Raw genomic sequence first — 57,671 nt, 5'->3', positions numbered from 1 at the left:
CGCGCTCGCCCTCGATCCGGAGGTGCTCGGCACCTCGCTGGTGGCCGTCGGGCCCTCCGGCACCGGCAAGACCCGACACCTGGTCCGCCCCGTCGTCGAGGCCCTGGCGCTCCAGGCGCTGGCCGGGCAGGCGGCCGTCATCGCCGTCGGTTCGGCGGGCGCCCAGCTGGGTCCGGACGCGGCGTACGACATCGTGGTCCGGATCGGCGATCCGGAATCCGTCCACGACCTCGACCTGTACGGCGGGGCCACCGACGCCGACGAGGCGGCCGGCCTGCTCGCCGAGGCGTTCGTCGGGGACGTTCCCGGGGTCGACGTGCGCCGCGCCGCGACGGCGCTCGCCCAGGTGCTCGGGCCGTTCCACGCCGCCTACGACCGCTTCCCCTCCGTGCCGGAGCTGCGCGATCTCCTCGACCCGGTCGGTGACGCCCCGGACGCGCTGCGCCGGGTGCTGGAGGCCTCCGGGCAGCCGGCGATGCTGCGCGAGCTCGATGCCCGCAGCCGGCAGCGCGGCGCCCCGGGCGACCCCGCTCCGGCGCTCGCCGACCGGCTGGCGCTGCTGGACCGGCCCGCCTTCCACGGGTTCTTCGACACGTCGGGGCAGAGCCGGCCGTTCTCGGTGCGGGCGCTGGAGCACCCGATCCGGGTCCGGGTGGACCTTCCCGAGCGGGGGCACGCCGGCGCGTCGCGGATGCTGGCCCGGCTGCTGCTCGCCCAGTTCAACGCCTCCGTCGCGGCCCGCGCCGATCGTTCGCTCTTCGCGTTCCTGGCCTTCGACGACGCCTCGCACACGCTGACCCCGGAGACCGTGCGCGGCGTGCAGCGGCTGAGGTCGGCGAACGCGGGGGTGCTGTTGACGCTGCGTACCCTCGACGACGTGCCGGACGGGTTGCGGACCCCGCTGCTGGGCGCGGTGGGTTGTCGGATGGCCTTCTCCGGGGTCACCACCTGGGACGGGAAGCGGTTCGCGGAGGCCTGGGGCACGGAGTGGGTGGAGACGCGCGACGTCACCCATCGGACGGTCTTCGCGGACCAGCCGCTGACCCGGGCCATCCACGCCTTCCGCAAGCTGGTCACCGGCAAGGCCGTGACCACGGACGCGGTGACCGTGCGGCAGGTGGAGCGCGAGCGCTGGTCGGCGTCCGACCTGGCGCACGCGGTGCCGCCGGACCACGCCGTGCTCTCGCTGACCTCGGTCCGGGGGGAGCGGGCCGCGCCCCTGCTGGTCAGGCTGGCGGGATCGAGCTGAGCGGACCCGTACGAGGTGGCAGAATCGAGGGGAGTCGTTCATACGGCACGGCGAAATACCCCTCGCTCGACACGGTGAAATGCTCCCCGTCCGACACCCGTCCGGCACCCCCCCCGGCAGCCGTCCGACACCCGTCCGACACCCGTCCGACACGGCGCCACACCCTCGCTCCGCGCCCCGGCACCGTCACCGCCCCACTCCTCCTCCGTCTAAGGCCGCTGGTACCCGATGCCGCTCACCCTCGCCTCGCTCGTCCAGCACTCGGCGCTCAAGCTCAGCGTCCGGGCGGGGGAGGACCGCCTCGACACGCCCGTGCGCTGGGCCCACGTCAGCGAGCTCGCCGACCCCGTGCCCTACATGGAGGGCGGTGAACTGCTGCTGATCACCGCGATGAAGCTGGACGCCGAGGACCCCGAGGAGATGCGGCGGTACGTGCGCAGGCTCGCGGCCGCCGGGGTCGTCGGCATCGGCTTCGCGATCGGCGTCAACTACGAGGCCATCCCGCAGGCCCTGGTCGAGGCGGCCGCGGCGCAGGACCTGCCGCTGTTGGAGGTGCCGCGCCGCACCCCGTTCCTCGCCATCAGCAAGGCCGTCTCCGCGGCCCTCGCGGCCGACCAGTACCGGGCCGTGACGGCCGGATTCGAGGCGCAGCGGGAACTGACCCGCGCCGCCCTGTCGGCCGACGGACCCGCCGAACTCCTGACGAGGCTGGCGGCGCACGTGCACGGCTGGGCCGCGCTGTACGACACCTCGGGCGCGGTGGTCGCGGCGGCTCCCGACTGGGCGGCCCGCCGGGCGGCCCGGCTGACCCCGGACGTGGAGCGGCTGCGGGAACGGCCGGCGCCCGCGAGCGCGGTCGTGGGCGGCTCCGACGACCGGGTCGAACTCCAGTCGCTGGGTACGGGCCGACGCGCGCGGGGCGCGCTCGCGGTGGGCACCGGCGCCCCGCTGGGCACGGCGGAGCGGTACGCCGTGCACTCGGCGGTGGCCCTGTTGACGCTCACCACCGAGCGGTCGCGGTCCCTGCACGAGGCGGAGTCCCGGCTGGGGGCCGCGGTGCTGCGGATGCTGATGGTCGGCGAGGCGGAGCACGCGCTGGCCGTCGCCGGGGACCTGTACGGGGCGCTCCTGGAGGCGCCGTTCCGGATCGTCGTCGCCGAGCCGGCCCTGACGGGGACGGCCCAACCGGAAGGTCTCGCGCAGCTGGCCGACGCGGTCGAGTCCGCGGCGGCCCGTACCGGCGAGGCGCTGCTGGTGGTGCCCGAGGAGGGGCGGTTGGTGGTTCTGGCGGCCGAGGCGGGTTCCGCGGCCCGGGCGTGCGCGGAGCACGCGGAACTGCTGGAGGCGCGGCGCGGCCGGGACACGACCGGGCCGGAGCCGGACGAACTGGTGATCGGGCTGTCGGGCACGGCCGGACCCGCCGGCGTGGCGGCGGCCTTCAAGCAGGCGGACCAGGCCCTCGCCGTGGCCCGCCGGCGCGGCCGGGCGATGGTGGAGCACGAGGACCTGGCGGCGGGGTCGGTCCTGCCGCTGCTCGCCGACGACGCGGTACGGGCCTTCGCGGACGGCACGCTGCGGGCCCTGAGGGAGCACGACGAGAAGGGGCGCGGCGACCTGGTGGCCTCGCTGCAGGCCTGGCTCTCCCGGCACGGCCAGTGGGACGCGGCGGCGGTGGACCTGGGCGTGCACCGGCACACGCTGCGGTACCGGATGAAGCGGGTGGAGGAGATCCTCGGCCGCTCCCTGGACGACCCGGACGTCCGGATGGAACTCTGGCTCGCCCTCAAGGCCGCCTCGACGGCCCCATAGCCCCGGCCCCACCCCCGGCCCGGCCCCATGGCCCCGGCCCGCCCCCGCCCCGGCCCCCACGAAAGGCCCCGACACTGACAAAGCGGCGCGGGCCGCGTTCCGTGTACTCCATGCCGGACAAACAACGAATCCTCCGCGGAGTCCTACGGTGGTGGGGACAAGGACCCCACCGCACAACTCCGAAGGGCCGGGATTCGCATGACTTCCACCCACGCCTTCTGGCTCGCCGGCCGCCTGGCCACCGGCGAGGACAGCTTCGACGTCCACTCCCCGTGGGACGGTCGGCTGGTCGCCTCCGTCAGCGTGCCCACCGACGCGCAGGTCGAAGAGGCCGTGGCCGCGGCGCACGCCGTGACGGCGGAGTTCTCCGCGACGCCCGCCCACGTACGGGCCGCCGCCCTGGACCACGTGTCCAAGCGGCTCGCCGAGCGCACCGAGGAGATCGCCCAGCTGATCTCCGCCGAGAACGGCAAGCCCATCAAGTGGGCCCGCGGTGAGGTCGGCCGTGCGGTGTCCGTGTTCCGTTTCGCCGCCGAGGAAGCCCGCCGCTTCAACGGGGGAGAGGCCCAGCGCCTCGACACCGACGCCGGTGGCGTCGGCCGGCTCGCGCTGACCCGCCGCTTCGTCAAGGGTCCCGTGCTCGGCATCGCGCCGTTCAACTTCCCGCTGAACCTGTGCGCCCACAAGGTGGCCCCCGCCATCGCCGTCGGCGCGCCGATCATCCTGAAGCCGGCCCCGGCCACCCCGCTCTCCGGCCTGATCCTCGGCGAACTGCTCGCCGAGACGGACCTGCCGGTCGGCTCCTGGTCCGTCCTGCCCGTGGCGAACGACAAGATGCCCGCCCTGGTCAAGGACGAGCGCCTGCCCGTCATCTCCTTCACCGGCTCCGACACGGTCGGCTACGCCATCCAGCAGTCGGTGCCCCACAAGCACTGCACCCTGGAGCTCGGCGGCAACGCCGCGGCCGTCGTCCTCGCCGACTGGTCCTCCGAGGCCGACATCGACTGGGCCGCGACCCGTATCGCGACCTTCTCGAACTACCAGGCCGGCCAGTCCTGCATCTCGGTGCAGCGCGTGATCGCCGACGCCACCGTGTACGACCGCCTCGTCGAGAAGGTCGTCGCCAAGGTCCGCGCCCAGGTCACCGGTGACCCGTCCGACTCCGCCACCGACGTCGGCCCCCTCGTCTCCGAGGCCGCCGCCAAGCGCGTCGAGTCCTGGGTGGACGAGGCCGTGTCCGCCGGCGCCAAGCTGCTCACGGGCGGCAAGCGCGAGGGTGCCTCGTACGAGCCCACCGTCGTCGCCGACCTGCCGGCCGGCGTCACGCTCGCCGTCGAGGAGGTCTTCGGGCCGGTCCTCACGCTGCAGAAGGTCGACGGGGTCGACGAGGCCTTCGCGGCCGTCAACGACTCGAAGTTCGGTCTGCAGACCGGTGTCTTCACCCGTGACATCCAGGTCGCGTTCCGCGCGCACCGCGAGCTGGAGGTCGGCGGTGTGATCGTCGGCGACGCGCCGTCCTACCGCGCCGACCAGATGCCGTACGGCGGCGTCAAGCAGTCCGGTGTCGGTCGCGAGGGCGTCCGCTACGCCATGGACGACTACACGTACGAGCGGGTCCTGGTCCTCACGGGCCTCGACATCTGACCGACTCGTACGGCCACGAGCCGACGGCCGGAGCCTACTGTGCGGGGGCTCCGGCCGTCCCCTTTTCGCCCACCCGGCCGGACGCCCCTTTTCAGGGCGCCCGAAACGGGTACCACTCACCAGGTAGCACCGACCGGCATCCGGAAAGTCAACCGACTTCGGCGGCGAGGTGAGTCCCCTCTCATGTCCGCAACACAGCCCAGCGGCACCCAGCCCAAGGTGACCGAGCGCGAGGCACGACAGGTCGCGGAAGCGGCCCGGGAACAGGACTGGCGCAAGCCCAGCTTCGCCAAGGAACTCTTCCTCGGGCGGTTCCGGCTCGACCTGATCCACCCCCATCCGCTGCCCGCCGACGAGGACGTCCGGCGCGGTGAGGCCTTCCTGGCCCGGCTGCGGCAGTTCTGCGAGACCGAGATCGACGGGGCCCGCATCGAACGCGAGGCGAGGATCCCCGACGAGACCGTGCGCGGGCTCAAGGACCTCGGCGCCCTCGGGATGAAGATCGACCCCAAGTACGGGGGCCTCGGCCTCACCCAGGTGTACTACAACAAGGCGCTCGCCCTGGTCGGTTCGGTCAGCCCGGCCATCGGCGCCCTGCTCTCCGCCCACCAGTCGATCGGCGTCCCCCAGCCGCTCAAGATGTTCGGCACCCAGGAGCAGAAGGACACCTACCTGCCCCGCTGCGCCACCACCGCCATCAGCGCCTTCCTGCTCACCGAGCCCGACGTGGGCTCCGACCCGGCGCGCCTGGCGACCACGGCGGTACCGGACGAGAGCGGCGAGGAGTACCTCCTCGACGGGGTGAAACTCTGGACCACCAACGGGGTGGTCGCGGACCTGCTCGTCGTCATGGCCCGGGTACCGAAGAGCGAGAACCACCGGGGCGGGATCACCGCCTTCGTGGTCGAGGCGGACTCGCCCGGCATCACCGTCGAGCACCGCAACGCCTTCATGGGCCTGCGCGGACTGGAGAACGGCGTCACCCGCTTCCACCAGGTACGGGTCCCCGCGGCGCAGCGGATCGGCGCCGAGGGCGCCGGCCTGAAGATCGCGCTCACCACCCTGAACACCGGACGCCTCTCGCTGCCCGCCATGTGCGTCGGCGCCGGCAAGTGGTGTCTGAAGATCGCCCGCGAGTGGTCGGGCGTGCGCGAGCAATGGGGCCGGCCGGTGGCCCGGCACGAGGCGGTCGGCGCCAAGATCGCCTTCATCGCCGCCACCACCTTCGCCCTGGAGGCCGTGGTCGACCTCGCCTCCCAGATGGCCGACGAGGACCGCAACGACATCCGCATCGAGGCCGCCCTCGCGAAGCTCTACGGCTCCGAGATGGCCTGCCTGATGGCCGACGAACTCGTCCAGATCCGAGGCGGGCGCGGCTTCGAGACCGCCGAGTCGCTGGCCGCCCGCGGCGAGCGCGCCGTCCCCGCCGAACAGATGCTGCGCGACCTGCGCATCAACCGGATCTTCGAGGGTTCGACCGAGATCATGCACCTGCTGATCGCGCGGGAGGCGGTGGACGCCCACCTGTCGGTGGCCGGCGACCTCATCGACCCCGAGAAGGACCTCGGCGACAAGGCGAAGGCCGGCGCCCGCGCGGCCGGATTCTACGCGCGCTGGCTGCCCCGACTGGCCACCGGGGCCGGCCAGGTGCCGGGCACCTACCGCGAGTTCCACCCCGGCGGCCACCCCGACCTCGCCACCCACCTGCGTTATGTCGAGCGGACCTCCCGCAAACTCGCCCGATCGACGTTCTACGCCATGTCCCGCTGGCAGGGGCGGATGGAGACGAAGCAGGGCTTCCTCGGCCGGATCGTCGACATCGGCGCCGAACTCTTCGCGATGAGCGCGGCCTGCGTGCGGGCCGAGCACCTGCGCGCCACCGGCGACCACGGCCGCGAGGCCTACCAACTCGCCGACGCCTTCTGCCGGCAGTCCCGGATCCGCGTCGAGGAACTCTTCGGCCGGCTCTGGTCCAACACCGACGACCTCGACGGCAAGGTCGTCGCCGGGGTGCTGTCCGGCACCTACACCTGGTTGGAGGAGGGCATCCTCGACCCCTCGGGCGACGGCCCCTGGATCGCCGACGCCACCCCGGGCCCCTCCGCCCGGAAGAACGTCCACCGTCCGCTGCGCTGACCTGCGAGGATCAAGGTGGGCACGAGAGACGAGGAGCGATCCGCGCGACCGGCCCGCACGAGCAGGACGTACGAGCACCGGCACGAGCACGAGGCGGACGGGAACGATGGCGATGGCCGAGGACGACCGTCACAGCCGACGGCTGGCCTGGTGCGTGGCGCACCTGCTGCGCCACGCGCCCGACCCCGTCATCGCCGACCTGACGGGCCGGTTGGACGACACCACCCGCAAGTACCTGCTCCGCGACGAGTACCTGCCCGCCTCCCTCGTCACGCTCGTGCTGCGCCACGGCACCGACGAGGACCGGCGGACCGTCGCCCGCAACCCGCGCGTGTTCGGACGCCCGCTGCCGGGCCTGCCCGGACCCGCGCGGTACGCGGCCCGCCCCGCCCCCGGCCCGGAACTGCTCGCGGCGCTCGGCATCGGCCCCGGCCCGCTGGACACCGACGAACTGATCGGGCTGCTGCGCGCGCACGGCGCCCGCCCCCGGCTCCCCCTGACCCTGCTGCGGCTGCCGCACACCCTCGACCCCGAACTGCTGCGCGCCCGGCACGCCCGCGACCCGTTGCCGCCGGGAGCGATCGAGGCGCTGCTCCTGGTCGGCGGCCTGCCCCCGGAGGTGTCCGTCGCGCTGCTCGGCGGCGCGCCGGGGGAGACGTACGGGCGCCGCTGGTACCGACCCGCCGTACGGGCCGTCCGAATGGGCCTGCTGACCTGCGACGAGCTCGTCTCCCGGGTGGCTCCCGCCCGGCGCGCCCTGCTCCTGGCGGACCTGGCCGCCGGGCCGGGCGGACTCCGCTGGAACGTGCCCGAACAGGCCGAGATCCGGTCCGCCGTGCGGCGGGTGCTGCGGCCCGCCCTGGGCGACGACCCGCGCTGGTGGCCGGCGCTGAGCCGACGGGCGGTCGGCTTCGGCGGCACGCTGCCCGAACTGGTCGCGGTGGTGGCCGCGCAGGAGACCCCGCCCGCCGGCGTCCACACCGGCCCCGAACCGGTCGGCGGGGTGGAACGCGAACTGGCCCTGGTCAGTCTGGCCGTGCCGATGGAGCAGGTCAGCGAGGACATCAGGTGGGTCCGCAACTGCCTGGACCGGGGCCTGCTCACGGGGGCCGACGTGATCCGCCACAAGGTGCCCGCCTGCTGGGCCCTGGACGAGGACCAGTGGCTCGGTGACATCGACCATCCCGACCGCCACGACCGTCCGGAGGCCGTCCACTCGGCCCGCGCCGAAGCGGACCGGCTGTTCGCCCAGGCCCTCGGCGCGGACGCGGACGCCTGGTGGCGGGCCGCCCGGGCGCTCCCCGACTTCGCCGGGACGCTGCCGGAGCTGTTGGCCGGTGTGATTCAAGGGGACTCCGTGTCCAACCGCTCCTGAGTTGCGGCAACAATGGGAGCATGAGCGACAGCCCAGCCCCCCTCGCCGATCCGCACCTCCTCTTCGACCCCGCGGTCGGCCGCCGGGACATCGTCATCCTCGGGTCCACGGGGTCCATCGGGACCCAGGCCATCGACCTCGCCCTGCGCAACCCGGACCGGTTCCGGGTGACCGCGCTGTCCGCCGCCGGCGGGCGCGTCGCGCTGCTGGCCGAGCAGGCCCGGCTGCTGCGGGTCGCCGCGGTCGCCGTGGCCGACGAGGATTCCGTACCGGCCCTGAAAGAGGCGCTGAGCGCCCAGTACGGCGGTGCCGAGCCGCTGCCCGAGATCCTCGCCGGTCCCGACGCGGCGAGCGAACTCGCCGCCTCCGCCTGTCACACCGTGCTCAACGGCATCACCGGCTCCATCGGTCTCGCGCCCACGCTCGCTGCCCTGCGGGCCGGGCGGACCCTGGCCCTGGCCAACAAGGAGTCGCTGATCGTCGGCGGCCCGCTGGTCAAGGCGCTGGCGAAGCCCGGCCAGATCATCCCGGTGGACTCCGAGCACGCGGCGCTGTTCCAGGCGCTCGCCGCCGGCACCCGGGCCGATGTGCGCAAGCTCGTGGTCACCGCCTCCGGCGGTCCCTTCCGCGGCCGCACCCGCGCCGAGCTGGCCGACGTCACCGTCCAGGACGCGCTGGCGCACCCCACCTGGGCCATGGGCCCGGTCATCACCATCAACTCGGCGACCCTGGTCAACAAGGGGCTGGAGGTCATCGAGGCGCACCTGCTCTACGACATCCCCTTCGACCGCATCGAGGTCGTCGTCCACCCGCAGTCCTACGTCCACTCGATGGTCGAGTTCACGGACGGCTCCACCCTGGCCCAGGCCACCCCGCCGGACATGCGCGGCCCGATCGCGATCGGTCTCGGCTGGCCGCAGCGGATCCCCCACGCGGCCCCGGCGTTCGACTGGACCAAGGCGTCGAGCTGGGAGTTCTTCCCCCTGGACACCGAGGCCTTCCCGTCGGTGGGACTGGCCCGCCACGTGGGCGCCCTGGGCGGCACCGCCCCGGCCGTGTTCAATGCGGCGAACGAGGAGTGCGTGGACGCCTTCCTGGCCGGTCGGCTGCCGTTCACAGCAATCATGGATACGGTCTCCGCTGTGGTCGATGAGCACGGAACGCCGGAGGCGGGAACTTCCCTGACCGTCCGGGACGTCCTTGAAGCGGAGACCTGGGCCAGGGCCCGGGCACGGGAGATGGCGGCACGCGCCGCCGTGGAGGCGAGCGCATGACGATACTGCTGACCTTGATCGGTGTGGTCGTCTTCGTGGTCGGCCTGCTGGTCTCCATCGCCTGGCACGAGCTCGGCCACCTCTCCACGGCCAAGATGTTCGGCATCCGCGTGCCCCAGTACATGGTCGGCTTCGGCCGGACCATCTGGTCGCGGAGGAAGGGCGACACGGAGTACGGGATCAAGGCCATCCCGATGGGCGGCTACATCCGCATGATCGGGATGTTCCCGCCCGGCGAGGACGGCAAGGTCACCGCCCGCTCGACGTCGCCGTTCCGCTCGATGATCGAGGACGCGCGCTCGGCCGCGTACGAGGAGCTACAGCCCGGCGACGAGACGCGGCTGTTCTACACGCGCAAGCCGTGGAAGCGCGTGATCGTGATGTTCGCGGGGCCGTTCATGAACCTGGTCCTGGCCGTGGCGATCTTCCTGGCCACGCTGATGGCCTTCGGCGTGAACACCCAGACCACCGTGGTCAGCAGCGTGTCCGACTGCGTGCTCCAGCAGAGCGAGAAGCGCGACAAGTGCGCGGCCGGGGACCCGGTGGCCCCCGCCAAGGCCGCGGGCCTGCAACAGGGCGACAGGATCGTCGCGTTCAACGGCAGGAAGGTCGACGACTGGTCGGCGCTCCAGAAGAACATCCGCGCCACCATCGGCCCGGCCACCGTCACCGTGGAGCGCGCGGGCCGGCTTGTCGACCTGAAGCCCAACCTGATCGAGAACACCGTCGCCAAGACCGACGGCCGCGGCGAGTACGTCAAGGACGAGTACGTCACCGCGGGCTTCCTCGGCTTCGCCCCGGCCAGCGGCTACGTGGAGCAGACCTTCCCGCAGGCCGTCTCCCGCATGGGCGACATGATGGAGTCCGGGGTCGAGTCCCTGGTCGCGCTGCCGTCCAAGATCCCGGCGCTGTGGAACTCCGTCTTCAACGGAGCCGAGCGCGACGTGAACGGCCCGATGGGCATCGTGGGCGCCGCCCGGGTCAGCGGCGAGATCTTCACCCTGGACCTGCCGCCCACGCACATCCTGGTGATCTTCCTGAACCTGGTGGCCGGTTTCAACCTGTCGCTGTTCCTGTTCAACATGCTGCCGCTGCTGCCGCTCGACGGCGGCCACATCGCGGGCGCCCTGTGGGAGTCGGTACGGCGCAACGTGGCCCGCGTCTTCCGTCGGCCGGACCCCGGTCCGTTCGACGTGGCGCGGCTGATGCCACTGGCCTACGTGGTCGCGGGAGTCTTCGTCTGCTTCACCCTGCTGGTGCTCGTGGCGGACGTGGTGAACCCGATCAAGATCACCTGACGCGGCCGGTCCGACCTTCGGATCGACCGCTCATGCGAAAGTCGTACGACCATGCGTAGGGGGCCGGGCACACATCGTGCCCGGCCCTTCGCGTTCGGGTGGTACACCCCCGGCGATGCGCGGGTCCCGCCCGGATTGGCGTAATCTCGAAGGCTGGAGCCCGCCGATCTCGGGACCTTGATCCACACCTTGGGGTTGCACAGCAGATGACTGCCATCTCTCTCGGAATGCCGTCCGTGCCGACGAAGCTCGCCGTCCGACGGGTCAGTCGCAAGATCCAGGTCGGTTCCGTGGCCGTCGGTGGAGACGCACCCATTTCGGTGCAGTCGATGACCACGACGCGGACCTCCGACATCGGCGCCACCCTCCAGCAGATCGCCGAGCTCACCGCCTCTGGCTGCAACATCGTCCGGGTGGCCTGCCCCACGCAGGACGACGCCGACGCGCTCGCCGTGATCGCGAAGAAGTCGCAGATCCCGGTGATCGCCGACATCCACTTCCAGCCGAAGTACGTGTTCGCCGCGATCGACGCCGGCTGCGCCGCCGTCCGCGTCAACCCCGGCAACATCAAGCAGTTCGACGACAAGGTCAAGGAGATCGCGCACGCCGCCAAGGCCGCGGGCACCCCGATCCGGATCGGCGTCAACGCGGGCTCGCTCGACGCCCGACTGCTCAAGAAGTACGGCAAGGCCACCCCCGAGGCGCTGGTCGAGTCCGCGCTGTGGGAGGCCTCCCTCTTCGAGGAGCACGGCTTCGGGGACATCAAGATCTCCGTCAAGCACAACGACCCGGTCGTCATGGTCAACGCCTACCGCCAGCTCGCGGCCGCCTGCGACTACCCGCTGCACCTCGGCGTCACCGAGGCCGGCCCCGCCTTCCAGGGCACCATCAAGTCCGCCGTCGCCTTCGGCGCCCTGCTCTCCGAGGGCATCGGCGACACCATCCGCGTCTCCCTCTCCGCCCCGCCGGTCGAGGAGATCAAGGTCGGCAACCAGATCCTGGAGTCCCTGAACCTCAAGCCCCGCCGCCTGGAGATCGTCTCCTGCCCGTCCTGCGGGCGCGCGCAGGTGGACGTCTACAAGCTGGCCGAAGAGGTCACGGCGGGCCTGGAGGGCATGGAGGTGCCGCTGCGCGTCGCGGTCATGGGCTGCGTCGTCAACGGCCCCGGCGAGGCCCGCGAGGCCGACCTGGGCGTCGCCTCCGGCAACGGCAAGGGCCAGATCTTCGTGAAGGGCGAGGTCATCAAGACCGTCCCCGAGTCGAAGATCGTGGAGACCCTCATCGAAGAAGCCCTGAAGATCGCCGAGCAGATGGAGCGGGACGGCATCCCGTCCGGCGAGCCCACCGTCGCCATCGGCGTCTGAGCGACCCCGCCGACCCCGCCGACACGGCTCCGGCCCCGGCCCGTTCCCGCAGCTCGCGGGTGGGGCCGGGGCTTTTTCGTGACCTGTGGGACCAGGCATCCTCATGCGACGCCGGGTACAGTTCGGGGATCAGCAGACTTGCATGGTGAGGCCCCAGTGTTGACGCAGACCACCACCCGGGTCCTTGAGCCCGGTGATCTCGACGCCGCTCTCGCCGTCCTGGGCCGCGACCCCGTCGAGAACGCGTTCGTCACCTCGCGCGTCCAGGTCGCCGGGCTCGACCCGTGGCGCCTCGGCGGCGAGATGTGGGGTTGGTACGCCGGCGGCGAGCTCCAGGCCCTCTGCTACGCGGGCGCCAACCTGGTCCCCGTCTGCGCCGGACCCGACGCCGTACGCGCCTTCGCCGACCGGGCCCGCCGCACCGGCCGCCGCTGCTCCTCCATCGTCGGCCCGGCCGAGGCCACCCGGCTCTTGTGGCAGCTCCTGGAGCCCAGCTGGGGCCCCGCCCGGGACGTCCGCTCCCGCCAACCCCTCATGGTCATCGAACAGCCGTCGAGCGACGTCAGGGCGGACCCCCTGGTCCGCCGGATCCGCAAGGACGAACTGGACCTGATCATGCCCGCCTGCGTGGCGATGTTCACCGAGGAGGTCGGCATCTCCCCGCTCGCCGGGGACGGCGGCCTGCTCTACCAGGCCCGGGTCGCCGAACTCGTCGGCTCCGGCCGCTCCTTCGCCCGCGTCGAGGACGGCAAGGTCGTCTTCAAGGCGGAGATCGGCGCCGCCACCCCCCGCGCCTGCCAGATCCAGGGCGTCTGGGTCGACCCCGAGTTCCGCGGCCGAGGGCACTCCGAGAGCGGCATGGCCGCCGTCGTCGCGTACGCGCTGCGCGACGTGGCCCCCGTGGTCAGCCTGTACGTCAACGACTTCAACACCGCCGCCCGGGCGTCCTACCGCCGCGTGGGCTTCCGCGAGGTCGGCGCGTTCATGAGCGTGCTCTTCTGACCCCCCTTCCGACCCCGCCGGCCCGCCCCGGCGAAACGGTCCGCCCCGCTGCACCCGGGCGCTCGGCGCCGCCGGAGCGGGGAGCCGGCCGAGAGGGCCTCGTATCCCTCGCCGGTACCCCCGAGTAAGGTCACGGCATGCTGCCTACCTCCGAGGGCGACGACCCCGACCGGCCCGCCGGACTCCGCATCGCCGCCCTCGACCTCGCCGCCCGCGTGGACGAGGCCCTGCGCGTACAAGCCGTCGCGTTCGGGCTCAGCGACGACGAGGTCGGCATCCGGCGTTACATCGTCCAGCGCCACATGGACTGCCGGGGCGCCCGCGCCCTGGGGGCGTTCACCGACGACGGCGTGCTCGCCGGATTCGTGTACGGCATGCCCAACGACCGCGACCACTGGTGGTCCACCGTCGTCGAACCGCACCTGCGCGCCGGCGGCCACGACGGCTGGCTCGACCACTCCTTCGTCATCACCGAACTCCACGTGCACCCCGGGTTCCAGGGCCGCGGCGTCGGTCGCGCCCTGATCACCCGCATCACCGACACCGCCGCCGAGCCCCGCTCGATCCTCTCCGCCATCGACACCGAGAGCCCCGCCCGCGGCCTCTACCGGGCCCTCGGCTACACGGACCTCGCCCGCCAGGTGCACTTCCCCAGCGCGCGTCTGCCGTACGCCGTCATGGGCGCCCCGCTGCCCCTGCGCCGGCGCTGAATTCGATTCGGGTCGCGGGCCCGTCCCCGATAGCCTCCCGTCATGTCAACGCAACACGTGCAGCGCATGTCCCGCCTCATGGCCAAGACCCTCCGCGAGGACCCGGCGGACGCGGAGACCCTCAGTCACCGCATGCTGGTCCGCGCCGGCTACGTCCGGCGCAGTTCCGCCGGGGTGTGGACCTGGCTGCCGCTCGGCAAGCGGGTCCTGGACAACGTCTCGCGCGTCGTCCGCGAGGAGATGGACGCGATCGGCGCCCAGGAGGTCCTCCTCCCGGCGCTGCTGCCCAAGGAGCCCTACGAGGTCAGCGGCCGCTGGTCGGAGTACGGCGACCTGCTCTTCCGCCTCAAGGACCGCAAGGGCGCGGACTACCTCCTCGGCCCCACCCACGAGGAGATCTTCACCCTGCTCGTGAAGGACCAGTGCACGTCCTACAAGGACCTGCCGGTCATGCTCTACCAGATCCAGACCAAGTACCGGGACGAGGCCAGGCCGCGCTCCGGCGTGCTGCGCGGCCGCGAGTTCCAGATGAAGGACTCGTACTCCTTCGACGTGAGCGACGAGGGCCTGGCCGAGTCATACGCCCTCCACCGCGCCGCCTACCGACGGATCTTCGAGCGGCTCGGGCTGGAGCACCGGATCGTGTCGGCGGTGTCGGGAGCGATGGGCGGCTCCGCGTCCGAGGAGTTCCTCGCGCCGGCCGAGGCGGGCGAGGACACCTTCGCCGACTGTCCGTCCTGCGACTACGCGGCCAACACGGAGGCGGTGACCTTCGCCCTGACGCCGGTGGCCGGTGAGCACGGGCCGTTGGAGGAGATCCCCACCCCCGACACCCCCACCATCGAGACGCTGGCCGCACACCTGGGCGTGCCCGCCTCGGCGACGCTGAAGAACCTCCTCGTGAAGGTGGACGGCGAGATCGTGGCCGTCGGCGTACCGGGCGACCGCGAGGTGGACCTCGGGAAGCTCGGCGAGCATCTCGCTCCGGCCGTCGTGGAGTTGGTGACGGCCGAGGACTTCGTCGACCGGCCCGACCTGGTACGCGGCTACGTGGGCCCGCAGGGCCTTGGCAAGGTCCGCTACCTGGCCGACCCCCGTGTCGCGCCCGGCACTTCATGGGTCACCGGTGCCAACAAGCCCGACACGCACGCCCGGAACGTGGTCTGCGGACGGGACTTCGAGGTGGACCAGTACCTCGACGTGGTGGTCGTCGCCCCCGGCGACCCCTGCCCGCTCTGCGGCGCCGGCCTCCGCCTGGACCGCGCGATCGAGATCGGCCACATCTTCCAACTGGGCCGCAAGTACGCGGACGCCTTCGGGCTCGACGTGCTCGGCAAGGAGGGCAAGCCGGTCCGGGTCACCATGGGCTCGTACGGGATCGGCGTCTCCCGGGCGGTCGCGGCGCTCGCCGAACAGACTGCGGACGAACGGGGGTTGTGCTGGCCCGCCGAGGTGGCCCCGGCCGACGTCCACGTGGTCGCGGCGGGCAAGGCCGTACCGCTGGCGCTGGCCGCGGAAGCCGCCGAGGCGCTGGCCGCGGCGGGCCGACGGGTCCTCCTGGACGACCGGCCCGGCCTGTCGCCCGGGGTCAAGCTCACCGACGCGGAGCTGATCGGCGTGCCGTGGATCCTGGTCGCCGGGCGGCGCTCGGCCGAATCCGTGGTCGAACTCCAGAACCGCCTGGACGGCACCCGCGAGGAACTCCCGCTGGCGCAGGCGCTGGCCCGTCTGACGTGACGACCCCGCCGGGGCGCGCGGCCCCGGCGGACGGCCCGCGCCCCGGCTACCCGTCCTCGGCCTCGCCCTTGCCCTCGTCCGTGTCGTCCGCCGGGGCCGGAGCCCGGGCCGCGGGCGGGTCGAGGGCCGGGGGCGCGTCGGCGTCCGGGGCCGGCGCGATGCGCGGTGGCACGGCCTGCGTCGCGCCCGGCGGCGCGGCCTGCGTCGCGGCCGGGTCCGCGCTCGGCGGGGCGGCGGGCCCGGGGGCGGGCGCCGCCCGTTCGAGGAAGCGCAGGAGCTCCACCGGGAACGGCAGGACCAGCGTGGAGTTCTTCTCCGCCGCCACCGCCACCACCGTCTGCAGGAGCCGCAGTTGCAGCGCGGCCGGCTGCTCCGACATGACCTCGGCCGCCTCGGCCAGCTTCCTCGACGCCTGGAGTTCCGCGTCCGCGTTGATGATGCGCGCCCGCCGCTCGCGGTCCGCCTCGGCCTGTCGCGCCATCGACCGCTTCATGGTCTCCGGCAGCGACACGTCCTTGATCTCGACCCGGTCGATCTGGACGCCCCAACCCACCGCCGGGCTGTCGATCATCAGCTCCAGGCCCTGGTTCAGCTGCTCCCGGTTGGACAGCAGATCGTCCAGGTCCGACTTGCCGATGATCGACCGCAGCGAGGTCTGGGCCATCTGCGAGACCGCGAAGCGGTAGTCCTCGACCTCGATGATCGCGTCGGCGGCGTCGATCACCTTGAAGTAGACGACCGCGTCCACCCGCACGGTGACGTTGTCCCGGGTGATGCCCTCCTGGGCCGGCACCGGCATCGTCACGATCTGCATGTTCACCTTGCGCAGCTTGTCCACACCCGGGACGACGAAGGTGAAGCCGGGACCCCGGACGCCCTTGCGGAGCCGGCCCAGCCGGAACACCACGCCCCGTTCGTACTGCTTCACCACCCGGGCGGCGACGCCCAGGTACACCGTGACTCCGACGCCGGCGGCGATCGCCGCTGTCAGCAGTTCTTCGACCATGACGGCCCCCTGCCGTACATATGCACCTATGTACGGTATGCCCTACAACCAGGCCGCGAACTCCAACAACAGCTCCGCGTCCCGACGCCGACCCGCGACCAGCGCCCGGTTCCCCGACTCCACCGCGCGGAAGACCGTCCAGCCCCGCAACCGTTCCCGGTCCACGTCCAACGCGTCGGCCAGCTTGTTCACCCGCCGGCGGGCGCCCGACGCCCCCGTCGAGGAGGCCACCTGGTCCTCCAGCCGGTCCCTGACCAGCCGCGCGAGATCGTAGGCCCGCTCGCCCACCACCGGGTCGGGACCCACCGTCAGCCACGGCGCCCGCTCACCGGCCAGCACCTTGCCCTGCCGGAAGTTCCCGTGCAGCAGCAGCTCCTCGCCCGGCGCCGCCGTCAGCTCCTCACGGAGCGCGAGGGCCGTCGCGGCGAGCGCCTCGACCTCCGCGGGGGCCTTCCGCAACGCCTCGGCCTGCCGCTCCGTGCGCTGTGCGACCGTCTCCCACTTGTGATCGGCCCCCGGGGCCACCCACAGCCGCCGCAGCGTGCCCGAGGCCTCCAGCAGCGCCTTCGCCTCGGGCAGCGAGCGCAGCGAGACCTCCGGGTGCAGCCGCTCCAGGAGCAGCGCGCCGTCCTCCTCGTGGTGCCGCGAGTCCAGGACCCGTACGGACCCGAACCCGCCCCAGTGGGCGAGCGCCGCCAGCTCCCGGTCGGGCCGCGCCCCGGGGGGCGCCAGCTTCAGCGCGGCCGGGGTCCCGTCGGCGTACCGGACGAGGACCACCAGGCTGCTGCGTCCGCCCGGGGCCTGGACCCGCTGGGCGGACACCTCACGCCGGGTCAGCGCCTCCTCGGTCAGCAGGGGCAGCCGCCCCAGCCACTCCGTGTCCCGCGTCGTCCCCGGCGTCTCGCCGAGCGCCCGCACCAGCCGCTGCGGCGGTTCGAAAGCCATGCGTGCGTGATCCCTTTCAGCTGGTCCGGGCTCGCTTCGAGCGTTCCGTGAGCCCAGGGAAGGCTACGCCGACCCCACGCCAGCGTGCCGCCCGGACCGCCGCGGCGCTCAGCGCGTCGGCCGCCTCACGGCGCAACGGGCCGTCGGCGGCCCGCACCAGGTCGGAATAGGCCCCGGCCACCCGGTCCTCGACGTCACCGGCGAGCCGCTCGGCGTCCGCCGGGGTGCGCAGCTCGAACGGCAGGGCGTACGCGGCCTCCGACGGGCGGGGGGATCCGCCCAGGTCACGCACGGTGCGGGCGAGCGAGTCACGGCGCGCGAGGTGCTGTCCGTACGCCTCGCGGGCCTCGGGCGCCCGGGCCGCGGCGATGCGCGCGCCGATCACCCCGTAGGCGTACGCGGCCGCGTGCTCGGCGGCCAGCGCGGCCTGCGCGGCCTCCAGCGGGCGGGTCGTCGAGGAGGGCTCGGGCTTCACGGGCGGGCTCCCGGGTTCGAGGTCAGCAGGTACGCGTGGACCGCGCCGCAGGCCGCCACCGAGGCCAGCAACCGGGCCAGCTCCCCGGGGGCGCCGGCCAGCGCGACGGTCCGGGTCTCGGACAGGCCCCGCTCGGCGTCCGCGAGCGCGGCCAGCGCGTCGGCGGCCTTGGGCGGGACCGGCTCGCCGGACCGTGAGGGCGTGGCCGTCGCCGAGGCGGACGGCGAGGGGGAGGCCCGCCGTTCGCCCGGCTGTCCGGGCTCGGCGAACGACAGGGCCGCGGGGTGCGCCGCGACGGAGGCCCGCAGCGGGGCGAGCCGCCCGGCCAGGTCCGGATGGGCGGCGATGGTGCTGTCGTAACGTTCCAGCAGAATCTCGCTGTCACGAACGGCACCCTCCCGCATCCGCCGTTCGAGTGAGACCTCGGTGTCCGCACCGGACGCGTCGTCGCCGCCCGAGCACCCGCCGAGCAGCGTGACCCCGGTCGCGCCGACGGCCGTGACGAGCAGGCTGCGGCGCGAAAGGGCCGAAGGGCGGGAGGGGTGCGGGGGACCGGCGGGCTCCGCCGACTCCGCGAACCCCGAGGTCCGCGCGGGTGCGGACGGCGGGCGGGGCGTGGTCCAGGGCACGGTGACGTCCTCCGGAGGTGACGGCGGGGCGGGTGTGATCAAGGTACCCGGGGCCCGTGCCGGAGCACTGACGGCAACACCCTCCGCGACCGGATACCCTTTGACCTGACACGCGACAGAAAACCACAACAGCACACGCGGCCGAGGAGTCACCCGGATGAGCACCACCCAGAGCGACAGGCTGCGCGGACTGTTGGAGCCGCTGGTCGCCGCCAAGGGCCTGGACCTCGAAGACATCGAGACGTCCAAGGCGGGCAAGCGCCGGATGCTGCGGATCATCGTGGACTCCGATGAGGGTGTGGAACTGGACGCCTGTGCCGAGCTGAGCCGCGAAGTCTCCGATCTGCTCGACGAGAGCGACGTGATGGGCGAGGACGAGTACGTCCTCGAGGTGAGCTCGCCGGGCGCGGACCGCCCGCTGACCGAGCACCGTCACTACATCCGGGCGATCGGCCGTCTCGTGAAGTTCCAGTCGACCGAGAGCGGGGAACTGATCGCCCGCATCCTCGACGTCGACGACGAGGGCATGGACCTCGAAGTACCGGGTGTGAAGGGCCGCAAGGCGACCACCCGCCGCATCGCGTTCACCGACATCGTCAAGGCGCGTGTCGAGATCGAGTTCAACCGCAAGGACAAGAAGGAAGAGGAGGCGTAGTCGTGGACATCGACATGAGTGCCCTACGGGGTCTGGTCCGGGAGAAGGAGATCTCCTTCGACCTGCTCGTCGAGGCGATCGAGTCGGCCCTCCTCATCGCGTACCACCGCACCGAGGGCAGCTTCCGCCGCGCCCGCGTCGTGCTCGACCGCACCAACGGTCACGTGGTCGTGTGGGCGACGGAAGACCCGAAGGATCTCGAAGAGGGCCAGGAGCCCAAGGAGTTCGACGACACGCCGTCGGACTTCGGCCGGATCGCCGCGACGACCGCCAAGCAGGTGATCCTCCAGCGTCTGCGCGACGCCGAGGACGACCTGACCTTCGGCGAGTTCCTCGGCCGCGAGGGTGACGTCATCACCGGCGTCGTCCAGCAGGGCAAGGACCCCAAGAACGTCCTCGTCGACATCGGCAAGCTGGAGGCCATCCTGCCGGTGCAGGAGCAGGTCCCCGGCGAGGAGTACACCCACGGGCTGCGCCTGAAGGCGTACGTGGTGCGCGTCGCGAAGGGTGTCCGCGGCCCGTCCGTGACCCTCTCGCGGACCCACCCCAACCTGGTGAAGAAGCTGTTCGCCCTGGAGGTCCCGGAGATTGCCGACGGCAGCGTCGAGATCTCGGCGATCGCCCGCGAGGCCGGCCACCGCACCAAGATCGCCGTACGGTCCACGCGCTCGGGCCTGAACCCGAAGGGCGCCTGCATCGGCCCGATGGGCAGCCGCGTGCGCAACGTGATGGCCGAGCTGCACGGTGAGAAGATCGACATCGTCGACTGGTCGGACGACCCCGCGGAGATGGTCGCCAACGCCCTGTCGCCCGCCCGGGTGAGCAAGGTCGAGGTCGTCGACTGGGACTCCCGCTCCGCCCGGGTGACCGTGCCCGACTACCAGCTCTCGCTGGCCATCGGCAAGGAGGGCCAGAACGCCCGCCTCGCCGCGCGGCTCACCGGCTGGCGCATCGACATCCGCCCGGACACCGAGGACCCCTCGGACCGGGACGGCGACCGCGACCGCGGTGGGGACCGGGACCGCGGTGGGGACCGGGACCGCGGCGGCGACGACCGCGGCGCGGACCGTCACTCGGACCGGCGCGGGGAATAAACCACTACCGGTCGGTGGTTTTCGGCCGGTAGACAGGGACCCCGCAGGTCGGGGTCCCTGACCTGTGGATCCTCCGGGACCCACGCGAATCACAACGATATCCGTTCGATTTTTCGCCCGAAGGGGTGAGGTCGGTGCGGGGAGGTAGACTTAAGCGTGTCTGGCCGGACGCAAGCCCGCGCATGCCCCGAACGCACCTGTGTGGGGTGTCGGGAGCGAGCGGCCAAGAGCGATCTGCTGCGCATCGTGGCGGTCGAGGACGAATGCGTCCCCGATCCTCGCGGTACGCTGCCCGGCCGGGGTGCCTACGTGCACCCCGCCGTGGTCTGCCTCGACCAGGCGGTCCGCCGCAGAGCGCTCCCCCGGGCCCTTCGGTCCGCCGGAGCGCTTGACGCGGCGGCACTGCGCGAAGCCGTGGCCGGTGAGGCCGGGGCGACACCGTAAGACGTAGTACGGCACGGATACCCCGTGCGGTCAGGTACCTCGCGAGTTGGAAGTAGGTCGAGATTGCGATGAGCACTCGATGAGTACGCGATGAGTACGCCCATGAAGTAGCGACGGTCCGGCGTAACCCGGACCTAAAAGGAGCGAAGTGGCTAAGGTCCGGGTATACGAACTCGCCAAGGAGTTCGGGGTAGAGAGCAAGGTCGTCATGGCCAAGCTCCAAGAACTCGGTGAATTCGTACGTTCGGCGTCCTCGACGATCGAGGCGCCTGTCGTACGCAAGTTGACTGACGCACTGCAGGGGCCCGGCGGCAACGCCGGCAAGTCCGCTGCAAAGCCCGGCGCGCCCCGCAAGGCAGCGCCCGCCAAGCCCGCAGCGCCCTCCCCGGCCGCTGCGGCACGTCCTGCCGCCCCGAAGCCCGGTGCACCGGCCCCCAAGCCGGTCGTCGCCGAGGCTCCGGCCGCCAGTACCCCCGCCCCGGTGACTCCGGCCGCATCCGGCCCGCGTCCCGGTCCCAAGGCTCCGGCCGCCCCGAAGCCCGCTCCGGCGGCTCCCGTGGTGACCGAGTTCTCCGCGCCTCCGGCGGCCCCGGCCGCCCCGGCGCGCACCGAGCGTCCCGCCGCCGCGGCCCCCGGCCCCCGTCCGGCGCAGCAGCGTCCGGCCCAGGGTCAGGGCGGTCAGCCCGGCGCACGTCCCGGCGCCCCGCGTCCGGCCGGATCCGCCCCCGGCGGTCCGTCCCAGCGTCCCGCCGGCGGTGCCGGTGCCCCGCGTCCGCAGGGCGCCCGTCCGGCCGGTCCCCGTCCGGGCAACAACCCGTTCACCTCTGGTGGCTCCACCGGCATGGCGCGCCCGCAGGCGCCCCGTCCGGCCGGCGCTCCCCGTCCCGGTGCCCCCGGCGCCGGTGGCGGCCAGGGTGCTCCCCGTCCGCAGGGCGGCCCCGGCGGCGCCCCGCGTCCGCAGGGCCAGGGTGCCGGTCGTCCGACCCCGGGCGGCATGCCCCGTCCGCAGGGCGGCGCCCCGCGCCCCGGTGGTGCTCCCGGTGGTAACCGTCCCAACCCGGGCATGATGCCGCAGCGTCCCGCTGCCGGTGGTCCCGGTCCCCGTCCCGGCGGCGGCCCCGGTGGCCGTGGTCCCGGTGCGGGTGGTGCCCGTCCCGGTGGCGGCGCAGGTCGTCCCGCGGGCGGCGGCTTCGCCGGTCGTCCGGCCGGTCCGGGCTCGCGTCCCGGTGGCGGTGGCGGCTTCGGTGGCCCCCGTCCCGGTGGCGGCGGCTTCGGTGGCGGTCCGGCCGGTGCCGGTGGCGGCGGTCGTCCCGGCTTCGCCGGGCGTCCCGGTGGTCCCAACGCCCGTGGTGGCACGCAGGGTGCCTTCGGCCGTCCCGGTGGTCCCGCGCGTCGTGGACGCAAGTCCAAGCGTCAGAGGCGCCAGGAGTACGAGGCCATGCAGGCCCCGTCCGTCGGCGGCGTGATGCTGCCGCGCGGTGGCGGCGAGACCGTGCGCCTGTCGCGCGGTGCCTCCCTCACCGACTTCGCGGAGAAGATCAACGCCAACCCGGCGTCGCTCGTCGCCGTGATGATGAACCTCGGCGAGATGGTCACCGCCACGCAGTCCGTCTCCGACGAGACCCTCGAAATGCTGGCCGGCGAGATGAACTACGTCGTTCAGATCGTCAGCCCGGAGGAAGAGGACCGCGAGCTCCTCGAGGGCTTCGACATCGAGTTCGGCGAGGACGAGGGCGGCGAGGAATTCCTCATGCCGCGTCCGCCGGTCGTGACCGTCATGGGTCACGTCGACCACGGTAAGACCCGACTGCTCGACGCCATCCGCAAGACGAACGTCGTTGCGGGCGAGGCCGGTGGCATCACGCAGCACATCGGTGCGTACCAGGTCGGTACCGAGGTCAACGGTGAAGAGCGCAAGATCACCTTCATCGACACCCCGGGTCACGAGGCGTTCACCGCCATGCGTGCCCGTGGTGCCAAGTCGACCGACATCGCGATCCTCGTGGTCGCGGCCAACGACGGCGTGATGCCGCAGACGATCGAGGCGCTCAACCACGCCAAGGCCGCCGGCGTTCCGATCGTCGTCGCGGTCAACAAGATCGACGTCGAGGGCGCGGACCCGGTCAAGGTGCGCGGTCAGCTCACCGAGTTCGGTCTGGTCGCCGAGGAGTACGGCGGCGACACGATGTTCGTCGACATCTCCGCCAAGCAGGGTCTGCACATCGACTCCCTGCTGGAGGCCGTCGTCCTCACCGCCGATGCCTCGCTCGACCTGCGCGCCAACCCGGAGCAGGACGCTCAGGGTATTGCGATCGAGTCCCACCTCGACCGCGGCCGCGGTGCCGTCGCGACCGTCCTCGTGCAGCGCGGTACCCTCCGCGTCGGCGACACGATGGTCGTGGGCGACGCCTACGGCCGAGTGCGCGCCATGCTCGACGACAAGGGCAACAACGTCGAGGAAGCGGGTCCGTCGACCCCCGTCCTGGTCCTGGGTCTCACCAACGTCCCCGGCGCCGGCGACAACTTCCTCGTCGTGGACGAGGACCGTACGGCCCGTCAGATCGCCGAGAAGCGTGCTGCGCGAGAGCGCAACGCCAACTTCGCCAAGCGCGTCCGTCGTGTGTCCCTCGAGGACCTCGACTCCGTGCTCAAGGCCGGTCTGGTCCAGGAACTCAACCTCATCATCAAGGGCGACGCGTCCGGTGCGGTCGAGGCTCTCGAGTCCTCGCTGCTCCAGCTCGACGTCGGTGAAGAGGTCGACATCCGGGTCCTGCACCGCGGTGTGGGTGCGGTCACCGAGTCCGACATCTCGCTGGCGATGGGCTCCGACGCCATCGTCATCGGTTACAACGTCCGTGCGGCCGGTCGCGCCGCGCAGATGGCGGACCGCGAGGGTGTCGACGTCCGCTACTACTCGGTGATCTACCAGGCCATCGAGGAGATCGAGGCGGCCCTGAAGGGTCTCCTCAAGCCGGAGTACGAAGAGGTCGAGCTCGGTACGGCGGAGGTCCGCGAGATCTTCCGCTCGTCCAAGCTGGGCAACATCGCGGGTGTTCTCATCCGCTCCGGCGAGGTCAAGCGCAACACCAAGGCGCGGCTCCTGCGCGATGGCAAGGTCATCGCCGAGAACCTCACCATCTCCGGTCTGCGCCGCTTCAAGGACGACGTCACCGAGATCCGCGAAGGCTTCGAGGGCGGTATCAACCTCGGTTCCTTCAACGACATCAAGATCGACGACGTCATCGCGACGTACGAGATGCGCGAGAAGCCCCGCGCGTAAGCGCGAGGCGGTTCGCACCGTGTCGTAAGGCGTAAGGCTCGAACGGCCGAAAGGTCGTACGAGTAGCACCGGGGCCGGTCGGCGGAATATCCGTCGATCGGCCCCGGCCGTTGCGTGTACGGTTCTGGTGATCCTGCCGAGCGTTGGCCGGCAGGCCACCGAACCCGCACCGGCGGGACATCCGGAACTGCATGTACGTGGGGACTCTGTCCTTCGATCTGCTCCTCGGCGACGTTCACTCGCTGAAGGAGAAACGCTCCGTCGTCCGGCCCATCGTCGCCGAGCTCCAACGCAAGTTCTCCGTGAGCGCGGCAGAGGTGGGCGACCAGGACCTGCACCGCAGGGCCCTCATAGGGGTCGCCCTGGTGAGTGGGGACGCGGGGTTCGTGTCGGACGTACTGGACCGCTGCGAGCGGCTGGTCGCGGCACGTCCTGAAGTGGAGCTGCTGTCGGTACGACGGCGGTTCCACGGTGATGAAGACTGACTGCAAGACAAAGAAGGAGACGGACCAGTGGCCGACAATGCGCGGGCGAAGAAGCTGGCGGACCTCATCCGGGAGGTGGTGGCCGAGAAGCTGCAGCGCGGTGTCAAGGACCCCCGCCTCGGTACGCACGTGACCATCACGGACACCCGGGTCACCGGCGACCTGCGGGAGGCCACGGTCTTCTACACGGTCTACGGGGACGACGAGGACCGGGCCAGCGCGGCAGCGGGCCTGGAGAGCGCCAAGGGCGTTCTGCGCTCCGCGGTCGGTCGGGCGGCGGGAACCAAGTTCACGCCCACCCTGACCTTCGTGGCGGACGCCCTCCCGGAGAACGCCAAGACCATCGAGGACCTCCTCGAGAAGGCGCGGACCTCCGACGCCCAGGTGCGCGAGGTCTCCTCCGGCGCGACGTACGCCGGCGAGGCCGACCCGTACAAGAAGCCGGACGAGGACGACGAGGACGCAACCGCGGAATGAGCACCGACGCAGGGAAGACTCCGGACGGCCTTGTCATCGTCGACAAGCCGTCCGGCTTCACTTCGCACGACGTGGTCGCCAAGATGCGCGGGATCGCCAAGACCCGTCGCGTGGGCCACGCCGGCACGCTCGACCCGATGGCCACGGGCGTACTCGTCCTCGGCGTCGAGAAGGCCACCAAACTCCTCGGCCACCTCGCGCTGACGGAGAAGGAGTACCTGGGCACCATCAGGCTCGGGCAGGACACCCTCACGGACGACGCCGAGGGCGAGATCATCTCCTCCGCCGACGCGTCCGCGGTGACCCGCGAGGCCGTGGACTCCGGGATCGCCAAGCTGTCCGGCGAGATCATGCAGGTCCCGTCCAAGGTCAGCGCCATCAAGATCAAGGGCGTTCGCTCCTACAAGCGAGCCCGGGACGGCGAGGACTTCGAGATCCCGGCGCGGCCGGTGACCATCTCGTCGTTCCAGGTGTACGACATGCGTGACGCGGAGGCCGAGGACGGCACCAAGGTCGTCGACCTCGTCGTCTCCGTCGTCTGCTCCAGCGGTACGTACATCCGGGCCCTCGCCCGCGACCTGGGCGCCGACCTCGGCGTCGGCGGCCACCTGACGGCGCTGCGGCGCACCCGGGTGGGCCCGTACAAGATCGACCGGGCGCGGACGCTCGACCAGCTCCAGGAGGAGCTGACCGTCATGCCGATCGGCGAGGCGGCGGCCGCGGCCTTCCCGCGGTGGGACCTGGACGCGCGGCGCGCCGGGCTGCTCGCCAACGGCGTGCGGATCGAGATGCCGGACGAGTATGAGGACGGCACGACGGTCGCCGTGTACGGCCCGCGGGACCAGCTGCTCGGGCTCGTGGAGAGCAAGGGCGGCAAGGCGAAGTCGCTCGCGGTGTTCGTCTGACGGACGGTGTTCGTCTGCGGACGCGCGGGCGGGTCGTTCGGCCCGGTGCGTCGTGCGGCCCTCGGGCCGCGCGGCGGGCCGGGCCCTTCGTCTTTCGAGACGGCCGCCCGCCGTGACCGCGTCTGTCGTGACGGCGTCTGTCGGGATGTCCGTCTGTCGTGACGGGCGGGTCGTGTTCCGTCTCGCGGGAGTTTGTCGTGGAGCGGCGAGCGCCCATGAACTGCCGCTCACCGCTCCACGACCCCCCTCGGGTAGGTCTCTATCCACCCGGAGTCCTTTATTCACCCGTCCGAGCAGGCGCTCGGAGTGAATGGAGGGAGCGTAAGGGGGCGCTTTCGCCTCGTGTGCTTTTCCCGCTGATCTTCACCTGCCTACCGTCATGAGCACGGGTACGGCGGGGGAGTGGTGCGGCAATGACGGAGCTCGTCAGGATCTGCGATCTCGCCGGGCGGGTGCGGGGCAGCGGCTTCGTCGCGGACGACCGCGGCACGGTGATCACCAGCCACGAGGCGGTGGACGGCCTGGCCCGGGTGGTGCTGCACGGCCCCGGGGAGCGCACGTGGCTCGCCGAGGCGCGGGACGTGACCCCCCTGCCGTGGCTCGCGCTCGCCCTGGTCCGCACCGACGGGCTGGGGCTGCGGCCCCTGCCGATCGGGACGCGCCCGGCGATCGCTCCCGGGACGTACGTACGGATCCCCGCGCGGGGGTGGCGACAGGCGCGGGTGCTCTCGGCGGGCGCGGAGGTCACGTACACCGCGACCGACCGGTTCCACGTACTGCCCGCCACGGTGGAGCTGGCGATCGGCACGGCCGGCCGGGACGCCCTGGAGCTGGGCGGGGAGGCCTGTGGGGGGCCGGTGCTCGACGCCGTGACCGGAGCGGTGCTCGCGGTGGTGGGCACCGCTCTGCACGCCGAGCACCGCTCCGCCGGGTTCGCGATCCCCCTGCGCGCGGCGGCCGAGGCGGACCCCGGGGGCCCGCTGGCCGCCCTGCTGGAACGAAACGCCGCCACCGTGCCCGGACACGGCGCCGACCTGAACCTGGCGGGCGCGCTGGAGCTGACCGGCACCACGTTCCCGCCGGCGCTCACCGCCGACGGGCCCGAGCCGGTCGAGCGCCCCGGGATCGCCGCCGAACTGGCCGCCTTCACCGCCTCGGACCGGCCCGTCCTCGGGCTGATCGGCGCCCCCGGCACCGGCCGCACCACGGCGCTGGCCGTCCTGACCGCGAGCCGGGCCCGCGGGGACCGGCCCGCGCCCACGCTGTGGCTGCGCGGGGCGGACCTGCGCGCGGGGGACTCCTCGTTGGCCGACGCCGCGCAGCGGGCGCTGGCCGCGGCCCGGCGGATCGTCGCCGCGGGCGCGGAGGCAGGGGTGGAAGCCGAGACGGAGGCGGGGACGAGCTTCCTGGCCGGGGCGGTGAGCGGAACGGCGCCGGAACCCGGCAGGGTGGCTGCCGCCGTCCCGGCCGCGCCGGTCGCCTTCGCCGGCGTCGGTAGCGCCGCCCCGGCCGCCGCGGGCATTCTCCGAGCGGTCCCGGAGCCCGGCGCCGCGCCCGGAGCCGCGAGCACCGCCGAGCGGATCGCCCGGCTGGCCGCCGACGCCGGATGTGCGCTGCTGGTGGTCCTCGACGGCCCGGAGGAGGCGCCGCCGCGGCAGGCCCCGCGGCCGGCGCCCTGGGCCGAGGCCACCGCCCGCTGGCTCGACGGCATCGGGGCCCGGCTGGTCGTCGCCGCCCGGCCGGAGTACTGGGAGCGGGCCGGCGCCCTCTATCCGCCCGGGGCGCTGTACACCCCCGCCCGCCCGGCCCGGCGGCTGCCGCCCGCGCTGCCGGTCGGCGACCTGACCCCGCAGGAGGCGGACGCGGTCCGCGCCCGCCTGGGCATCCCCGCCGACGCGGTGCGGGAAGTCGACGCCCGGCACCCCCTCACGCTGCGCCTGCTCGCCGACGTCCGGGCCGCCGAGGTCACCGCGGGACGGCCCGGCCGCGACGAGGTCTTCGCGGCGCACCTCGACCTGTCGGCGCTGCGGGTGGCCGTGCGGATCGCGGCCTCGGGCACCGGCGCGCCGGAGCCGGGTCCGGGCGGAGCCCCGGCCACGCCGCCGGACGCCGGTGGGCCGAGGGGAGCCGGGGCGGGCTGGTTCGGCGGACTCGGCGCGGCCGGGTCGCGGGTTCGCGGGGCGGGGCTCCCGGCGGGCCCCGACACCACGGGCCCCGCCGATGCACCCGCGCTGACCGGCTCGGTGTGCGCCGCGGCCCCGGCCGGCGGGGGCGAGTCCGGGGCGTGGCACCCCCACGGCCCGGGCGCCGGCGGGCAGGGGCCGGGCGTGTACGGGCCCGGGGTGCGGCGGCTCGCCGCCCGGGTCGCCGGGCGGGTGCACGAGGCCGCCCGTCGCTGCCTGGGGCCCGGGCAGGGGGAGTTGGACCGTACCGCCTTCGAGGAACTGTTCCCCTGGCGGACCGGGTGGGCGTCGGCCGTACTCGCCGAGGGCCTGTTGGTTCCCGCCGGGACGGGGTACCGCTTCGCCCACGAGGAACTGTCCGACTGGCTCCAGGCCGGACACCTCGACGTGCCGACCGCACTGGACGCCCTGGTGCACCTCGGGCCCGCCACGACCGGCCCGCCCGTGCCCCGCCACCGCGTCGGACCCGTCCTGGAGGCGCTGCTCAGGCTTTCGCCGGCGGAGACCCGAGGGGCGCTGACCCGGCTGGTGGAGGCCCTGAACTCCCTCGCGGAAGCCGAACCGGAGCCGGAAGCGGAGCCAGAACCGGAGCGAGAAGCGGAGCGAGAAGCGGAAGAGCGGGCGCAGGACGAGGGGGAGCGGGCGACCGGGCCCCGGGAGGACGGCCGCGCCGACCGGGTCTGGTGGGCGTCCCGACTGCTCCGCGAGAGCCTGCTGCGGATCCCCGACGCCGCGTCGTACCTGCCCGTCCTGCACGCTCTCGCCGAACACGTCGCCCGCGCCGGCCCCGGCGACTTCGAGGGTTGGTTCTGGAACCGGCTGCGGCTGCCCGAGTCCGACCGCCTCGACCTGCTGCGCCGGCTGCTGCCCTCCGACCACCGCTTCCTGGAGGTCGCCGCCCGACGGCTCGCCCGCGACCCGCTGCTCGTCCAGCCGCTGCTCTGCGTCTGGCTGACCGACGAGCGCCGGTTGCGCGGTCGCCCCGGGGCCACCGTCGCCACCGCGGCCCAGGCCCTGCTGCACACCCACCGCGCGCTCGCCGTCGACGAACTGGCGGAGGCCCTGGTCGGTGCGGCCCATCCGCGTGCCGACGAACTGCTCGCCGTACTCGCGGAGGACGAGCCCTCCGCCCTGTGCCGGGCCGTCCACCGCTGGGCCCACGACGAGCGGCCCGGGCGCCGGGTCGCGGCAGCCGCGTACGGGGCGACCACCGCCCCGCACGTGCGCGCCCCCGCCGACCGCGAGCTGCTGCGCCGCGCGGCGCAGGCGCTGCTGGCCCGCCCGGCCGACTCCACCCTGCACGGCAGCGCCCTCGGGATGCTGCTCCGCGATCCCCAGGTGCGGGCCCGGTACCTGCCCGACGCCCTCGCCTGCTTCCGCGATCCCGAGGGCGGGGCCCGGCTGCCCGCCTCGGCGTTGGTCGCCGCGCTGCCCGTGCTCCCCGACCCGGACGCCGTATTCGCCGCCCTGCGGGCCCGCGTCGACGGGGAGGTGGTGCGCGCCCTGGCCGCGCTCACCACGCCGGGCCTGGCCCGCCGCGCGGGTGACCTCGTACGGGAACACCTCGCGCGGCACCCCGAGGACGCCCCGCACGCGGCCGTGTTCGTGGACCGGCGCCTCGACCAGGGCCTCGCCGCTTCGCCCGTGCTCCGCCCGCTCGTCCTCGACCTGCTGCGGACCGCCCCGACGGGGGTCCGGGTCGCCCTGGCCCGGGTGCTGGCCGCGCCGGGCGGGGAGGCCTCGTACGTGCTCCGGGGCGAACTGGCCGACGTACTGCTGCGGGAGGAGAACGACCCGGCGGTGCTCGACGCCTTCCTCGGGGCGCTCGCCGCCGGGGTCGGCGCGCGGCCGGAGGAACGTACCCGCGAGCTGCTCCGGCGCACCGGCCGCCGGCTGTTGGGGGCGCCCGGGGGTCCGGCGGTGTTCGAGCACCGGACCGTGGAGCTCGCCCGCGCCGATCAGGCCTTCGGGACCGTCGTCGCGCGCTGGCTCGGCGCGTCGGGGGTCGAGGCGGCCGCGCTGCTGGGGCCGAGTGCCAGACGTACGGTCGAGACGCTCAGCAGGGCGGCCCCCGACATCACGTGACGCGGCTCCGGCTCCCGACCTCGTGCGACACCCGACATCACGTCACGCGGGGCGCGGCCGGCCCGATGCCGATGCGGGCGCCCGGCCGACGGCATGGCAGTCTTAGACCTGCAATCGACATCAGGACAGGGACCATACGGGTTCGGGCGAGGAGCGGTCACAGTGCAGCGCTGGCGTGGCTTGGAGGACATCCCCCAGGACTGGGGACGCAGCGTCGTCACCATCGGCTCCTACGACGGTGTGCACCGGGGGCACCAGCTGATCATCGGGCGTGCCGTCGCCAAGGCCCGGGAGCTGGGCCTCCCGTCGGTCGTCGTCACCTTCAGCCCGCACCCGAGCGAGGTCGTGCGGCCCGGCAGCCACCCGCCGATCCTGGCGCCCTACGACCGACGCGCCGAGCTGATGTCCGGCCTCGGGGTGGACGCGCTGCTGATCCTGCCGTTCACGGCGGAGTTCTCCCAGCTGTCCCCGGCCGACTTCATCGTGAAGGTGCTGGTCGACAAGCTGCACGCGCGCGCCGTCATCGAGGGACCGAACTTCCGCTTCGGCCACAGGGCCGCCGGGAACGTCGACTTCCTGCGCGAGTTGGGCGCCACCTACGACTACGAGGTCGACGTCGTGGACCTGGTCGAGCGCGGCGAGGCGGGCGGCGGGGTGCCGTTCTCCTCGACGCTGGCGCGCCGGCTCGTCGCCGAGGGCGACATGGACGGCGCGGCCGAGATCCTCGGCCGGCCGCACCGGGTCGAGGGCGTCGTGGTGCGCGGCGCGCAGCGCGGACGCGAACTCGGCTACCCGACGGCGAACGTCGAGACCCAGCCGCACACCGCGATCCCCGCGGACGGGGTGTACGCGGGCTGGCTGACGGCGGACGGCGAGCGGATGCCGGCGGCGATCTCGGTGGGGACGAACGTGCAGTTCGACGCCACCGAGCGGACCGTCGAGGCGTACGCGATCGACCGGATCGGGCTGGACCTGTACGGGATGCACGTGGCCGTGGACTTCCTCGCGTACGTGCGGGGCATGGCCAGGTTCGAGAACCTGGACGGGCTGTTGGAGGCCATCGCCGACGACGTGAAGCGGGCGCGGGTGCTGACCGACGCCTACGACGCGGAGCGCTGAGCCCCGCCGCACGCATGACGTGAGGGCCCGTACCGTCCTGGGGACGGTACGGGCCCTCCGTGCTGCCGGGCGAGCCCGAGACCGTGCCCGCCGTCAGCCGAGCCGGGGGTCGCGCGGCGGACCACCCGGCTGCGGCGGCTGCGGCGGCTGTTGGCCGGGCTGCTGCCAGGGCTGACCGGGCTGCGGGTACGGCCGGTCGTAGGGCTGCGGGGCGGCCGGCTGCTGCTGGTAGGGGGCTTGCTGCTGGTAGGGGCCCGGCGCCTGCGGAGCCTGGGCGGCCTGCGGGGCGCCCCAGTGGTTCTGCGGGGCCTGCTGCTGGGCGCGGACGAAGTCCTCGGCGACCAGCGCGGAGAGGTTGAAGTACGCCTCGCGCGTCTTGGGCCGCATCAGGTCGAGGTCCACTTCCGCGCCCGCGGCGAGGTGCTCGTCGAAGGGCACCACGACCACGCCCCGGCAACGGGTCTCGAAGTGCTGGACGATGTCCTCGATCTTGATCATCTTGCTGGTCTCGCGGACCCCGGAGATGACGGTGAGGGAGCGGGACACGAGATCGGCGTAGCCGTGTGCGGACAGCCAGTCGAGCGTGGTGCTGGCGCTGCTGGCGCCGTCCACGGACGGTGTCGAGATGATGATCAGCTGATCGGCCAGGTCGAGGACCCCGCGCATGGCGGAGTACAGGAGCCCGGTGCCCGAGTCGGTCAGGACGATCGGATACTGGCGCCCCACCGTCTCGATGACGCGCCGGTAGTCCTCGTCGTTGAAGGTCGTCGAGACCGCGGGGTCCACGTCGTTCGCGATGATCTCCAGGCCGGAAGGGGCCTGCGAGGTGAACCGGCGGATGTCCATGTACGAGTTCAGGTACGGGATCGCCTGGACGAGGTCCCGGATCGTCGCACCGGTCTCGCGGCGCACCCGGCGGCCGAGGGTGCCGGCGTCGGGGTTCGCGTCGATCGCCAGGATCTTGTCCTGCCGCTCGGTGGCGAGCGTCGCCCCGAGCGCGGTCGTCGTCGTGGTCTTGCCGACGCCGCCCTTGAGGCTGATGACGGCGATCCGGTAGCACGACATGACCGGCGTACGGATGAGCTCCAGCTTGCGCAGGCGCTCCGCCTCGGCCGCCTTGCCGCCGAACCGGAAGCCCGAACGCGTCGGCTTGGGCTTCTGCTTCGCCCGCAACAGACGGTCGGAGGACAACTCGACGGCGGCGGTGTAGCCGAGCGGGGCCCCACCGGTCGCCTGACCGGAGGGGTACGGGGGCTGCTGGGGGCCGTTCGGCCACTGCGCGCCCGAACGGGGGTCACCGTAGGGCGGCTGGGGCTGCGGAGGTTGGGGTTGCTGCTGAGCCGGAGCGGGGGCCGGAGCCGGGGCGGGCGGGAAACCGTAGCCCTCGGGCGGGGCCGGGGGCTGCCGCTGCCGGTCGGCGGCGGCGGGCGGGAAGCCGTAGCCCTGGGGGGCGGCGGGCGTGCCGAAGGCGGGCGGCTGCGGAAGTTCACCACCGGGTCCCCCGTAGGGGTTCTCCGCGGCGGGGGCCGGCGCGTCCGCGGGGGTGAGCGGCGGGGCGTACGGCCCGGGCGCGGGCTCCGCGAAGGGAGCCTGCGGGGCGCGGTCCTGGTAGGGCCCGGCCGACGGCACCGCGTCGGCGGGAGCGGCGAGCGGATGCGGCGGGGGCACCGGGGCCACCCCGTCGGCGGGTGCGGCGGGCACCGCCGAGTCGACCGGCGCGGGTACCGGAGCCGGAGCGGGCGTGGGGCCCGGGTACGGCTCCGGCGCGGGAGCGAAGTACGGGGGCGCCGGGGGCTCGGACGACACGGCGGGCGCGGCCACCGGCGCGGGCGAGGCCACGGGAGCGGGCGGGGCCGGCGCCGGCTCGGGCGCCGAGGCTTCCGGCGTCACCCCGACCGGCGTCACCCCGACCGGCGGCGCCTCGACTGGTGTCACCCCGACCGGCGGCGCCTCGACCGGCGCCGCCTCGGGTGCGGGCGGGGCAACCGGCTCGACGGACCCCGCGTACGGGGGGACCGGCGCCGGAGCCTGCGAAGCCGGCTCGACCGGCTCCGCGACCGGCGCGGGGACCTGCGGGTAGGCGGGCGCCGGCTCGGGCGCGAGCGCCGGAGCGGGGGCCCCGACCGGACCCGGGTACGCCGGAGCGGGGGCCTGGGGCTGGTGGGCCGGGGGTTCCTCGGGCGGCGCCGCCTCGACCCGGGGCGGCTCGGGAGGCGTCGCCTCGGCCCGCGTCGTGAACGTGGCGGGCGCGCCGTGGTCGTCGGCGGGGCGCCGCGGCGCGGGCGGTGCGATCCGCATCGTGGCGGGCGACGCCACGTCCGACGGGCTGTGGGGTTCGAACCCGCTGCCCTCGGGCAGCCCCGGCACGGACGTGGCCGGAGCCGACGGCGCACCCTGCGTGTACCAGGCCGGCGGGGTGTAGTCGATGGTGAACTCGCCCGTCACTTCGGGCTCCGCGTCGGACTGATCGTCCGTCGGGACGTCCCATGTCCCGCCGCGCCTCTCGTTCCGATCGCCGCTCACTGGTCCTCCTGGTTTGTCGAACACCGCACAGGCGCCCACCTCGACGCCGCGCCCGCACTCAGCCTAATGGCGCCCCATCGCGCGGCCCGCCCCCGCGGGGGCCCGCGGACCGGGGGCACCACGTCCCTCCCTACAGGTCGGCCGGGCGCTGAGCAACCGTCACCGGCACCCGGTCACCCCATCCGGGGGCTCCGAACGCCCCGAGGCACGGCACCCGCGCCGGGCGGCACCACATCACGCACCCGCCCCGCGTACCCACATCAGGCACCCGTGACGCGAACCCGCACCGGAAACCCGCCCCGCGTACCCACATCAGGCACCCGCCCCGCGCACCCGCCCCGCGTACCCACATCAGGCACCCGTGACGCGCACCGCACCGGATACCCGCCCCGCGCACCCGCCCCGCGCACCCGTACGGCGCCGACCGCACCGCACGGCGCCGACCGCACCGCACCGAGCGCCCGCGGTCAGTCGATCCGCCGCGACGGCCCCAGCAGACCGGTCTCCGTGTCCGTGCCCTGCGTCATCACGAACTTCCGGTCCTGCGGCGTACACCACAGCGTGACCCCGTCACCCAGCGTCGGCAGCGAGTCCACCACCGCCGCCGGCAGCTCCATCAGGCGACCGATCTGCGCCGCCTCGTCGGGGGAGACCCGCTGCACGCCCACCACGGAGGAGTTCCGCAGCAGCCGGGGCGCGGCCGGGCTCAGGTAGGGCAGCAGGGTCAGCACCGACTGCCACGGCCCCGCCACCACCCGGCCGCGCGGCGGTCTCATCCCGCAGTCCCGGATCACCAGGACGGGGCTGCCCGCGGACGCGCCCTGCGGCGGCACCCGGCCCACCTCGTGGAGGGTCACGCACTGCTGCCCGCCGCCGGCGGCCTGCGCCAGCCCGGACCACACCTGCCCGCGCCCGGTCTCCACCGCGACCCGTGCCCCGGTGGCCGCCGCGCGCAGCGCCAGTACCTGCGCCGTCCAGAGGCCGCCGATCAGCGTCACCTCGTACGGGGTGGGCCGGTTGACGCCCAGCACCGCCGCGTTGCCCTCGGCGTCCACCCCGATGACGACCCCGTCGTCCCCGACGGGGAGCGCCAGCAGGTCCAGCTCCGCCGCCGGGACCACGTGCCGCTCCCGGCGCGGGCCGACCAGTCCGAAGCCGCCCCGCAGCCCACCCGTACCCCTCATCGCGCGCCTCCCAGCGGCAGCGAGGCCAACAGCCCCGGTACCTGTTCGCGGTCAAGCCGTACGAGATCGGCCTTCACGCCCCGCGCCGTCCGCTCCAGTTCGCGCCGGGCGGTGACCAGTTCCTCGTCGCTGCGGCCGGTCACCCGTACGTGTCCGGTCAACGTGACGCCCTGCCGCCCGGCGGCGGCCATCGTGAGGCTGAAGTTCGTCGCCAGGGCCGGCAGCGAGGTCAGCAACGCCACGAACTGGGGGAGCGCCGCCCCCGAACCGCCCAGCCGCGGCCAGCGGCCGATCCAGTACGTGGTGTGCCGGCGGTCGTCGCAGCGCCAGGTCCGCGAGGTCTCCTCCGTGCGTCGACCCGACCCGGCCGACCGGCCCGCCTGGGTGATCGCCATCGGGTTCGCGCACGAACTCGTCGCCAGCGCGCCCGTCAGCTCCTGCTCGGTCAGCACCGTGGCGCGGAACCCGGCCCCCGTCAGCCGGCTCGCCAACTGGTCGGCGGCCCGCACCAGACACCGCTGCGCGCCGCCGAGCCCGCCGCCGCGCGCGGTGACGGCCTCGGGGCACAGCTCGGGGTCGAGTTTGAGGGCGATCCAGGTCAGGCGCACCGCGGGAGTGCCGGTGCGGGCTTGCAGGGGCGCGTAGTTGAGCGCGGCCATGGACCGGGCCGGCAGGTGCGGCGCCGGCGCCGGCTGGGTGTGCTGCACCAACTGCGCGGACTCAAGCCGGATCCCGTCCACTTCGAGGATGTCCCGGACGAGACCGAGCGGCAGCGGCCGCGCGCCCCGGTCCGGCCGCAGCGCGGTGGCGTCCGTGTCCACCTGTACGACCGCGGTCAGGAACGTCCCGTCACCCACCATCCCGACCGGACGTCGATCGCGGTCGCCGAACGTCAGGGTCCGCAGCGCCGGATCGGCCTCGACCAGCGGGGCCAGCCCCGGCTCGGTCCCGGCGGGCACGGTGAAGGCGGCGGCCCGGCGCCGGCGGGCCCGCAGCGCCAGGGAGCCGGCGAGCCACTCCGGCAGGGAACGCCGGCGCCGACGCACGACCGCGAGCAGCACCAGGACCAGCGCGAGCACGCCGGCCGGCACCAGCAGCAGCGGTTCCACCACCCACGCCACCAACAGCGCCGCCGCGGCGACCTGGAGCAGAACGAGCTGTTGCAATCGGAACGGACCGAACCGCCCCGGACCGGACCTCGGATGCGGAGTCACCCCGTCGCCCGCGGGTGCGTCCGGGACCCTCTGCGACTGCGTCGCGGTGGCCATCACTCGCGCACCTCCCCCTTCCGGGGTCGGACCCCGTACGTCCGGCGTCGTGCGGCGGTCGCCGCGGACACCGGAAATCCCCTCGATCCGCCCCGATGGGCCCTGATGCCGCACGGCGCCTGAAATCGCGCGGTCCGGAGGTCCTGACACGGGGTGTCGAACGGCCAACAGAGCCTACCCGCCCCGTGCGTGGCCTCCGGCAAGAGGCATAGTAGGTGCCCGGTCAGACAATCGAGGCTCGGGGACCGCACGCACCGACCGGGCCGTGCGGGGAGAAGCAGGCGGCCATGGCATCACGACGTGATGAGCTCAACGCGTACACCTTTGCGAAGCGGCGTACGGTGGCGGCCTTCCTCCAGCCGTCCGCCACCGGCACCGAGGAGGGTGCGCCCAGGCCGCTGCGGGCCGTACTGCCCGGAGTGATCGTCGGGGCGCTGGTGCTGGCGGGCTTCGGCGCCTGGGGCATGTTCAAACCGCAGGCCCCCAAGGGCTGGGCCGAGCCGGGCAGCACGGTCATCGTCGGCAAACAGTCCACGACCCGGTACGTGGTCCTGTCCACCAAGATCAACGGCAAGGCGCAGACCAGGCTCCACCCCGTGCTGAACCTGGCCTCCGCCCGCCTCCTCCTGGACCCCTCCAAGTTCAAGGTCGTCCAGATCGAGGACAAGATCCTGGACGCGGGCAAGCCGCCGCGCGGCCCCATCATCGGCATCCCCTACGCCCCCGACCGGCTGCCCGCCGCCGCGGACGCCGGCAAGGCCAAGCGCTGGGCGGTCTGCCAACAGCCCGGCGGCAACGGCAAGGGCGTGCAGACCGCCGCTTTCGTCCTCGCCGACCGCGAGGCGGGGCTCGTGGACGACGCCGACAAGGTCACCGGCGGTCAACTGCTGTACGTCCAGAACACCGGCGGCGCCAAGGAGCGCTACCTCATCGACGCCGGCGGCACCAAGTACAGGTTCCCCGAGGGCGCGCCGGACGCGGGCACGCTCACCACGGCCCTGGTCGGCACCGGCGCCGTCCCGCAGCCCGTCACCGAGCAGTGGCTGGCCACCCTCAACCCCGGCGACGACCTGGCCTTCCCGAAGCTGCCCGGCACGCCCAACGCCAACGCGAACGTGCGGGGCCTGGCCACCGCCGACAACAAGGTCGGCATGGTGCTCACCGCCCAGACCGGCGCCGGCACGCAGCACTACGTGGTCCTGCCCGAACGCGTCGCCCCCGTCTCGGAGTTCGTGGCCTGGCTGCTGATCTCCGCACCCGCGACCGACGCCCTCAACATGCACGGCAAGGCCCGCGAGATCGACCTCCAGTCGCTCGACCCGGACGCCACGCCGTTCAAGAGCGAGGCCAGGTGGCCGCAGCGACGCGGTCCCCAGATCAACCGTGTCGCGCCGGCCGCCGGCGCCGCCGCGGGAAGCGAACAGCGCGACACCGTCTGCAACGTCCTGCGCTCCGTCGACGGCCAGGGCAACCAGACCCTCAGCACCTGGGCCGGCGCCGGATTCCCCGTCGACATCACCGCCAGCGGCACCAGCTCGTACGTCACCCCCGGCTCGGGTCTGCTCTACACCCAGGTCCAGGGCCGGCAGACCACCGCCGGGGGATCCCTGTTCCTGGTCACCGACACCGGCCTGCGGTACGCCGTACAGGCCAACGGCGACAGCGACGCCGAGCAGTCGAAGATCGGCGCCGGCGCCTCCCAGGACCCGGCGGCCGACGGCCGTCCCGAGGCGAGCCAGGCGCAGATCCGGCTCGGCTACGGAGCGGTCACGCCGGCCATGGTGCCCATCGCCTGGTCCGAGTTCCTCTCCAAGGGCCCTCGGTTGGACACCAACTCCGCCCGCCAGCCGCAGGGTTCGTGAGGACGCCCCCGATGCCCGATACCCGGATGCCCCGCCCCCGCCCACCTCGCCCGGCCGGCGCCCCCGGGGCCCTGCGGCCCGGTCCGGCGCGCACGGCCGCGCGGGCCGCGCTCCTCGCCTGCGCCCTGGTGCTCGTCACGGTCCCCGGCGCGGGCGGAGCCGCCGCCGCGCCCCGCGCCTCGTACGCGGCGCCCCCCGCGTTCGCCCCGGCGCCCACGTCGCTCGCCTCGTACGCCTCGCTCGCCCCGTCCGCCTCCCGGGTCTCCGGAGCCGGTGAGTGCACCTTCCCCATGAAGAAGCAGATCGCCGATCGCCCGTGGGCCCTGCAACGGCTGCTTCTCGACGCCCTCTGGGCCCGGACCAAGGGCAAGGCCAAGGACGGGAGGAGCATCCGCGTCGCGGTCATCGACACCGGCGTGGACCGGGCGAACCCGCAGCTCAGCGGAGCCCTCGACGTAAGCGCCGGCAAGGACTTCGTCGACCCCAAGGGCGGCGACGGCACCGCCGACAGCGTGGGGCACGGCACCAAGGTGGCCGGGCTGATCGCGGCCCGCCCCCAGGACGGGACCGGCTTCGTCGGCCTCGCCCCCGAGGCCACCGTCATCCCCATCCGGCAGAACGACGGCCAGGGCCACGGCAACGCCGCCACCCTCGCCAAGGCGATCGACCACGCCCTCGCCAAGGGCGCACACGTGATCAACATCTCCCAGAACACCGACGCCCGGTTGAGCGCGGACTCCGAGCTCGGCAAGGCCGTCAAACGCGCCATCGACGCCAAGGTCGTGGTGATCGCCTCGGCGGGCAACGACGGCCTCAGCGGCCAGAAGCGCGAGACCTACCCGGCGGCCTTCCCCGACGTCCTCGCCGTGGCCTCCTCCGACCGCAACAACGAGCGCGCCTCCTTCTCCCAGCCCGGCCACTTCGTCGGCGTCGCGGCGCCCGGCGTCGACATGGTCTCCACCGTCCCGGGCTTCGGCCAGTGCATCGACAACGGGACGAGCTTCTCCGCCCCGTACGTGGCCGGCCTCGCCGCCCTGCTGCGCGCCGAGCACATGGACTGGACCCCGCAACAGATCGTCTGGCAGATCCAGAACACGGCCGAGCGATCCGTCAACGGCCGTGACGACTACGTCGGTTGGGGAGTGGTGGACCCGGTCCGCGCGGTCACCCAGGACAGCGAGCCCCCCAAGGCCCCCGTCCCGGACCCGGGACCGCCGCCCGCGGCCGCCCCGGAGGCCGCCCGCCTGAGCCTCGCCGAGACGGCGCAGGAGCGCGACGAGCGCCTGGGCACGTACGCTCTCGGGATCGGTGTCGTCCTCATCGGTGTCATCGCGGGGACCGCCACCGTCATCCGCGACGCCCGTCGCCGCCGCCGTTTGCAGTGAACGGTCACGGGTCGACGAGGGCTGTGGGGCACCGGTGTTGGGCCGGTGCGGTGAAGTGGCTAGAGTGACGCCGAGCTTCACGACTGTGATCGGGGGATCGCGTGAAGCGGAGGGGGACTTCCGAGGCGAGCGGCTCGACGCCGCGCCGGGAACATCCGCTCCGCCACGCAGTCCGCCGGTTCTGCCGGCGAATTGAGAAGTGAGGAGCTTCGGATGACGAACAATTTCGGACTCGCGGACGATCCGGTCGTCAAGGCGGCCAACAAGATCTCCGAGACGGCCCAGGCGGTCACCACCCAGTCCCGTGAACTGGCCGACATCGTCGCGACGGTGAGCGCCGGTTGGACCGGTGTGGGCGCGGGCGGATTCGCCAAGGCGCAGGAGGACATCAACATCGACCACGACAAGATCCGCCGTCTGCTCGGGGTCCTGCACCACGCGATCTCGCAGACCAAGAACCTGAGCAACGCCCAGGACGAGGACGTGCGCGCGACCTTCGCCGCCGCCAACAAGTCCGGCCTGAACAACATCTGACCGGCGTCGTCGCCCGTCAAGCCCCAGCGCGAAGGAGAAGACCATGGTTGACCCCGGCCACACCCGGGTTCGGTACGAGACCGTCCAGCAGATGGCCGACCGCATCCGGATCGTGTCGAACAACATCGTGAAGGACCTGGCCGAGATGGAGCAGGCCGTCAAGGTCGTCACCGACACCTGGGACGGTGAGGCACACCGCGAGTACGTGATCCTCCAGTCGAAGTACAAGGCCGCGGCCGACCACATGCAGAAGCAGCTGGACACCGTCGCCAAGCTCATCGAGGCAGGCAAGGGCGACTACCGTGCCACCGACGTGAAGGCCTCGCGCCTGTTCACCGAGGCCTACTGAGCCGGTAGCCGGTAGCCGGTAGCCGGTAGCCGGTAGCCGGTAGCCGGTAGCCGGTAGCAGGCACCCGGCACCCGGCACCCGGCCTCGCGCCGAGCGCCAGAACGGGGCGCGCCCGCACCGGGCGCGCCCCGTCCGCGTCTCCCGACGCCCACGGCCTCAGCGGAGGTCGAACTCGCCGTCCCTGGCGCCGAGCACGAACGCCTCCCACTCGGCCGCCGTGTACCGCAGCACCGTCTCCCGGTCCAGCGAGGACCGCATGGCCACCGCCCCCTCGGGCAGCTTGGCGATCTCGACCCGCTCCTCGTCGGGACTCGTCCCGGGCGGGCCCTCCCACTCGACACCGCTGATGTCGAGCGCGTACAGCTCGTCCTTCTCCTGCTGGGACCCCATGGCGCGGCCTTCCCTTCGTACGACGGCGGTGCAGCGTTCTGGACCGATTATCGACGCCGACACCGCGGGCGGGGGAGCGATTGGACTTCTCCGTCCGACCTCACACCGCGGAGTTCGGCAACCGTCCGAGCTGCACCAATGACGTGCCGCGCTTGCGCGAGACGTAATGGCCCCGGCCCGGCGGCATCGGACGCGGCCGGACACTGCCGATCAGGTCGCCCTCGGACGGGTCGCCCGACAGCACCACGCCCTGCGCCCCCAGCTCCTTGATCCGCTGCATGAAGGGCTCGTACAGCGAACGCGAGGCCCCCGCCGAGTTCCGGGCGACGATGAAGCGGATGCCCGTGTCCCGGGCGAAGGGCAGGAACTCCACCAGCGCGGCCAGCGGATTGCCCTGACTCGTCGCGACCAGGTCGTAGTCGTCGATGATGATGAAGACGTCCGGGCCCGTCCACCAGCTGCGGTCGCGCAACTGCCGCGGGGTCACGTCATCGGGCGGCTGCCGCCGGGAGAACACCCCGCCCAGCGCCTCCATGTGCATCTGGAGGGAACTCGCCATCGGCGCGTACTCCAACAGGTGCTCCTCCGGCAGCGCCCCGAGCAGCCCCCGCCGGTAGTCGCCGACCACCAGCTTGGCCTGGTCGGGGGTGTACCGGTCGGCGATCTGCCGGGCGATGAGCCGCAGCAGGTTCGTCTTGCCCGACTCGCTCTCGCCGAAGACCAGGAAGAACGGATCGGTCTCGAAGTCGACGAACACCGGCTCCAGGTCGGTCTCCCCGATGCCGATCGAGATCCCGCGCGACGGGAACTCCCCGCCCTTGGGCAGCTGATCGGCGTGGAGCAGCCGCGGCAGCAGCCGCACACCGGGAGCCGAGGCCCCCGCCCACGCCGCCTTCACCGCCGCCACGAACGCCGCCGTGGCCTCCGACAGGTCCGCCGCGCTGTGCGAACCGTCGATCCGCGGCAGCGCGCCCAGGAAGTGCAGCTTCTCCGGCACCTGGCCGCGACCCGGCATCCCCGTGGGGACGTTCGCGGCGACCCGCCGGTCGAACTCGGAGTCCATGACGTCGCCGAGCCGCAGTTCCAGCCGGCTCAACATCTGGTCCTTCAGCGCGGACCGCACCTCCATGTAGCGCGCCGCCGTCACCACCACGTGGATGCCGTACCCCAGGCCGCGGGCGGCGATGTCCGTGACGACCGGCTCCAGGCCCTCGTACTCGGTACGGAAGCCGCCCCACCCGTCCACGATCAGGAACACGTCGCCCCACGCCTCGCCGGGCAGCTCGCCCGCCGCGCGCCGGCGACGGTAGGTGCCCATCGAGTCGATGCCGTTGGCGCGGAAGAACTCCTCGCGCCGGTTGAGGATGCCCGCGACCTCCGAGACCGCCCGGCGCACCCGCTCCGGATCCAGCCGCGAGGCGATCCCGCCCACGTGCGGCAGCTCCGCGAGCGACGACAGACCGCCGCCGCCGAAGTCCAGACCGTAGAACTGCACCTCGCGTGGGGTGTGCGTCAAGGCGAACGAGGAGATCAGCGTCCGCATCAGCGTCGACTTGCCCGACTGCGGACCGCCCACCACCATCATGTGGCCCGCCGCACCGGAGAAGTCCCGGTACAGCACCTCGCGCCGCTGCTCGAACGGCTTGTCGATCAGGCCGAGCGGAACGACGAGCCCGCCGGGCCGCGTGTACCCCTGCGCGTGCAACCCGCGCTCCGCCGACGGGGCCAGGGCCGGCAGCAGCTGGTCCAGCGGCGGAGCCTGGTCCAGCGGCGGCAGCCACACCTGGTGCGCGGGCACGCCCTGACCCTCCAGCCGGCCCACGATCACGTCCAGCACGGTGTCCGCCAAGGCGTCCTCGCCCTGCGCGGCGGCCTGCGCCGCCAGGTACGCCGGGTCCGGCGCGGCGTACACCACCGGCACCGGCGCCGCCGTGAACCGCACGGGCCGCCGCTCCAACGGGAACAGCCCCACCGACAGGTCGGGCCCGCCCGAACGGTAGGTGCCCGACACGTACGCCGCCTTGAAGCGGGTCATCTCGTCCGTACCGAACTTCAGGTACCCCGAACCCGGCACCGACGGCAGGTGGTACGCGTCCGGCACCCCGAGCGCGGTCCGCGACTCGGCCGCCGAGAACGTCCGCAGACCCACCCGGTACGAGAGGTAGGTGTCCAGGCCGCGCAGCTTCCCCTCCTCCAGCCGCTGCGACGCCAGCAGGAGGTGCACCCCCAGCGAACGTCCGATGCGACCGATCTGGATGAACATGTCGATGAAGTCGGGCTTCGCCGTCAACAGTTCCGAGAACTCGTCGATGACCAGCACCAGCGAGGCCAACGGCTCCAGCGGCGCACCGGCCGCCCGGGCCTTCTCGTAGTCGTGGACGTTCGCGTAGTTGCCCGCCGACCGCAGCAGTTCCTGCCGGCGCTGCAACTCGCCGCGGATCGAGTCACCCATGCGGTCCACGAGCGTCAGGTCGTCCGCCAGGTTGGTGATCACCGCCGCCACGTGCGGCATCTGCCCCATGCCCGTGAACGTCGCACCGCCCTTGAAGTCCGCGAGGACGAAGTTCAGGGTCTCCGAGGTGTGCGTGACCGCCAGACCCAACACCAGCGTCCGCAACAGCTCGGACTTCCCGGAACCGGTCGCACCCACACACAGACCGTGCGGACCCATGCCCTCCTGGGCGGCCTCCTTGAGGTCCAGCATGACCGGGGAACCGTCCTCGCCCACACCGATCGGCACCCGCAACCGCTCACCGGCCGACCGGGGCCGCCACGTCCGCGACACGTCGATCGAGGCCGCGTCCCCCAGGTTCAGCAGGTCCGTGAAGTCAAGATTGGCCAACAAGGGCTCGTCGTCGTCCCCGCCCCCCGTGCGCAGCGGCGCCAACTGCCGGGCCAGGGCCTCCGCCGCGGGCAACGACAAGGTGTCCGGGACGCCCTCGTACGCGACGCCGGCGCCCGACTCCAACCGCAACCGACCCGGCCGCACCACCACGGACAACCCGCCGCGCGGCTCGTCGAGCTCCCCCGCGACCACCTCCACGACGGTCACCCCCTGGAGACCCTCGGCCGCCGCGAACACCGAATCCGGCGGCACGATCCCACCGTCCAGCACGACCACCAGGTGCGGCTGGTCCAACACGGGCGAGACCTCCCGGCTGAAGCGCGGCCGCCCGTCCAGCCGCGACGCCAACAACCCCTCCAGCTCACCGAGGTCGTCGCCGAACAGCCGCTTCGTGCCGGCCCCGTCCACCTGACCCGGCAGCTGCGTGTGCGGCAACCACTTCGTCCAGTCCCACGAGGGCACCGCACCCGGCGCGGCCACCACCGCCACCATCAGGTCCTCGGGGGAGTGCAGCGTCGCCAACTGGGCCACCAGAGCCCGCGCCGTCCCCCGCGCGGACTCCGTCTCCCCGGACACCGTCACGTGGTAGAACGCCCGGATCGACACCGCCATCGGCAGCCCCTCCAACGAGGAGTGCACCGCCAGGAACCGCTGCATCGCGCCCGCCGTCAACGGCTCCAACTCGTCCACCGGCGCCGTGTCCGGGGCCACCAACGCGGTCGCCAACCGCTGCGCCCCCAACCCCAGCCGCGCCTGACCGAAGTCCCCGTCGCCGACCCGCCGCTCCCACAACCGCGAACCCTCGGCCACCACCGACCACAACTGCTCCGGCGCCGGGTGCAGGTACAACTGCGCGTCGCGCTGCGCCCGCGCCGTCCTGCGCACCTGCCGGCGCGTCTGCGCCAGGTACTTCATGTAGTCCCGGCGCACGTCCGCCATTTGCCCCTGCGTACCGCGCCGGTGGCGCACCAACTGGGCGATCACCATGCCCACGGTCGAGGCCAGCATCAGCACGCCCATGACGCGCATGAAGGGCGCCGCACCCGGCATGAAGAAGAAGACGACCGAGGAACCCATGCCGAGCATCGGCAGGAGCTGCATCAGCATGCCCTCCTGCTGCCCGCGCGGCAGCTCCGGCGGCGCCTCCAGCCTCAGTTCGTCCGAAGGGACTTCGGGCGGCAGCGCCCGGGGCGGGCGCTTGACGACGATCTGGCTCACCGGAGCATCAATCCCTTGAAAACGGACGGGACGTCGCAACCGGCGCCCCCAAGTCCCGGACACGGAGGGGGACTCCCCCGCGCGACGGCGATCCTACTTGCCGACCCCGCGGCGGCGGCCCGGTAGGGTGACCGCGCGCGACATGCGCAACCGCGAATCCGCCCACGCGCATGCGGGGACGGACACGCCAACCAGGGGGGTCACGCAGGTGAGTACGGCCGAGGCGACGGGTTTCTGCAGGGTCACCGTCGTGGCCCCGGACAGCCGGATAGACGTGGCCCTCCCCGAGGACATCGCCGTCGCCGACGTCTACCCCGAACTGCTGCGCCTCACCGGCCAGACCCAGCCCGTCGGCGCACCGACCGGCTTCCACCTCGTACGCCGCTCCGGCGTGGTCCTCGACGGCGCCCGCACCCTCGCCGCCCAGCAGGTCCTCGACGGCGAGGTGCTCAGCCTGCGCCCCTTCGCCGAGTCCCTGCCGCCCGCCGTCTTCGACGACGTCTCCGACGCCGTGGCCTCGGCCGTCGTCCGCGACCGCCACCGCTGGAGCGACGACATGCTGCGCGGCGCGGGCCTGGCCGGCGCCGCCGTCCTGCTCGTCCTGCTCGGCTTCGTCCTCTGGTACGCCGACCCGGTCCGCCACGACATGCACGGCCTGCCCGGCATCATCGCCGGCGCCGTCGCGGTCCTGCTCGTCGCCGCCGCCGGCGTCCGCGCCCGGGTGTACGGCGACCGCGGCTCCGCCGTCGCCCTCGGCCTCGCCGCCCTCCCGCACCTGCTGATCGCCGGCTCCGGCGTCATCGCCCCCGCGGCCGGCCAGGGGCCCGGCCGTCTCCAGTTCCTCCTCGGCTGCGTCTGCGCCCTCGTGGCCGCCGTCGCCCTCGTGGCCCTCACCCCCAACGGCGACGCCCCCTTCGTCGCCGCCACCTTCCTGACCGCCACCGGCACCCTCGCCGCCTTCGGAGCCATCGCAACCGAAGCCACCGCCACCGCCACGGCCGCCGTCTGCGCCCCCGCCGCCGTGGGCCTCGTCGCCTTCCTCCCCGGCCTCTCCGCCCGCTTCGCCCGGCTGCCCATCGGGTACGCCGCCCCGCAGAGCTCCGCGGGGGACTACGAGACCCCGGACCGCCACGAGATCCGCCCCCCCGGCGGCCCGACCGATCCGACCGACCCGGCCGCCGAGGCCCGCCGCGACCCGGCCGCCCTCGACGCCGAGGCCATCGCCGTCCAGGCCCGCCGCGGCCACGAGATGCTGCTCGGCCTCGTCGGCGGCTGCGCGGCCGTCGCCGTGGGCTCCGCCGCCGTCCTCGGCTTCTCCGACGACACCTGGGGCCGGCTGCTCGCCCTGGCCGCCGGCCTCGCCATGCTGCTCCGGGCCCGGCTCTTCCGCTACACCTCACAGGTGGTCTGCGCCCTCGCCGCCGGACTCGCCGCCGTCGCCCTGCTCGTCCTGGGCCTGGCCCTGCACCCGCCGGCCGACCTCGTCGCGGAACTCGTGCTCCACCGCGACCGCGGCGGCCTGGACCTCCGCACGATCTGGCTCTCGACCGCCGTCGCCGCCGGCGCGGTCCTGCTCACCGCAATCTCGCTTGTCATCCCGCGCAAGGGTCTGTCACCCTTCTGGGGACGGATGCTCGACCTCACCGAGGCCGCGGTACTGCTCAGCCTGGTCCCGCTGACCCTGGCCGTGCTCGACGTCTACTCCCGGGCCCGCGCTCTCACCAGCTGAGATGCCGGGACCCGGCAGCCTGGTACGCTGTGTGACGGCCGTTTGTGTACGCGCCCCCGGAGATCTTCTGGAGGCTGCGCTCAGCGGACCCCGCCTCCCGAGTAACGGAAGATCCCCAGAGAATTCGACCTGGGGCACTCGGTGGCAACGAAGACCCAACACGAGGAGTACGCGTGCCGCTCGACGCCGCAACGAAGAAGCAGCTCATCGAAGAATTTGGTGCCAAGGAGGGCGACACCGGCTCCCCCGAGGTTCAGGTCGCGATGCTCTCCCGCCGCATCTCGGACCTGACCGAGCACCTCAAGACCCACAAGCACGACCACCACTCCCGTCGTGGTCTGCTGATCCTGGTCGGCCAGCGTCGCCGCCTGCTGCAGTACCTGGCCAAGAAGGACATCCAGCGCTTCCGTACGCTGGTCGAGCGCCTCGGCATCCGCCGCGGTGCGGCCGGCGCCAAGTAAAGACGCTGTGAAGGGAGCGGTTCCCACACTGAGGGGGCCGCTCCCTTTGCTGTACGTGCGCGACGCACCACACGCTTTGTAGTCTGGAAGCGAACACGCGCACAACCGAAGAGGAGGAGCGCCCTCCCACCGCCGCCGGTCCTCGGTAGTGGCATCCGGAAAGCCCGGCGAGGGCTACGAACCGGGTGCTTCGATCGAAGACCGGCCCGCACGCCAGGAGCGCTTCTCCAACACCGTTCGTCACCACACGGGTGGCGGACGGAGACGACGAAAATGGAGATATCGCTAGTGGAGAACGAGACCCACTACGCCGAGGCCGTCATTGACAACGGTTCCTTCGGCACCCGCACCATCCGCTTCGAGACGGGCCGTCTGGCCCGCCAGGCCGCCGGCTCCGCCGTTGCCTACCTGGACGACGACACGATGGTGCTGTCCGCCACCACCGCGTCGAAGAAGCCCAAGGACCAGCTCGACTTCTTCCCCCTCACGGTGGACGTCGAGGAGCGGCAGTACGCGGCCGGCAAGATCCCCGGCTCCTTCTTCCGTCGCGAGGGCCGGCCCTCCGAGGACGCGATCCTCACCTGCCGCCTGATCGACCGCCCGCTGCGCCCGTCCTTCAAGAAGGGCCTGCGCAACGAGATCCAGGTCGTCGCGACGATCATGGCGCTCAACCCCGACCACCTGTACGACGTCGTGGCGATCAACGCCGCCTCCGCGTCCACCCAGCTGGCCGGCCTGCCCTTCTCCGGCCCGATCGGCGGCGTCCGCGTCGCGCTGATCCGCGGCCAGTGGGTCGCCTTCCCGACGCACACCGAGCTCGAGGACGCCGTCTTCGACATGGTCGTCGCGGGTCGCGTGCTCGAGGACGGCGACGTCGCGATCATGATGGTCGAGGCCGAGGCCACCGAGAAGACCATCGCCCTGGTCAAGGGCGGCGCCGAGGCGCCGACCGAGGAGGTCGTGGCCGCCGGTCTCGACGCCTCGAAGCCCTTCATCAAGGTCCTCTGCAAGGCCCAGGCCGACCTGGCCGCCAAGGCCGCCAAGCCCGAGGGCGAGTTCCCGGTCTTCCTGGACTACCAGGACGACGTCTACGAGGCCCTCTCGGCCGCGGTGAAGGGCGAGCTCTCCCAGGCGCTGACCATCGCGGGCAAGCAGGACCGCGAGGCCGAGCTGGACCGCGTCAAGGAGATCGCCGCAGAGAAGCTCCTCCCGGCCTTCGAAGGCCGCGAGAAGGAGATCTCCGCCGCGTACCGCAGCCTGACCAAGGCCCTGGTGCGCGAGCGCGTCATCAAGGACAAGGTCCGCATCGACGGCCGCGGGATCACGGACATCCGTACCCTCGCCGCCGAGGTCGAGGCCATCCCGCGCGTGCACGGCTCGGCGCTGTTCGAGCGTGGCGAGACCCAGATCCTGGGCGTCACCACCCTCAACATGCTCCGCATGGAGCAGCAGCTGGACACCCTCTCCCCGGTGACCCGCAAGCGCTACATGCACAACTACAACTTCCCGCCGTACTCGGTCGGCGAGACCGGCCGCGTCGGTTCGCCGAAGCGCCGCGAGATCGGCCACGGCGCGCTCGCCGAGCGCGCGATCGTGCCGGTCCTCCCGACGCGCGAGGAGTTCCCCTACGCGATCCGTCAGGTGTCCGAGGCCCTCGGCTCCAACGGCTCGACGTCGATGGGCTCGGTCTGCGCCTCCACCATGTCGCTGCTGAACGCCGGTGTGCCCCTCAAGGCCCCCGTCGCCGGCATCGCCATGGGTCTGATCTCCCAGGAGATCGACGGCAAGACCCACTACGTCGCCCTCACCGACATCCTCGGTGCGGAGGACGCCTTCGGCGACATGGACTTCAAGGTCGCCGGCACCAAGGAGTTCGTCACCGCGCTCCAGCTGGACACCAAGCTCGACGGCATCCCGGCCTCGGTTCTGGCCGCCGCCCTCAAGCAGGCCCGCGACGCCCGCCTCCACATCCTCGACGTGATGATGGAAGCGATCGACACGCCGGACGAGATGTCCCCCAACGCCCCCCGGATCATCACCGTCAAGATCCCGGTGGACAAGATCGGTGAGGTCATCGGCCCCAAGGGCAAGATGATCAACCAGATCCAGGAGGACACCGGCGCCGAGATCACGATCGAGGACGACGGCACCATCTACATCGGTGCCGCCGACGGCCCGGCCGCCGAGGCCGCCCGCGCCACGATCAACCAGATCGCCAACCCGACCATGCCGGAGGTCGGCGAGCGCTACCTGGGTACGGTCGTCAAGACCACCACCTTCGGTGCCTTCGTCTCCCTCATGCCCGGCAAGGACGGCCTGCTGCACATCTCGCAGATCCGCAAGCTCGCCGGTGGCAAGCGCGTGGAGAACGTCGAGGACGTGCTCGCGGTCGGCACCAAGGTGCAGGTCGAGATCGCCGAGATCGACTCCCGCGGCAAGCTCTCCCTCGTCCCCGTGGTCGAGGGCGAAGCCGCCGACGCCGACGCTGACAAGGACGACTCCGACAAGTGACGTCGCGTAGTTCCCGTGTGACGGCCCGCCCCTCTTCGGAGGGGCGGGCCGTCGCCCGTACCCAAACCCTGCTCAAGGGGCAGAACGGCATCGGCACCGTCCGGCGCACCGTCCTGCCCGGCGGACTGCGCATCGTCACCGAGACGCTGCCCTCCGTCCGCTCCGCCACCTTCGGCATCTGGGCGAACGTGGGCTCCCGGGACGAGACGCCCACGCTCAACGGTGCCACGCACTACCTGGAGCACCTCCTCTTCAAGGGCACCGACAAGCGCAGTGCCCTCGACATCTCCTCCGCGATCGACGCGGTCGGCGGCGAGATGAACGCCTTCACGGCGAAGGAGTACACCTGCTACTACGCGCGGGTGCTCGACACCGACCTGCCGCTGGCCATCGACGTGGTCTGCGACATGCTCACCGGGTCGCTGATCCGCGAGGAGGACGTGGACGCCGAGCGCGGCGTCATCCTCGAAGAGATCGCGATGACCGAGGACGACCCGGGCGACTGCGTGCACGACCTGTTCGCGCAGACCATGTTCGGCGACAGCCCGCTGGGCCGTCCCGTCCTCGGCACCGTGGAGACGATCAACGCGCTCGGCGCCGACCAGATCCGCCGCTTCTACAAGAAGCACTACGACCCGACCCACCTGGTCGTGGCCGCGGCGGGCAACGTCGACCACAACAAGGTCGTACGTCAGGTCCGCGCGGCCTTCGAGAAGGCCGGCGCCCTCGGTCGCACCGACGCCGAGCCGATCGGCCCGCGCACCGGCACCAAGCGGATCCGCACCGCCGGCCGCGTCGAGCTGGTCAACCGCAAGACCGAGCAGGCCCACGTGGTCCTCGGCATGCCCGGTCTCGCCCGCACCGACGAGCGCCGCTGGGCGCTGGGCGTACTGAACACCGCCCTCGGCGGCGGGATGTCCTCCCGGCTGTTCCAGGAGGTCCGGGAGAAGCGGGGGCTCGCCTACAGCGTGTACTCGTACACCTCGGGCTTCGCCGACACCGGCCTGTTCGGCGTGTACGCCGGCTGCCGGCCCAGCCAGGTCCACGACGTGCTGCGGATCTGCCGGGACGAGCTGGACAAGGTCGCCTCGGACGGGCTCACCGACGAGGAGATCAGGCGGGCCGTCGGCCAGCTCTCCGGCTCCACGGTCCTCGGCCTGGAGGACACCGGCGCCATCATGAACCGGATCGGCAAGAGCGAGCTGTGCTGGGGCGACCAGATGTCGGTCGACGACATGCTGGCCCGGATCGCGGCCGTCACCCCGGACGACGTGCGGGCCGTCGCGCAGGACGTACTGGCCCACAAGCCGTCGCTCGCCGTGATCGGACCGCTGAAGGAGAAGCAGGCCGCCCGCCTCGACGAAGCGGTCGCCTGAGATCCTGGGGTTCCCGGGTGCCGGTCCGCCCCGGCCGGCCGGCACCCGGCCCTGTGAGACGCAAGCGAAGGAAGCACGAGCATGAGCAGCAAGCTGCGGGTCGCGGTTCTCGGCGCCCACGGGCGCATCGGCGCCGAGGCGGTCAAGGCCGTCGAAGCCGCCGAGGACATGGAACTGGTCGCCGCGCTCACCCGCGGGGACACGCTGGAGACACTGGCCGACACCGGGGCCCAGGTCGCCGTCGAGCTGACCACTCCCGCCGCCGTCATGGACAACCTCGACTTCTGCGTCCGGCACGGCATCCACGCCGTCGTCGGCACCACCGGCTGGACCGAGGAGCGACTGGCCCGGCTGAACACCTGGCTCGCCGGCTCCCCGGAGACCGGGGTGCTCATCGCCCCCAACTTCTCCATCGGCGCCGTCCTCACCATGAAGTTCGCCGCGCAGGCCGCGCGCTACTTCGAGTCCGTCGAGGTCGTCGAGCTCCACCACCCCAACAAGGTGGACGCCCCCTCCGGTACCGCGACCCGTACCGCGCAGCTCATCGCGGCCGCCCGCGCGGAAGCCGGCCTGGCCGCCCAGCCCGACGCCACCGCCACGGCCCTCGACGGGGCCCGCGGCGCCGACGTGGACGGGGTCCCGGTGCACGCCATCCGCCTGCGCGGCCTGCTGGCCCACCAGGAGGTGCTCCTCGGCGGCGAGGGGGAGACCCTCACCATCCGTCACGACTCCCTGCACCACAGCAGCTTCATGCCGGGCATCCTGCTCGGCGCGCGCCGCGTGACGCAGACCCCGGGCCTCACCTTCGGCCTGGAACACTTCCTCGACCTCGGCTGATGAGCAGGCAGTAGCCCCCATGCGCGCGAAGATCACGTACTTCCTCACGGCCGCCGTCCTGGTCGTCTACTTCGTCCTGGTCGGCAGCCGGGGCCTGATGCTGATTCGGCACGGCACCTGGCTCACCGTCACCATGGGCGTGTCCGTGCTGATCCTGCCGGTCATCGGCATCTGGTTCCTCTGGGCGAACACGCGGTTCGTCACCAAGGCCAACCAGCTCGCGGCCGAGCTGGAGGCCGAGGGCGCCCTGCCCGCCGACGAACTGGAGCGGGACCAGTACGGGCGGATCCTGCGGGACTCCGCCGACGAGGTCTTCGCGCGCCGCAAGGTCGAGACGGAGGACGCGCCGGGCGACTGGCGCAGCTGGTTCCGGCTGGCCGTGGCCTACCGCGACGCCCGCGACACCCCGCGGGCCCGCAAGGCCATGCAGCGCGCCATCGCCCTGCACGACGGAAGGCCCGTACGGGTCTGAACCCGTACGGGCCTTCCGTGACGCGCGCGGGACGACTCAGGCGGGAACGGCCCGGTACTCGTCGGCCCACGCCTCCACCATCCCGGCGGCCCGGTCGAACGCCTCGGACCGGGCCAGGAAATCGGCGTTGTGGTCGGTCAGGAGCACCGGGAGGGCGGCGCCGTCGCGTCCCGCCGCGGTCAGGGCCTGGCCCTGTACGGTCCTCGGCAGTCCGAGCCAACGCACCGGCTGCTGCACGGTACGGATGCTGTCGATCTTGCTCCAGGCGACCGAGCGCGTTCCGAAGAACGCCACCCGGCGCAGCCCCGTACGACTCACCCAGACACCCATGCGCAGCAGGCGCAGGGTGGCGCCGACCACGGTGAGCGCGGCCGCCAGACAGAGCGTCGCCCCGCCCCAGGTGCCCGCGAAGGCCACGATCATCGTGGCCAGGAGCATGAAGGCGGAGAGCAGCAGCAGCAGCGCCGCGACGGCGACCCGCCAGGGACCGGGCCGGTAGGGCCGACGCCAACGGTCGGGATCGTCGTGGGGCAGTGTTTCTTCATCGTGCGCGTCGAAGACGCCGTCGGCCGTCAAGAAGGGCAGGGGCACGGCTGGACCTCACTCACATGCACGTTCGGTTGGGCTGTGCCCGTGAGGCTACCGCCCCTCGGACGCCTCCGACTGCTGTGACTTCTGGGGCGCCTTGTGCGGCTGCAGTGCCGGCATGCCGAAGAGCAGCGAGCCGACGAGCCCCGCCACCACGGTCAGTCCGACCAGCGTACGGGCGGCGATCTGAGTCTTCGCCAGACTCTCTCGCGGCGGTGGAGTGACGTTACTGCGGAAGCGGTCGGCCTCGGCGACGAAGGCGAAGGGGACGGGTTCGCGCCGGCGAAACATGGAGGGAGTCTCCTCACGGTCAGGGCCCGCGGGCCGCGTGGTGCGTTCTCCAGGTAAGACGTCCGAAGAGCCCGATCCGTGCCGCGAATCGGAACATCGGGCAAATGACGTGGCGGGCCGTCAGCTGTACGGGTGACCCCGCCACCGCGTCGGACTGGGAAGCGGGCCGTTCCCCGCGCCGTAGAGTGGGCGCGCCCCAGGTAATACCGTTCGGAAGGACCCCCCGGTGAGCGAGAACGCCGCTTCAGACCTGAAACCCAGCTTCCGCAGTGACGTGACGGTGGAGCTGGTGAAGCACTCCGCCGCCGACTCCGACGTGCTGTGGGCCGCCCGCGTCTCCACGGCCGGCGAGCAGTCCCTGGAGGAGCTCCAGAAGGACCCGGAGCGCTCCAAGGGCCTCATCAACTATCTGATGCGCGACCGCCACGGCAGCCCCTTCGAGCACAACTCGATGACGTTCTTCATCAGCGCCCCGATCTTCGTGTTCCGCGAGTTCATGCGGCACCGCGTCGGCTGGTCCTACAACGAGGAATCGGGCCGCTACAGGGAGCTGGAGCCGGTCTTCTACGTCCCGGACGCGGATCGCAAGCTGATCCAGGAGGGCCGCCCGGGCAAGTACGTCTTCGTCGAGGGCACGGCCGCGCAGCAGGAGCTGACCGGCCGCGTCATGGAGGACTCGTACGTCCGGGCCTACCAGGCCTACCAGGAGATGCTGGCGGCGGGCGTGGCCCGGGAGGTTGCCCGTTCGGTCCTGCCGGTCGGACTTTTCTCCTCGATGTACGCCACCTGCAACGCGCGCTCGCTGATGCACTTCCTCGGTCTGCGCACCCAGCACGAGCTGGCGACCACCCCGTCCTTCCCGCAGCGGGAGATCGAGATGGTCGGCGAGAAGATGGAGCGGCACTGGGCCGGTCTGATGCCGCTCACGTACGCCGCGTACAACGCCAACGGTCGCGTTGCCCCGTAAGGCCGGAGCCACGCCTGGCGCACAGATGTACGGCCCAAGTCCCAAGTGTCCGTATTGCGGCGTTTCGTAAAGTTCATCTAGGCTGATCAAACGGACCCGGCACTGCTTGAACCCCCGAGCAGGCAGTGCCGGGCTCCAACACCCCGGTTCACGTCCCCCGAGGGGACACCGCGAGCATGGCAGCGAGTAGCGTGTTACCCATGGCTCCGATCTCGACTCCGCAGACCCCCTTCGGGCGGGTCCTCACCGCCATGATCACGCCGTTCACGGCTGATGGCGCACTCGACCTCGACGGCGCGCAGCGGCTCGCCGTCCACCTGGTGGACGCAGGCAACGACGGCCTGATCGTCAACGGCACCACCGGTGAGTCGCCGACCACCACCGACGCGGAGAAAAACGACCTCGTACGAGCCGTGATCGAAGCCGTGGGCGACCGCGCCCACGTGGTGGCGGGCATCGGCACCAACGACACCCGGCACACCCTCGAACTCGCCCGCCAGGCCGAGCGCACCGGCGCACACGGCCTGCTCGCGGTGACGCCGTACTACAGCAAGCCGCCGCAGGAAGGCCTCTACCGGCACTTCACGGCGATCGCGGACGCCACAGAGCTGCCCGTCATGCTCTACGACATCCCCGGCCGCAGCGGTGTACCGATCAACACCGAAACCCTCGTCCGGCTGGCCGAGCACCCCCGTATCGTTGCCAACAAGGACGCCAAGGGTGACCTGGGCCGCGCCAGCTGGGCCATCGCCCAGAGCGGTCTGGCCTGGTACTCCGGCGACGACATGCTGAACCTGCCCCTCCTGTCGGTCGGCGCGGTCGGATTCGTCTCCGTGGTCAGCCACGTGGTCACCCCCGAACTCCGCGCGATGCTCGACGCCCACCTGGGCGGCGACGTCCAGAAGGCCACCGAGATCCACCAGAAGCTGCTCCCCGTCTTCACCGGCATGTTCCGCACGCAGGGCGTCATCACCACCAAGGGCGCCCTCGGCCTGCAGGGACTTCCCGCCGGCCCGCTGCGGCTCCCGCTCGTCGAGCTGACCGCCGAAGAGACGGCGCAGCTCAAGATCGATCTTGCCGCCGGCGGGGTACAGCTCTGACAACAGACTTCACAACTGAACAAGCAAGACCCGAAACCGCATAAGCAAGTGCACGAATGACATGCGCGCCACGTGCCTACGAGGTACGTGGCGCGTGTGGTGAGGAGACACTTTTGAGCCACCCGCATCCTGAACTGGGCCCGCCGCCGAAGCTCCCCAAGGGCGGCCTCCGGGTCACCCCCCTGGGCGGCCTCGGTGAGATCGGCCGCAACATGACCGTCTTCGAGTTCGACGGTCGCCTGCTGATCGTCGACTGCGGCGTCCTCTTCCCCGAAGAGGAGCAGCCGGGCATCGACCTGATCCTGCCGGACTTCTCGTCCATCCGGGACCGCCTCGACGACATCGAGGGCATCGTGCTCACGCACGGTCACGAGGACCACATCGGCGCCGTCCCCTACCTCCTCCGGGAGAAGCCGGACATCCCGCTGATCGGCTCCAAGCTGACGCTCGCCCTGATCGAGGCGAAGCTCCAGGAGCACCGCATCCGCCCCTACACCCTCGAGGTGAAGGAAGGCGAGCGCGAGAACCTGGGCCCCTTCGACTGTGAGTTCATCGCGGTCAACCACTCCATCCCGGACGCGCTGGCCGTGGCCATCCGCACCGGCGCCGGCATGGTGGTGTGCACCGGCGACTTCAAGATGGACCAGCTGCCGCTGGACAAGCGCCTCACCGACCTGCACGCCTTCGCGCGTCTGAGCGAGGAGGGCATCGACCTCCTCCTCTCGGACTCGACGAACGCCGAGGTCCCGGGCTTCGTCCCGCCCGAGCGCGAGATCTCCAACGTCCTGCGCACGGTCTTCGCGAACGCCCACAACCGGATCATCGTGGCCAGCTTCGCCAGCCACGTGCACCGCATCCAGCAGATCCTCGACGCGGCCCACGAGTACGGCCGCCGGGTCGCCTTCGTCGGCCGCTCGATGGTCCGCAACATGGGCATCGCCCGTGACCTGGGCTACCTGAAGGTTCCGCCGGGCCTCGTCGTGGACGTGAAGACCCTCGACGACCTGCCGGCCCACGAGGTCGTCCTGGTCTGCACGGGTTCCCAGGGCGAGCCGATGGCGGCCCTGTCCCGCATGGCGAACCGCGACCACCAGATCCGGATCGTCCCCGGCGACACCGTGATCCTGGCGTCGTCCCTGATCCCGGGCAACGAGAACGCGGTCTACCGCGTGATCAACGGTCTGACCCGCTGGGGCGCCAACGTCGTGCACAAGGGCAACGCCAAGGTGCACGTCTCCGGTCACGCCTCCGCGGGCGAGCTGCTGTACTTCTACAACATCTGCAAACCGCGGAACCTGATGCCGGTCCACGGCGAGTGGCGCCACCTGCGCGCCAACGCCGAGCTCGGCGCGATGACGGGTGTCCCCAAGGACCGCATCGTCATCGCCGAGGACGGCGTGGTCGTCGACCTGATCGACGGCAAGGCCCGTATCTCGGGCAAGGTCCAGGCCGGCTACGTGTACGTGGACGGCCTGTCGGTCGGCGACGTCACCGAGGCCTCCCTCAAGGACCGCCGCATCCTCGGAGACGAGGGCATCATCTCGGTCTACGTGGTGGTCGACAGCACCACGGGCAAGGTCGTGAGCGGCCCGAACATCCAGGCCCGCGGCTCCGGCATCGAGGACTCGGCCTTCGCCGCCGTCCTGCCGAAGATCGAGGAAGCCATCGCACGCGCCGGCGCCGACGGCGTGGCCGAGCCGCACCAGATCCAGCAGCTCATCCGCCGCACCATGGGCAAGTGGGTCTCGGACGGCTACCGCCGCCGCCCGATGATCCTCCCGGTCGTCGTCGAGGTCTGAGCCTCGCCGTAACGCCCGTCCTGGAGCGGGGCAACCGGATTTGCATCCGGGGGCCCCGCTCCAGTACGTTTACGTCTCCACCTCGCACGGCACCCAGGCACACACGTGTGCCCGCGACCGCGCGAGCGGGTGGGAATCAAGCACTCAGGGAGACCTGATAAAGTCTGATCCACCCGAAAGGGAAAGGCCCTCCAACGGTCATCGAATTCAAATCCAAGTCGGAAACGACGCGGAAATGATCTGATAGAGTTGGAATCGCCGGAAAGGGAAACGCGAAAGCGAAGAACTGAAAGGCGAAACCCGCTTCGACCGGGAATCGGACACGAAAGAGTCTGATAGAGTCGGAAACGAAGGAAGCGCCCGGAGGGCCTGGAAACAGGAACGAAGGAAGCGTCCGTTCCTTGAGAACTCAACAGCGTGCCAAAAATCAACGCCAAAAGTTGATACCCCGTCCATTTCGGTGGATGAGGTTCCTTTGAAAAAGACCTGTGAGGTCGCAGTCCTTCGGGGTTGTGGTGCTTGCAGGCGATTACACAGCGAGGACGCAGTGGTCGATCGGTCTTATTCCGACATGATCGGCCCGCTCTAAGTGCGTGTGCACC

Annotated in this window: 44 protein-coding genes (1 of these 44 running past the window's edge); 33 read left to right on the top strand and 11 right to left on the bottom strand. The window is 72.4% G+C overall.

Annotation, left to right across the window (positions count from 1 at the left end):
- The 11 genes from ACIRO3_RS00220 to ACIRO3_RS00170 all read left to right on the top strand — a co-directional run.
- A protein-coding gene (locus ACIRO3_RS00220) for an ATP/GTP-binding protein (protein WP_404131238.1) crosses the window boundary here: on the top strand, positions 1–1,249 show its 3' portion. The gene continues 1,106 nt to the left of window position 1, outside the view; 1,249 of the gene's 2,355 nt are visible here — the last part of the coding sequence; the start codon falls outside the window, past its left edge; its stop codon occupies positions 1,247–1,249.
- Positions 1,250–1,477: 228 nt separating this feature from the next.
- Positions 1,478–3,058 (top strand): PucR family transcriptional regulator ligand-binding domain-containing protein, encoded by a 1,581-nt coding sequence (locus tag ACIRO3_RS00215; RefSeq protein ID WP_361771490.1) that lies wholly within the window; start codon positions 1,478–1,480, stop codon positions 3,056–3,058.
- Between the two features lie 198 nt (positions 3,059–3,256).
- Positions 3,257–4,702 (top strand): aldehyde dehydrogenase family protein, encoded by a 1,446-nt coding sequence (locus ACIRO3_RS00210; protein WP_365997987.1) that lies wholly within the window; start codon positions 3,257–3,259, stop codon positions 4,700–4,702.
- Positions 4,703–4,885: 183 nt separating this feature from the next.
- The gene (locus ACIRO3_RS00205) at positions 4,886–6,838 is read left to right on the top strand and encodes an acyl-CoA dehydrogenase family protein (RefSeq protein WP_404131236.1); all 1,953 of its coding nucleotides are present in this window, start codon (positions 4,886–4,888) and stop codon (positions 6,836–6,838) included.
- A 112-nt stretch (positions 6,839–6,950) separates the two neighbouring features.
- Positions 6,951–8,213: a hypothetical protein gene (locus ACIRO3_RS00200; protein WP_404131234.1), complete on the top strand. Its 1,263-nt coding sequence runs from the start codon at positions 6,951–6,953 to the stop codon at positions 8,211–8,213.
- Between the two features lie 20 nt (positions 8,214–8,233).
- Positions 8,234–9,487 carry a 1-deoxy-D-xylulose-5-phosphate reductoisomerase gene (dxr, locus tag ACIRO3_RS00195; RefSeq protein ID WP_404131232.1) on the top strand — a complete coding sequence of 418 codons (1,254 nt, stop codon included), beginning with the start codon at positions 8,234–8,236 and terminating at the stop codon, positions 9,485–9,487.
- On the top strand, positions 9,484–10,785 hold the full coding sequence (locus tag ACIRO3_RS00190) for a M50 family metallopeptidase (protein ID WP_404131230.1): 1,302 nt from the start codon (positions 9,484–9,486) through the stop codon (positions 10,783–10,785). Before dxr ends, ACIRO3_RS00190 begins: the two co-directional genes overlap by 4 nt.
- A 206-nt stretch (positions 10,786–10,991) precedes the next feature.
- On the top strand, positions 10,992–12,149 hold the full coding sequence (gene ispG, locus ACIRO3_RS00185) for a flavodoxin-dependent (E)-4-hydroxy-3-methylbut-2-enyl-diphosphate synthase (RefSeq protein ID WP_361771496.1): 1,158 nt from the start codon (positions 10,992–10,994) through the stop codon (positions 12,147–12,149).
- A gap of 156 nt (positions 12,150–12,305) precedes the next feature.
- The gene (locus ACIRO3_RS00180; RefSeq protein WP_404131227.1) at positions 12,306–13,151 is read left to right on the top strand and encodes a GNAT family N-acetyltransferase; all 846 of its coding nucleotides are present in this window, start codon (positions 12,306–12,308) and stop codon (positions 13,149–13,151) included.
- Between the two features lie 137 nt (positions 13,152–13,288).
- Positions 13,289–13,861, top strand: a complete 573-nt coding sequence (locus tag ACIRO3_RS00175) for a GNAT family N-acetyltransferase (RefSeq protein ID WP_361771498.1) — start codon at positions 13,289–13,291, stop codon at positions 13,859–13,861.
- A 42-nt stretch (positions 13,862–13,903) separates the two neighbouring features.
- On the top strand, positions 13,904–15,598 hold the full coding sequence (locus ACIRO3_RS00170) for a proline--tRNA ligase (protein ID WP_404131225.1): 1,695 nt from the start codon (positions 13,904–13,906) through the stop codon (positions 15,596–15,598).
- Between the two features lie 46 nt (positions 15,599–15,644).
- Here ACIRO3_RS00170 and ACIRO3_RS00165 read toward each other — a convergent pair whose 3' ends face one another.
- From ACIRO3_RS00165 to ACIRO3_RS00150, 4 genes are read right to left on the bottom strand one after another with little or no spacing between them, the layout of a single operon-like run.
- Positions 15,645–16,604 carry a slipin family protein gene (locus ACIRO3_RS00165; RefSeq protein ID WP_404131223.1) on the bottom strand — a complete coding sequence of 320 codons (960 nt, stop codon included), beginning with the start codon at positions 16,602–16,604 and terminating at the stop codon, positions 15,645–15,647.
- Positions 16,605–16,646: 42 nt separating this feature from the next.
- Positions 16,647–17,549, bottom strand: coding sequence for an aminoglycoside phosphotransferase family protein (locus ACIRO3_RS00160; RefSeq protein WP_365997994.1), 903 nt, complete (start codon positions 17,547–17,549; stop codon positions 16,647–16,649).
- Between the two features lie 16 nt (positions 17,550–17,565).
- Complete coding sequence (locus ACIRO3_RS00155; RefSeq protein ID WP_361771502.1) at positions 17,566–18,024, bottom strand: ferritin-like domain-containing protein; 459 nt, start codon at positions 18,022–18,024, stop codon at positions 17,566–17,568.
- Entirely contained in the window at positions 18,021–18,653 is a 633-nt protein-coding gene (locus ACIRO3_RS00150) for a hypothetical protein (RefSeq protein WP_404131220.1), read from the bottom strand. The genes ACIRO3_RS00155 and ACIRO3_RS00150 overlap by 4 nt, the downstream gene beginning before the upstream one ends.
- Before the next feature lie 157 nt (positions 18,654–18,810).
- Between ACIRO3_RS00150 and rimP the strand changes: the two genes are divergently transcribed.
- The 9 genes from rimP to ACIRO3_RS00105 all read left to right on the top strand — a co-directional run bounded on the left by rimP (position 18,811) and on the right by ACIRO3_RS00105 (position 31,380).
- Complete coding sequence (gene rimP, locus ACIRO3_RS00145; protein WP_361771504.1) at positions 18,811–19,308, top strand: ribosome maturation factor RimP; 498 nt, start codon at positions 18,811–18,813, stop codon at positions 19,306–19,308.
- A 2-nt stretch (positions 19,309–19,310) separates the two neighbouring features.
- Positions 19,311–20,402 carry a transcription termination factor NusA gene (gene nusA, locus ACIRO3_RS00140; protein ID WP_404131218.1) on the top strand — a complete coding sequence of 364 codons (1,092 nt, stop codon included), beginning with the start codon at positions 19,311–19,313 and terminating at the stop codon, positions 20,400–20,402.
- A 156-nt stretch (positions 20,403–20,558) separates the two neighbouring features.
- Positions 20,559–20,846: a YlxR family protein gene (locus ACIRO3_RS00135; protein ID WP_404131216.1), complete on the top strand. Its 288-nt coding sequence runs from the start codon at positions 20,559–20,561 to the stop codon at positions 20,844–20,846.
- A 148-nt stretch (positions 20,847–20,994) separates the two neighbouring features.
- Complete coding sequence (infB, locus tag ACIRO3_RS00130) at positions 20,995–24,126, top strand: translation initiation factor IF-2 (protein ID WP_361771507.1); 3,132 nt, start codon at positions 20,995–20,997, stop codon at positions 24,124–24,126.
- A gap of 191 nt (positions 24,127–24,317) precedes the next feature.
- Positions 24,318–24,611: a DUF503 domain-containing protein gene (locus tag ACIRO3_RS00125; RefSeq protein ID WP_365997997.1), complete on the top strand. Its 294-nt coding sequence runs from the start codon at positions 24,318–24,320 to the stop codon at positions 24,609–24,611.
- A gap of 27 nt (positions 24,612–24,638) precedes the next feature.
- Entirely contained in the window at positions 24,639–25,088 is a 450-nt protein-coding gene (gene rbfA, locus ACIRO3_RS00120; RefSeq protein WP_361771509.1) for a 30S ribosome-binding factor RbfA, read from the top strand.
- Positions 25,085–25,993, top strand: a complete 909-nt coding sequence (gene truB / locus ACIRO3_RS00115) for a tRNA pseudouridine(55) synthase TruB (protein WP_404131213.1) — start codon at positions 25,085–25,087, stop codon at positions 25,991–25,993. Before rbfA ends, truB begins: the two co-directional genes overlap by 4 nt.
- Before the next feature lie 413 nt (positions 25,994–26,406).
- Positions 26,407–30,261 carry a trypsin-like peptidase domain-containing protein gene (locus tag ACIRO3_RS00110; protein ID WP_404131211.1) on the top strand — a complete coding sequence of 1,285 codons (3,855 nt, stop codon included), beginning with the start codon at positions 26,407–26,409 and terminating at the stop codon, positions 30,259–30,261.
- A gap of 162 nt (positions 30,262–30,423) precedes the next feature.
- Positions 30,424–31,380 carry a bifunctional riboflavin kinase/FAD synthetase gene (locus tag ACIRO3_RS00105; protein WP_361771512.1) on the top strand — a complete coding sequence of 319 codons (957 nt, stop codon included), beginning with the start codon at positions 30,424–30,426 and terminating at the stop codon, positions 31,378–31,380.
- Between the two features lie 93 nt (positions 31,381–31,473).
- On the opposite strand, the gene ACIRO3_RS00100 is transcribed toward ACIRO3_RS00105, so the two are convergent.
- The 3 genes from ACIRO3_RS00100 to eccE all read right to left on the bottom strand — a co-directional run bounded on the left by ACIRO3_RS00100 (position 31,474) and on the right by eccE (position 36,355).
- Complete coding sequence (locus ACIRO3_RS00100; RefSeq protein ID WP_404131209.1) at positions 31,474–33,903, bottom strand: SCO5717 family growth-regulating ATPase; 2,430 nt, start codon at positions 33,901–33,903, stop codon at positions 31,474–31,476.
- Positions 33,904–34,370: 467 nt separating this feature from the next.
- Positions 34,371–35,087 (bottom strand): hypothetical protein, encoded by a 717-nt coding sequence (locus tag ACIRO3_RS00095; protein ID WP_361771514.1) that lies wholly within the window; start codon positions 35,085–35,087, stop codon positions 34,371–34,373.
- Complete coding sequence (eccE, locus tag ACIRO3_RS00090) at positions 35,084–36,355, bottom strand: type VII secretion protein EccE (RefSeq protein WP_404131207.1); 1,272 nt, start codon at positions 36,353–36,355, stop codon at positions 35,084–35,086. The genes ACIRO3_RS00095 and eccE overlap by 4 nt, the downstream gene beginning before the upstream one ends.
- Before the next feature lie 287 nt (positions 36,356–36,642).
- On the opposite strand from eccE, the gene eccB reads away from it, so the two are divergent.
- The 4 genes from eccB (at position 36,643) to ACIRO3_RS00070 (ending at position 40,485) form a co-directional block, all read left to right on the top strand.
- Positions 36,643–38,217, top strand: a complete 1,575-nt coding sequence (gene eccB, locus ACIRO3_RS00085; RefSeq protein ID WP_404131205.1) for a type VII secretion protein EccB — start codon at positions 36,643–36,645, stop codon at positions 38,215–38,217.
- Positions 38,218–38,228: 11 nt separating this feature from the next.
- Positions 38,229–39,602, top strand: coding sequence for a type VII secretion-associated serine protease mycosin (gene mycP / locus ACIRO3_RS00080; RefSeq protein ID WP_404131203.1), 1,374 nt, complete (start codon positions 38,229–38,231; stop codon positions 39,600–39,602).
- Positions 39,603–39,815: 213 nt separating this feature from the next.
- Positions 39,816–40,136: a WXG100 family type VII secretion target gene (locus tag ACIRO3_RS00075; RefSeq protein WP_361771517.1), complete on the top strand. Its 321-nt coding sequence runs from the start codon at positions 39,816–39,818 to the stop codon at positions 40,134–40,136.
- 43 nt (positions 40,137–40,179) lie between these two features.
- The gene (locus tag ACIRO3_RS00070) at positions 40,180–40,485 is read left to right on the top strand and encodes a WXG100 family type VII secretion target (RefSeq protein WP_366001390.1); all 306 of its coding nucleotides are present in this window, start codon (positions 40,180–40,182) and stop codon (positions 40,483–40,485) included.
- 156 nt (positions 40,486–40,641) lie between these two features.
- On the opposite strand, the gene ACIRO3_RS00065 is transcribed toward ACIRO3_RS00070, so the two are convergent.
- Positions 40,642–40,875: a DUF397 domain-containing protein gene (locus ACIRO3_RS00065; RefSeq protein WP_053683900.1), complete on the bottom strand. Its 234-nt coding sequence runs from the start codon at positions 40,873–40,875 to the stop codon at positions 40,642–40,644.
- A gap of 100 nt (positions 40,876–40,975) precedes the next feature.
- Positions 40,976–44,938 (bottom strand): type VII secretion protein EccCa, encoded by a 3,963-nt coding sequence (gene eccCa / locus ACIRO3_RS00060; RefSeq protein ID WP_404131200.1) that lies wholly within the window; start codon positions 44,936–44,938, stop codon positions 40,976–40,978.
- Positions 44,939–45,146: 208 nt separating this feature from the next.
- Here eccCa and eccD point away from each other — a divergent pair, with 208 nt between their 5' ends.
- From eccD to ACIRO3_RS00030, 6 genes are all read left to right on the top strand, one after another.
- Positions 45,147–46,667 (top strand): type VII secretion integral membrane protein EccD, encoded by a 1,521-nt coding sequence (gene eccD, locus ACIRO3_RS00055; protein ID WP_404131198.1) that lies wholly within the window; start codon positions 45,147–45,149, stop codon positions 46,665–46,667.
- 173 nt (positions 46,668–46,840) lie between these two features.
- A complete protein-coding gene (gene rpsO, locus ACIRO3_RS00050) occupies positions 46,841–47,128 on the top strand; it encodes a 30S ribosomal protein S15 (RefSeq protein WP_053683894.1) in 288 nt (95 codons plus the stop codon).
- 288 nt (positions 47,129–47,416) lie between these two features.
- On the top strand, positions 47,417–49,639 hold the full coding sequence (locus ACIRO3_RS00045) for a polyribonucleotide nucleotidyltransferase (RefSeq protein ID WP_053683892.1): 2,223 nt from the start codon (positions 47,417–47,419) through the stop codon (positions 49,637–49,639).
- The gene (locus tag ACIRO3_RS00040) at positions 49,636–51,015 is read left to right on the top strand and encodes a M16 family metallopeptidase (RefSeq protein WP_404131195.1); all 1,380 of its coding nucleotides are present in this window, start codon (positions 49,636–49,638) and stop codon (positions 51,013–51,015) included. The genes ACIRO3_RS00045 and ACIRO3_RS00040 overlap by 4 nt, the downstream gene beginning before the upstream one ends.
- A gap of 81 nt (positions 51,016–51,096) precedes the next feature.
- Positions 51,097–51,852, top strand: coding sequence for a 4-hydroxy-tetrahydrodipicolinate reductase (dapB, locus tag ACIRO3_RS00035; protein ID WP_404131193.1), 756 nt, complete (start codon positions 51,097–51,099; stop codon positions 51,850–51,852).
- Between the two features lie 19 nt (positions 51,853–51,871).
- Positions 51,872–52,324 carry a hypothetical protein gene (locus ACIRO3_RS00030; protein ID WP_361771523.1) on the top strand — a complete coding sequence of 151 codons (453 nt, stop codon included), beginning with the start codon at positions 51,872–51,874 and terminating at the stop codon, positions 52,322–52,324.
- 36 nt (positions 52,325–52,360) lie between these two features.
- Here the strand turns inward: ACIRO3_RS00030 and ACIRO3_RS00025 are convergent, their stop codons facing one another.
- Positions 52,361–52,915, bottom strand: coding sequence for a PH domain-containing protein (locus tag ACIRO3_RS00025; protein ID WP_366150356.1), 555 nt, complete (start codon positions 52,913–52,915; stop codon positions 52,361–52,363).
- Positions 52,916–52,963: 48 nt separating this feature from the next.
- Positions 52,964–53,203, bottom strand: a complete 240-nt coding sequence (locus ACIRO3_RS00020; protein ID WP_053683883.1) for a hypothetical protein — start codon at positions 53,201–53,203, stop codon at positions 52,964–52,966.
- Positions 53,204–53,429: 226 nt separating this feature from the next.
- Between ACIRO3_RS00020 and thyX the strand changes: the two genes are divergently transcribed.
- From thyX to ACIRO3_RS00005, 3 genes are all read left to right on the top strand, one after another.
- Positions 53,430–54,170 (top strand): FAD-dependent thymidylate synthase, encoded by a 741-nt coding sequence (thyX, locus tag ACIRO3_RS00015; protein WP_361771525.1) that lies wholly within the window; start codon positions 53,430–53,432, stop codon positions 54,168–54,170.
- Positions 54,171–54,370: 200 nt separating this feature from the next.
- Positions 54,371–55,270, top strand: a complete 900-nt coding sequence (gene dapA / locus ACIRO3_RS00010) for a 4-hydroxy-tetrahydrodipicolinate synthase (RefSeq protein WP_361771526.1) — start codon at positions 54,371–54,373, stop codon at positions 55,268–55,270.
- A 113-nt stretch (positions 55,271–55,383) separates the two neighbouring features.
- Positions 55,384–57,069, top strand: coding sequence for a ribonuclease J (locus ACIRO3_RS00005; protein ID WP_053683878.1), 1,686 nt, complete (start codon positions 55,384–55,386; stop codon positions 57,067–57,069).
- Positions 57,070–57,671: the final 602 nt, after the last annotated feature.

Origin of the sequence: Streptomyces sp. NPDC102278 (genome assembly GCF_044766345.1) — a bacterium.
Taxonomy (GTDB): domain Bacteria; phylum Actinomycetota; class Actinomycetes; order Streptomycetales; family Streptomycetaceae; genus Streptomyces.
The sequence above is the reverse complement of the archived record's forward strand: the minus strand, read 5'-3'. Positions and strand labels throughout refer to the sequence as shown.

Coding starts and splice junctions, on each gene's coding strand:
- ACIRO3_RS00215 (WP_361771490.1), top strand. CDS start 1,478: ATGCCGCTCACCCTCGCCTCGCTCGTCCAGCACTCGGCGCTCAAGCTC.
- ACIRO3_RS00210 (WP_365997987.1), top strand. CDS start 3,257: ATGACTTCCACCCACGCCTTCTGGCTCGCCGGCCGCCTGGCCACCGGC.
- ACIRO3_RS00205 (WP_404131236.1), top strand. CDS start 4,886: ATGTCCGCAACACAGCCCAGCGGCACCCAGCCCAAGGTGACCGAGCGC.
- ACIRO3_RS00200 (WP_404131234.1), top strand. CDS start 6,951: ATGGCCGAGGACGACCGTCACAGCCGACGGCTGGCCTGGTGCGTGGCG.
- dxr (WP_404131232.1), top strand. CDS start 8,234: ATGAGCGACAGCCCAGCCCCCCTCGCCGATCCGCACCTCCTCTTCGAC.
- ACIRO3_RS00190 (WP_404131230.1), top strand. CDS start 9,484: ATGACGATACTGCTGACCTTGATCGGTGTGGTCGTCTTCGTGGTCGGC.
- ispG (WP_361771496.1), top strand. CDS start 10,992: ATGACTGCCATCTCTCTCGGAATGCCGTCCGTGCCGACGAAGCTCGCC.
- ACIRO3_RS00175 (WP_361771498.1), top strand. CDS start 13,289: ATGCTGCCTACCTCCGAGGGCGACGACCCCGACCGGCCCGCCGGACTC.
- ACIRO3_RS00170 (WP_404131225.1), top strand. CDS start 13,904: ATGTCAACGCAACACGTGCAGCGCATGTCCCGCCTCATGGCCAAGACC.
- ACIRO3_RS00165 (WP_404131223.1), bottom strand. CDS start 16,604: ATGGTCGAAGAACTGCTGACAGCGGCGATCGCCGCCGGCGTCGGAGTC.
- ACIRO3_RS00160 (WP_365997994.1), bottom strand. CDS start 17,549: ATGGCTTTCGAACCGCCGCAGCGGCTGGTGCGGGCGCTCGGCGAGACG.
- rimP (WP_361771504.1), top strand. CDS start 18,811: ATGAGCACCACCCAGAGCGACAGGCTGCGCGGACTGTTGGAGCCGCTG.
- ACIRO3_RS00125 (WP_365997997.1), top strand. CDS start 24,318: ATGTACGTGGGGACTCTGTCCTTCGATCTGCTCCTCGGCGACGTTCAC.
- truB (WP_404131213.1), top strand. CDS start 25,085: ATGAGCACCGACGCAGGGAAGACTCCGGACGGCCTTGTCATCGTCGAC.
- ACIRO3_RS00110 (WP_404131211.1), top strand. CDS start 26,407: ATGACGGAGCTCGTCAGGATCTGCGATCTCGCCGGGCGGGTGCGGGGC.
- ACIRO3_RS00095 (WP_361771514.1), bottom strand. CDS start 35,087: ATGAGGGGTACGGGTGGGCTGCGGGGCGGCTTCGGACTGGTCGGCCCG.
- eccE (WP_404131207.1), bottom strand. CDS start 36,355: ATGGCCACCGCGACGCAGTCGCAGAGGGTCCCGGACGCACCCGCGGGC.
- eccB (WP_404131205.1), top strand. CDS start 36,643: ATGGCATCACGACGTGATGAGCTCAACGCGTACACCTTTGCGAAGCGG.
- mycP (WP_404131203.1), top strand. CDS start 38,229: ATGCCCGATACCCGGATGCCCCGCCCCCGCCCACCTCGCCCGGCCGGC.
- ACIRO3_RS00075 (WP_361771517.1), top strand. CDS start 39,816: ATGACGAACAATTTCGGACTCGCGGACGATCCGGTCGTCAAGGCGGCC.
- ACIRO3_RS00070 (WP_366001390.1), top strand. CDS start 40,180: ATGGTTGACCCCGGCCACACCCGGGTTCGGTACGAGACCGTCCAGCAG.
- ACIRO3_RS00065 (WP_053683900.1), bottom strand. CDS start 40,875: ATGGGGTCCCAGCAGGAGAAGGACGAGCTGTACGCGCTCGACATCAGC.
- dapB (WP_404131193.1), top strand. CDS start 51,097: ATGAGCAGCAAGCTGCGGGTCGCGGTTCTCGGCGCCCACGGGCGCATC.
- ACIRO3_RS00030 (WP_361771523.1), top strand. CDS start 51,872: ATGCGCGCGAAGATCACGTACTTCCTCACGGCCGCCGTCCTGGTCGTC.
- ACIRO3_RS00020 (WP_053683883.1), bottom strand. CDS start 53,203: ATGTTTCGCCGGCGCGAACCCGTCCCCTTCGCCTTCGTCGCCGAGGCC.
- dapA (WP_361771526.1), top strand. CDS start 54,371: ATGGCTCCGATCTCGACTCCGCAGACCCCCTTCGGGCGGGTCCTCACC.